Consider the following 55,438-nt stretch of genomic DNA (forward strand, 5'->3'; position numbering starts at 1 on the left):
ATCACGATGGTGATGCAGGCCCTGCTCAACGAGGGGGACGAGGTGCTCATCCCGGCACCGGACTACCCGCTGTGGACCGCCATGACCTCGTTGTCCGGAGGGACCCCGGTGCACTACATCTGCGACGAGCAGAACGAGTGGAATCCCGATCTCGAAGACATCCGCGCCAAGATCACGCCGAACACCAAGGCCATCGTGATCATCAACCCCAACAACCCGACCGGTGCCGTCTACAGCAGGGAGACGCTGGAGGGCATCATCCAGATCGCCCGGGAGCACTCGCTGCTGCTGCTGAGCGATGAGATCTACGACCGCATCCTCTTCGACGACGCGCAGCACATCCCCACGGCCACGCTCGCGCCGGATCTGCTCTGCCTCACGTTCAATGGCCTGTCCAAGACCTACCGGGTGGCCGGCTATCGCTCGGGATGGATGGTGATCACCGGACCGAAGAAGCACGCGGCGGGCTTCCTGGAGGGCGTCAACCTGCTGGCATCCACGCGGCTGTGCCCGAACGCCCCCGCCCAGCATGCGGTGCAAGCGGCGCTCGACGGAGTGCAGACCATCGACGCCCTCATCGCCCCCTCAGGGCGGCTGCACGAGCAGCGTGACGTCACCTGGGAGGGGCTGAACGCCATCCCCGGCGTGTCCTGTGTGAAGCCACGTGGCGCGCTGTACGCGTTCCCGCGGCTGGACCCCGAGGTCCACGAGATCCACGACGACGCGCGGCTGGTCTACGACCTTCTGGTGGCCGAGCACATCCTGCTCGTGCAGGGCACCGGCTTCAACTGGGCGACGCCGGACCACTTCCGCGTCGTGACTCTGCCCGAGGCGCGCGTGCTCGGGAACGCGATCGAGCGCATCGGGAACTTCCTGTCCAGCTACCGCCAGTGACTCCCCGCTCGTCCTGATGTCGTGAGGGCCGGTCTCCAGAACGGAGACCGGCCCTCTGGACTCAGAACGAGCCCATGATGCACCGGAAACGGATTGGGAGCGCTCCGGTACGGGTGCGGGTTCGCGGCCCGCGTCTTCTCAGGGGGAGAAGCCTCAGAGAAGGGCCAGGGACACGGCGCGCCAGCGCCGGTCGTAACCCTCGAGTCGAATGGCGACCGCGCGCGTACGGGTGGGCGTTGCGACCACCACGACACCTTCCACGACGCCGTCGGCGGGACTGGAATGCCTCACGCACAACACCCGCTGGTGGGGGCGGGCCGCGGCGACGCCACGTGCACTGCGCGCCCGGGTGGCGAGGCCCACGCGAGTGACGACGGACAGGAACGCCTCCTGCGACAGCCAGCGGGCGAGCTGGTCGACGTCGCGAACACCGGCGAGCGACTCCAGGACCCCGACGGTGAGATTTCGTAGCAGTACAGCAGGGTCGGGGAGGTCGACGGTGCTCGTTCGCTGCGGTGCGAAAAACTCCGCGATCTCCACTGTGCTTGCGCGTTGCAACGCGCGCACCGCGCCGGTGGCCGTGGCCATGATTGTCCCCTCACAGCGCGGGGACTCTGTGGCGAAGCCCAGCTTGTCATGCTCGCGCGCCTCGTGACGAGAATGACCACAGAACTGGGGTCAGGAATACGCCTATGCGCGCGCGATGCCGCCGTCGGAGGGCCGGCGCACGCGAGAACCGGGGGGACCGCGGGGCCTCAGGGGGCCCTGGGGACAGGCCCCGGGACGTGCGCCGCGGCCGCGCTAGAGTCGCGCGGTGCGATGGGATGACTTCTTCGAGGACCTGGAATCGCAGCTCGACGCGGAATGGGAGTCTGAGCGCGCGGCGTTGAACACCGAGACCGAGCGATTGCGGGTTGCGCGCCTGGCGCTGCGGACCCGGTTGACGTCGCTGATCGCCGACGGAGCCGTCGTCACGGTGCGCGCGGCCGGGGTGAGCGGTTCGGGGCGCGTCGTCGGAGTGGGTGCCGACTGGCTCGCCATCGTGGCGGACGACGGTGGGGCGGGGTACCACGCCGCGGGCAGCGAGCCGGGGCGTCGGAGCGCGGATCTCTGGGACGCCACCGCCAGCGGCGATGGACTGGCGCTGTACCCGCTGGCGGCGATTCGCACGGTGCAGACCGAGCACGCGGCGATTCTGCGTTCTGCGCTGCCTGCGACAGAGGACGAACTGAGCGGGCGGGTGGTGTTCGGCTTCCTCATGCGAGATCTCGCTCGCCGGCGTCGTCCCGTGACCGTCCGGCTGGTCGACGGTGAGATCCTGCACGGCACGATCGACCGGGCGGGGGCTGACCATCTCGATCTCGCCGTGCACGAATCCGGTCGCCCACGGCGGGCCAGCGAGGTTCGCGCGCACATCGTGATCCCCTTCGCCGCCATCGGCCAGGTGCGCACGGTCAGCACGATGGTGTGACCGGGCGGCGCCTCAATCGCGCCGGACGACGCCCCACATCTCGGGGAAGCTGGCGGTGTCCGACTGACGCCACAGGGCGATGCGCCGCGCCTCCTCGCGCTGCTCGTCGAGATAGTCGACGATCGACGCCTCTTCGATGCGCCACTGATGACTGGCTCCGATGCGTGCCCCGCGCAGCCGACCCTCGTGGACGAGCGCGAGGACATCGTCCACCGTGAGGTCCAGGAGCTCTGCCACCTGCGCCGGCGAGACGTGGCGTCCGGGGGCGCTGATGTCGGGCATGAGTCGATTATGACGCGTGGGGAACATATTCTGGCGGCGATCTGGTGAGTGTGGATAATCGTCGGCCGTGCGGCCGTGCGGCCGTGCGGCGGATCTCACACTGTGGATAGTCGCCATCGTGGCAGGTGGGCCGTCTGCGAACATCGCCCACATGTCCAGCCGCCGCAACCGCTTCTTCTCCGACGCCCGCTTCTTCATCGGCATCGCCCTGGTCGCCGCCTCCGTGGCGGCGGTGTGGGGAGTCGTCTCAGCCGCGAGGACCACCGTGGCCGTCGCGACGGCCGCAGGCACGCTGCTTCCGGGGCAGACGCTGGGGCCGGACGACCTGCAGAGCACGGAGGTGATGCTCGGCACGACGTCAGAGCACTATATCCTCGCCTCGGAGGTGCCGCCGGGTAGCGTGATCACCCGCGTGGTCGCACCGGGGGAGCTGGTGCCGCGCGACGCCCTGGCTCCGGAGGGTTCCGCGCAGCTGACGACCGTCGTGATCCGCAGTGCGGTCGAGGTGGCATCCGGGGTCCGCACGGGCAGCACCGTGGATGTGTGGATGGACGGCTCCGGTGAGTCCGACGCTCCGACCCCGCGCGTGCTCGTCTCGGGTGCCGTGGTGGTCTCGGTGCGCGCGGATGACTCGATGGTGCGCACGGCATCGGCGCTGATCGAACTCGTCGTTCCCCGTGACGCGGTGCCAGACGTTCTCGCCGCCATCTCCTCGGGCAGCGCCCTGTCGGTGATCAGCGCGGGCGGCGGTTCATGAGCACGATCGCGGTGTGTCTGCCCCCGTCCATCGCTCGCCCGCTCTGCGAGGAGCTGGAGGCCGTCGGCGAGCGGGTGGCCGTCCTGGGTCCCCTCCAGATCGGTCAGCCGGATGCGCTGGCCGGGGTGGATGCCCTGGTTCTCCTGGCGGATCCCCGGCAACTCGATGGCGCGCTGCTGGCCCGCTGTGACGCCCAGCGCGTGCGCGTCGTCCCGCTCGCGCTGGATGAGGCCGGCGTCAACCTCGCGGCGCGGCTCGGGGTCGTCCCGGTGCGCGAGGCGACCGCGCGTGCCGTGCTGGCATCCGTCGCCGCCGTTCCCGGGCCGTTGAGCTCGCGGCGCAGCGACGTGATCGCTGTGTGGGGTCCGCATGGCGCTCCGGGGCGCTCCACTCTCGCGGTCGCTCTCGCAGCCGAGCGGGCGCGCAGCGGGACCGAGGTGGCGCTCATCGACGCCGACAGTCACGCGCCGGCGGTGGCCGCGATGCTGGGTCTCGCGGAGGAGACGCCGGGGCTTGCCGGCGCGTGCCGTCAGGCGGGTCGCCGGTCATTCGACGAGGCGGAGTACGCCCGCATCCGCGACCTTGTGCCGATCGAGAAGAATGCGCTTGCCGTGCTGTCCGGGATCAACCGCCCCTCGCGCTGGCCCGAGCTCCCGGCGGACCGGATGCGCGCCGTCATCGATGCGGTCGCGCGCTGGAGCGACCAGGTCTTCATCGACACCTCGGCGCTCATCGAGCAGGACGAGCAGATCGTCAGCGACCTGGATGGCGGACCACGGCGCAACGCGGCCACGATCGCGGCGCTGCAGCGGGCGGACCGCATCATCGCCGTGTGCGCCGCGGACCCGATCGGCGTCTCCCGGTTCGTGCGGGCGGTCACCGAACTGCGAGAGCTGGCCCCGGCCACCCCGATTACCGTCGTGGTCAACCGCGTACGATCACGCGCCATCGGGCTCGACGCCCGCGGGCAGCTGCGTCGCACGCTGGAGCGCTACGCGGCGGCCACCGAGGTGCACTTCATTCCCGACGATGGCTCCGCCGCCGATCGTGCCGTGCTGCACGCACTGCCGGTGATCGTCGCCGCCCCACGCTCGGCGCTCACCGCCGCCGTGCGCCGGATCGCGGCGCTGCTGGACGCCCCGGGCGCCGCGGATGCTCCGCCGCGACGCCCGCAGGCGGGACGACGTGCCCGGCGCACTCGGGGAAGTGCGCGCGGGAGCCAATAGGCTTACGGAGTGTCGACACTCAGTGATCTCGTCTACCTGCAGGGCCGCGCCGACGAAGCAGACGTGGAATGGCTCCATCGTCTCGCCGGTGACGGTCAGCTCCTCGCCGACCTCGCGTCGGCGGACATCGTGATGTGGGTACCCACACCGGAGGACTCGTTCATCGCGGTCGCGCACACGCGCCCCGGCGGCGCGGCCACACTCTTCTACCGCGACATCGTGGGCGACAGCGTGCGTCCGCAGTGGTACGCGCAGATCAAGGAGAGCTTCCAGACGGCCACCATCGTCGACTCGTCCTCGCCCGAGTGGTTCGAGGAGGTCCCCACCCGCGTGCGCGCTGTGCCGATCGTGCGCACCCGGCCGGTGGTGGGGGAGAAGCCCAACGTCATCGGAATCCTGACCCGTCACACCAACCTCGGCGAGGCGCGGACGCCCTCGCGCCAGCAGATCACGTTCAACGAGTGCGCGGACGACCTGTTCTCGATGATCTCCACGGGCGACTTCCCCGATCTGGACGCCCCGACCGCACCGCGCCGTGGCGCTCCGCGGGCCTCGGACGGGCTGGTCCGTCTCGACGTGGACGGCACGGTGACGTTCGCCAGCCCGAACGCGCTGTCCGCGTTCAACCGCATGGGATTCGACGATGAGCTCGAAGGCGAGAGCCTGGTCGAGGTGGTCGCTGAGATCCTGCCCGCGGGTCGCGAAGTGGACGAGTCTCTTCCGGTGGTCATGACCGGACGCGCCCCCTGGCGCTCGGACATCGAAGCGCGCGGGGTGACGGTGTCCATGCGCGCGGTCCCGTTGAAGAACAACGGCAAGCGGATCGGAGCGATCATCCTCTGCCGCGACGTTTCGGAGCTCCGCCACCAGGAGCAGGAGCTCATCACCAAGGACGCGACGATCCGCGAGATCCACCACCGGGTGAAGAACAACCTGCAGACGGTGTCGTCCCTGTTGCGCATCCAGGCGCGGCGGACCCACTCCGAGGAGGCGCGCGACGCGCTCACCCAGGCGATGCGCCGCGTGGCGTCGATCGCGATCGTGCACGACACCCTGGCCAGCGGTCTCACGCAGAACGTGAACTTCGACGAGGTCTTCACCCGCGTCCTGAAGCTGGTCGCCGAAGTGGCCGCTGGTGCCGGGACGCGCGCTCGCACCCACGTCACCGGCAAGTTCGGCAGCCTTCCCAGCGAGTACGCGACTCCGCTCGCCCTGGCGCTCACCGAACTGGTCACCAACGCGGTCGAGCACGGTCTGGCCGAGCAGGACGAGGGCGTGGTCGAGATCATCGCCGAGCGCGACGAAGAGCACCTCGAGGTGCGCGTGCGCGACGACGGCAGCGGTCTCCCGGAGGGACAGGTGGGACAGGGGCTCGGGACGCAGATCGTGCGCACTCTGATCCAGGGCGAGCTGTCCGGCTCCATCGACTGGCACACCCTCACCGGCTCGGGCACCGAGGTGACCATCGACATCCCGCTGAAGTGGATCCGCGCCGACGGCTGAGCCGCGCAACGCGTAACGCCCCCGGTCGTGACCGGGGGCGTTCGGGTTCGGGCGCTTGCGCCTCAGGAAGCGCGGCGGGCGCGCGCGGCGCGACGCTTCAGGGCGCGGCGCTCGTCCTCGGAGAGGCCTCCCCAGACACCCGAGTCCTGACCGGTCTCGAGGGCGTACTGCAGGCAGATCTCCGTGACGGTGCAGCGGGCGCACACCGCCTTGGCCTTCTCGATCTGATCCACGGCGGGACCGGTGTTCCCGACGGGGAAGAAAAGCTCAGGGTCGACCGTCAGGCAGGCGGACTTATCGCGCCAATCCATTCTTCGTGCTCCTTGTAGGTGGGGGTGTGGGGTGGTGGGGAGACGCACGGATGCGGTGTCTACCCCGGGTGGGTTGGATACCCTGTGTATATACGAGCAGAGCGCTCGTCCCACGCCGCTGTGGGAGCACACGGCACTGATAATGGTTCCACGGATTCCCGGGTGAATCAAGGGTTAATTGATTCTCACAGCCAGGTATCCGCGACCGACGAGCGCCGGAACAGGCCCACATGCCCCCGTCGTGCGCAGCAGATCTACGCGACGCACGACACGATGAGAAGGACGCGCAGCACCCATGACGATCCCCGAACCGGTCTCGCCGCGCCCGCAGCCCGCAACCATCGCCGCATCCATCATCGTCGCCCTCGAGGGGGTGGTGACCCTCGTCCTCGCCGCTGTCGAGGTGGGTGCCATCCTCGCCGGGGATACTGCGGACCTGGTGAGTGCGCTCGCGCTGCTGGTGCTCACGATCGTGCTGGGAATCGGCATCCTCGCGTTCGCTGCCGGCATCCTCCGTGGCCGCACCTGGGGGCGCTCGGGGGGCATCGTGACACAGGTGCTGGTGTTCGCGGTGGGACTCGGCGCGAGCACAGGGCCGTCACCGCACCCCCTGGTCGGCGCCTGGCTGATCGTCCCCGCCATCATCGGCTTCGTCCTGATCATCGTGGCCGCGCGACGCAGCCCGGACCGCAGCCACGAGGCGGTCGCGGACGAAGCGCCGGAGGATTCTTCCCGCTGAGTCTGCTCGGCGTCAGCCGGCCAGACCGAGGATGCGCATGATGCGCGCGACGTGCCCAGTGGCGCGGACGTTGTACAGCGCCTCCTGGATGATGCCGTCGGCGTCGATGATGAAGGTGGAGCGGATCACACCCTCGTACGTGCGGCCGTAGTTCTTCTTCTCACCCCACGTGCCGTACTGGTCCATCACGGCGTGGTCCGGATCGGCCAGCAGATCGAACGGCAGGTGGTCGCGCTCGTGGAAGCGCGCGAGCTTGGCCACGTCATCGGGGGAGACGCCGAGCACGGTGTAACCCGCCGCCTGCAGCGGGGCGAAGGAGTCACGGAAGTCGCAGGCCTGGGCGGTGCAGGCCGGCGTCATCGCGGCGGGGTAGAAGTAGAGCACCACGGGACCGCCGCGCAGTGCACTGAGAGTGACGGACTCGCCGTTCTGAGCGGTCAGGGTGAAGTCGGGAGCGGGCGTTGCGGGTTCCAGGCGCTGCGTCATGATCTCAGCCTAGGCGCGGCCGCGGGCGCGACGCCAAAACAGGCGTCAGGACTCGAACGTCGCGAGCAGTCGTTGCAGCGAGTCCAGGCGGGCGCTGCCGGCGGGGCCGAGTTCTCCCTCGGCCTCCGCCTCGTTGAGCGCACAGTCGGGTGCATCGGGCAGGTGGGTGCATCCGCGCGGACAGTCCTCGGCGATCTCGGCGAGGTCCGTGAACGCCGCGAGGATGTTCGCCGTGTCCACGTGTCCGAGGCCGAACGAGCGCACGCCCGGGGTGTCGATCACCCAGCCCGTGCCGCCCGCGCCCCGGAAGCGCAGTTCGACCGTGGACGAGGAGGTATGGCGCCCGCGGCCGGTGACGTCGTTGACATGCCCGGTGGCGCGCCCGGCGCTCGGCACGAGGGCGTTGATGAGCGTCGACTTTCCGACGCCGGAGTGGCCGACGAACACGGTGGCGTGTCCGACCAGTGCCGCACCGATCTCATCTAGCGGTACCTCACCGCGCGCGCTGCGGAAGACGCGCAGATCCGCGAGCGTCTCGAAATGCTGCAGGAAGGCCGTGGGGTCGGCGAGGTCCGTCTTGGTGACCACCAGCAGCGGGCGTATGCCGGCGTCGAGTGCGGCCACGAGGTAGCGGTCCACCAGCCGTTCGCGCGGCTCGGGATCCGCGGCGGCGACCACGATGAGCATCTGATCGGCGTTGGCCACGATGACCCGCTCCACCTGATCGGTGTCGTCCGCGCTGCGGCGCAGCAGAGAGGTGCGGTCCACGATCCCGACGATGCGCGCCAGCGTCCCGGCCTCGCCGGTGCGGTCACCCACCACACGCGCGCGATCGTTGGTCACGATCGGCGTCTTGCGCAGCTCGCGCGCTCGCGTGGCCGTCACCGTGCGTTCGTCGTCGGTGTCCTCGTCCAGCAGCACGCTGTAGCGGCCGCGGTCCACTCCGAGCACACGGCCGATCGTCGCGTCTTCGTGTGCCGGACGGCGCTTGGTCCGCGGACGGTTGGCCTTCGGGTTCGGACGGATGCGGATATCGCTCTCGTCGAACTCGTCTTCGTCGTCGTCGAAGTCTCCGAGCCAGCTCACGCGGCGGCGTCCTCCGGGCACTCCTCGCGCGGGCTGAGCATGAGCTCCCACAGCGCGGTGAACTGCGGCAGCGTCTTCGCGGTGGTGCCGATGTCGTCGATCACGATTCCGGGGACGGCGAGGCCGAGCAGCGCGCCGGTCGTCGCCATGCGGTGGTCGTGGTAGGCCTTCCACGTGGCCCCGTGCAACGGAGCCGGGGTGACGATGATGCCGTCCGGAGTCTCCTCCGCACCGCAGCCGATGGCGCGCAGCTCGGCCACCAGCGCCGCGATCCGATCGGTCTCGTGATCGCGGATGTGGCCGATACCGCGGAACGTGCTGACGCCGTCGGCGAGAGCTGCGAGACCCACCAGTGTGGGAGCGAGCTCGCCCGCCGCGGTGAGGTCGAGGTCCACCGCGCGAATGGGGCCGGTGCTGGTGACGGTCAGGGCACCGCCACGGCGGGTGGCGCGGGCGCCGAACTGGGGGAGGATCTCGGTCAGCAGCGCACCCGGCTGCGTGGAGCGTGCCGGCCACCCGGTGATGGTCACGGCGCCGCCGGTGACGAGGGCGGCAGCGAGGAACGGCGCGGCATTGGACAGGTCGGGCTCGATGGCGACGTCCTTGCCGCGGATGGACCCGGCCGGAACCACCCAGTCGGTGGGCGAGGTGCGCTCCACGTGCACGCCGCGGTGTGCGAGCACGTCGATTGTCATCTCGATGTGGGGGATCGACGGCAGGCGCTGACCGGAATGGCGCAGCTGGAGGCCGACATCGAACCGTGCAGCGGCGAGCAGGAGCCCGGAGACGAACTGGCTCGAGCGCGATGCGTCGATGACGATCTCGCCGCCGCGGATGTGTCCGTGGCCGACGACGGTGAAGGGGAGCGACCAGCGCCCGGCGTCGTCGATGTCGACGCCGACATCGCGCAGCGCGCTGATCATCTCGCCCATCGGGCGATGCAGTGCCGACTCGTGTGCGGTCACCGTGACCTCTCCGGTGGCGAGTCCGGCGAGCGGCGTCAGGAACCGCATGACGGTACCCGCCTGGCCGCAGTCCACCTCGGCGCCCGCAGAGAAGGCACGAGGCGGGGTGATCTGCAGATCGGGTCCGAACGGTCCGCTCGCCTCGGTCTCCTCGATCTCCACGCCGAGAGCGCGCAATCCGTCGATCATCCGTGCGGAGTCGTCGGAGTGCAGCGGAGAGCGCAGCCGGCTCGGGCTCTCCGCCAGGGCCGACAGGATCAGCTCTCGATTGGTGAGGGACTTCGATCCGGGCACGCTGAGCGTGGCGTGCACCGGCGCGTCTGCGACCGGTGCCGCGTATGCGCCCTGGGGTGCTGTTGCGGTGGCGAGGTCGATCTGTGCACTCATCGGCTCCACCCTACTTGGCCCCATCGGATCGGACGAATATGCCGGGTGCACATTGACAACCGGTGCGGTGGGGGAATAGTGCTCGCGACATGCCGGTTGCACCCGATGTGAGAAGCGGACGACACGAACGAGGAGGCGCATGAACGCGACGCTGGAGCGTTCACCGGAGCTCGAACAGGTCGACGATCTAGACTGGCTCGCGATGGATCAGTCAGATCAGACCGAAACGAGCACGGGCGATGCCCGTACGCAGTTCGAGGAGCAGGCGCTCCCGTTCATGGATCAGCTGTACGGCGCGGCGATGCGCATGACGCGCAACCCCGCCGACGCCGCGGATCTGGTGCAGGAGACCTTCGTCAAGGCGTACTCCTCGTGGGCGTCGTTCACGCAGGGCACGAACCTCAAGGCGTGGCTGTACCGCATTCTCACCAACACCTACATCAACACGTACCGCAAGAAGCAGCGCGAGCCTTTCCAGGGCACGATCGATGACCTGGAGGACTGGCAGCTGGGCGGTGCGGAGTCGACGACGGCGATGAGCTCGCGGTCGGCTGAGGCTGAGGCGATCGACCGGATGCCGGCATCGGTCGTGAAGGATGCGCTGCAGGCGATCCCCGAGGACTTCCGCCTCGCGGTGTATCTGGCCGATGTCGAAGGCTTCGCCTATCAGGAGATCGCCGACATCATGAAGACCCCCATCGGAACGGTCATGAGCAGGTTGCACCGCGGTCGGCGGATGCTGCGAGACCTGCTGGCCGACTACGCGGCGGAGCGAGGAATCCGTCCCACCGCATCGAGGAGCAAGAAATGACCGACTGCGGTTGCGAGAAAGCGCGGCAGGACCTGGAGGAGTTCCTCCGCAACGAGGTGTGCCGGACGAAGGAATCCGACATCCGAGCCCACCTCGACACCTGTGAGAGCTGCCGCGAAGAAGCGGTGGTGTCCAAGACCCTGACCGAGGTGGTCGCGCGCGCCTGCAAGGAGGACGCCCCCGAGGAGCTGCGCCTCCTGGTGCTCGAGCGCATCCGCGCCGCCCAGGCATCGCACGCCTGAGCACGCGCACGCCGCCGGTGAGGGCGGCAGGCTGAGCGAGTCTCCGGTGGGATCTATGCGCCGGCTGTGACGTTGTCGTGAGTCGCCCGTGACGCGCACTCTGCCGTCGCGGCGGGCGGGCTCACGGGTGCACGATCATGAGGTGCCTCAGGTTCCCCCTCCCGCTGAGACCCCGTCCGCACCCGCCGTCGAACGCGCTCGTCGTGCGCGCGAGGCCGTGGCGGCGCTGCGCCGGATCGTCTCCGCTTCCCCGATAGCGACCGTCTTCGGTGCCTGGATGCTGCTCGCCACGGTGTTCCACGGCCCGTGGCGACCCCTGATGGCCGCGGGAGCCGAAGCCACGCTGAGCGATCTGCGGTGGTGGACGGCGTTCACCGCCGTTCTCGTCCCCGACAGTGTGGTGACCGGGACGGTCGCGATCGTCATCGGCGTTCCCCTCCTCGTCTTCGCGGAACGCCACCTTCGTCCCCGGCGTGTGCTGCTCGCCCTCGCCGGCGGCGGCACCGTCGTGGTGCTGCTCGGGGTCTTCATCCAGTCCGGCATCGCGCGGATCCCGGACTTCGCGAACGTGGCGGGATTGAGCGTCGCGGATCCGAGCATCGGCGTCATCTGCGCGGTCAGCGCCGCAGCGGGTGTCGCCCCGACGCTGTGGCGTCGTCGCAGCCGGCTCATCATCGGTCTCGGCGCGCTCGCGGCCGCCCTGTACGCGGGCGATCTGTCCTCCTGGCTCAGCCTGCTCGCCTTCGTGGTCGGCACGATCATCGGCGAGTTGTGGGCCGCGCGCACCCCGCAGACCACCTGGTGGCGCGGGAGCCAGCACGAGCGGCGCACGCTGATCGCGGGGGCCGTGGCGGTGCTCGGCATCGGTCCGATCGCCGCGCTGGTCAACGGCGGCGGACGTGGTCCGCTCTCGGTGGTGGTGGGTGCCTATTCGGACTTCGATCAGCGCATCTCGGCGCGCTGTGCCTCGCACTATCTCCCCGTCTGTGACCACCAGAACATGCTGTTCGTGACGCGGGGGCTCGGTCCCGCCCTGCTGGCCGTCGTCCCCCTGGTCCTGCTGGTCGTGGCGGCGATCGGCCTGCTGGCGGGGCGGCGCTCGGCATGGGTGCTCGCCATCGCGACGAACGGTGTCCTGTTCGTTGCGGCGTTCGGATCCGCGGTGGCGGGAAGTGTGGTGGTGGCCGGAGAGGGATCGCAGCAGATCGTGGAGGCGGTGCTCTGGGGCATCGGCGCACTCGCGCTGCCCGCGGCGACGATCCTCGTGCTCGTGCTGGCGCGGTCGGTGTTCGCGGTGCGCAGCACGCGTGCCGCCGTGCACCGGTTCGCGCTCACCGTGGCCATCTGCTTCGGGGTGTTCGCCGTGGTGTTCTTCCTCGGTGAGTGGATGCTGCGGGGAGCCTGGAACCAGCCGCCCACGCCGGGCGAGCTGCTCGGAGACGCGCTGCGGCGGTTCCTGCCCCCGGGACTGGTGCCCCTTCCCGGCGGCACCCGCTTCCCGCATCACGGACCCGGCCTGTTCCTCTGGCAGTGGGTGGGGGTCGTGTTCTGGGCCTTCTTCGTGGCGGCTGTGCTGCGTCTGTTCTCACGCACCCGCACCGAGCAGGTCGCCGCATCCGATCCCTATCGCGCTCTGGTCACGACGACGGACGCCGGCACGCTCGGATGGCTGGGGACGTGGGAGGGCGCGCGGCACTGGTTCTCTGAGGACGGCGCGTCAGCGGTGGCCTACCGGCTTCAGGGGAGCGTCGCCATTGCGATCTCTGATCCGGCAGCGGACGACGAGCACCGCGAGGGTGCGATCCGCGGCTTCGTGGAGTTCTCCTCGGCCCACGGGTGGACCCCGGTGTTCTACAGCGTCCATGACGACACCCGCCGGATCCTGGAATCGCTGGGGTGGAGCAGCATGCCGGTGGCGGAGGAGACGGTCCTGCATCCGCGTACCTTTACGATGGCGGGCAAAGCGGGCGAGAAGGTTCGCCACCCCGTCACCCGGATGCGTCGCGAGGGAGTCCTGCCACTGTGGACCAGCTGGGCGGAGCTCTCGCGCGCCCACGCGCGGCAGATCCGTGAGATCAGTGAGCACTGGGCCTCGGAGAAGGCGCTGCCGGAGATGGGCTTCACGCTCGGGTCGGTGCCGGAGATGCAGGATCCGGCGGTGCGTCTCATGCTCGCCGTCGCGGCGGATGACACGGTGCTGGGCGTGACCAGCTGGGTGCCGGTGCATCGCGGTGGAGAACTCGTAGGCTGGACCCTCGATGTGATGCGGCGCGCTCCCGAGTCACCCAACGGCGTGATGGAGTTCCTCATCGCGTCTGCCGCGCTGCAGATGCAGGCAGACGGGGCGGAGGTCCTCAGCCTCTCCGGAGCGCCGCTCGTGCAGTCGGACGATGCCGCCGCCCGGCGGGGGAGCATCGACGGGCTGCTCGCCAGCCTGTCCGCGGCCCTGGAGCCGCTGTACGGATTCGCCTCCCTCTTCCGGTTCAAGAAGAAGTTCCGCCCCGAGTACGCGACGCTGAGCATGGTGTATCCCGACCCCGTGGAACTGCCCGCCATCGGGTACGCGCTGGTGCGGACCTACCTGCCCACGGCGAGCGGTCGCCACCTGGTGGAGTTCGCTCGCGGACTGTTCGAACGGCGGTCCTGATGGGAACGTGGCTCCTCACGATGGAGCTCATCGATTCGCCGGTGCGGACCGTGGTGGGACTGCTCGTACTCGCCCTCGTGACGGCGGTGCTGGTGCGTGGGCGGCGTCCGCTGCGCCATCTCGCCGGGGCGCTGGTCGGCGCCGGCGCCGTCAGCGCGGCCGTTCTCTCTGCGCAGTCGGCGAACGCGTTCGCCGGACCGCTGCCGGCGGGAACCGCGCCCTGGGTGCTGGTGACGGGAGCCCTTGCGGGCATCGGCACGATCGCGCTGATCACCGGCGGCTGGTGGCGGCGTGCGGCTGCGGTCCTGCTGGTCGTGGCGAGCGCGTTGTCACTGGGGCTCGCCGTGAACGCGCTCTACGGCGTCACCCATACTCCGGCTGCCATCATCGGGATCGATGTCGGTCCCGCGGCCGAACTGCCGCCCCTGCCCGTGGACGAGCAGCGGCCGACGATCGCAGAGTGGAAGCCGCCGGCGGACCTGCCCGCGCAGGGGCGCACGGGCGTTCTGCGCGGTGATGAGCGGATCGTTCCCTCTCTCCCGTACGCGCCCCGGGATGCGTCGGTGTATCTGCCGCCGGCGGCGCTGGTGGCAGATGCCCCGAAGCTCCCGGTGGTCGTGATGATGATGGGGCAGCCCGGCTCACCCGACATCACGCCCATCGCCACGGCCGCGGACGCGTACGCCGCGGCGCATCACGGGCTCGCACCGATCGTGGTCGTGGTCGATCAGCTCGCCGGGAACCCGCAGAACGACCCGGTGTGCACGGACTCCGCGACATACGGCGCCGTGGCGACCTATGTGAACGTGGACGTGCCCGCCTACATCCGATCGCACTTCGCCGTGCTGCCGGACGTGTCCGCATGGACGATCGCGGGCTACTCGAACGGGGGCGCGTGCGCCTTCTCCTGGGGGGTGCAGCATCCGCAGACCTGGGGTGTCATCGGAGACGTCTCCGGCAACGAGTACCCCGGTTCTGAAAATCCCCAGAACGCGGTCACGACCGCGTGGGCGGGGGACGAGAGCGCTTACCGGGCGTCATTGCCCGCAGCGGTGCTCGCGGCGGCGAAGCCGGGAACCTACAACGATCGTCACGCGATATTCACCCACGGCGATCAGGACACGGTCTTCGGACCCGGGCAGGTCAGGAACGCGGCACTCGCGCAGCAGGCGGGCTTCCGCGTGAGCGCACTGACGATCCCGGGCGAGGGGCACGTGCGCGGCGCACTCACACAGGGACTGGACTATCTGCTGGCCACGGTGGGCACGGACGCCGGCTTCGACGCGTTCACGACCGCGGGCGGGTAGCCCGGCCCCGCATGCCACGTGACCGTGACGACGAAGGCCCTGCACAAGTGCAGGGCCTTCGTCGTCACGGTGATGTCAGTTCAGTGCGCGGCGGAGCAGGTCGGCCTGCTCCAGCGCGTGGATCTTCGACGAACCGGTGGACGGGGACGCGGCTGCGGCGCGCGTGACGTGTCCGAGCGGGCGACCCTTCAGCAGCGGGGCGACCTCCAAGGCCATGAACGGCCACGCACCCTGGTTCTCCGGCTCGTCCTGGACCCAGATCAGCTCGGCATCCGGGTAGCGCGCGAGGATCTCGTTGAGCTCGTCGACCGGCGCCGGGTAGAGCTGCTCGACGCGCACCAGGGCGATCGATTCGTTCGGCGCCTTCTCCAGCTCGGACACCAGATCCCAGTGGATCTTTCCGGAGTGCAGGAGAACGCGCGTGACCTTCGACGCGTCGACGCCGCGCTCGTCGTCCAGCACCGTCCGGAACGTCCCGGAGAGGAAGTCCTCCACGGGGCTGGAGGCGCTGCGCAGACGCAGCATGCCCTTCGGGGTGAACTCGATGAGCGGACGACGCGGCTTGGCGTACGCCTGGCGGCGCAGCAGGTGGAAGTGCTGGGCCGGCGTGGAGGGACGGGCCACGGTCATGTTGTCCTGGGCGCACAGCTGCAGGTAGCGCTCGATGCGTGCCGACGAGTGGTCGGGTCCCTGGCCCTCGTAGCCGTGCGGCAGCATCAGCACGACGCTGGACTGCTGGCCCCACTTCTGGTCGGCGGAGGAGATGTACTCGTCGATGACCGACTGCGCACCGTTGGCGAAGTCACCGAACTGGGCCTCCCACAGCACGAGAGCCTCGGGGGCGGCCACCGAGTAGCCGTACTCGAACGCCATGGCGGCGTACTCGCTCAGCAGCGAGTCGTAGACCCAGAAACGTGCCTGCGTGTCGGAGAGGTTGCCCAGCGGCAGCCATTCCTGACCGTTGGCGCGGTCGTGCAGCACGGCGTGGCGCGAAGCGAAGGTGCCGCGACGGGCGTCCTGACCGGTGAGGCGCACCGGGGTGCCCTCCAGCAGCAGGGAGCCGAATGCGAGCAGCTCCCCGAAGCCCCAGTCGATGCCGCCGTTGCGCGACATGTCGGCACGCTTGTTCAGCAGCTGCTCCAGCTTGGGGTGCACCGTGAAGCCGGCCGGCTTGTTGGTGAACGCGTCGCCGATGATCTGCATCGTCTCGGAGGAGATGCCCGTGTTGTCCGGAGCGCCGGCCACTGCGGGCGCACCCTGCTCGTTGACCACGGGGATCGCGCCGGTCTGTGCGGCATGCGTCTCGGCGAAGGCGACCTCGAGACGGTCCTGGAAGTCCGCCTTGGTCTGCTCGTACTCGGCTTCGGTGATGTCGCCGCGACCGACGAGCGCCTCGGTGTAGAGCTTGCGGACCGAACGCTTGGCCTCGATGAGGTTGGTCATCAGAGGCTGCGTCATCGAGGGGTCGTCGCCCTCGTTGTGGCCACGTCGGCGGTAGGAGACGAGGTCGATCACGACATCGCGGTGGAACTTCTCGCGGTATTCGAAGGCGAGCTGGGCCACGTGCACGACGGCTTCGGGGTCATCGCCGTTGACGTGGAAGATGGGCGCCTGCGTGGTCTTGGCGACGTCGGTGGCGTACACCGAGGTGCGCGAATCACCGGGGACCGTGGTGAAGCCCACCTGGTTGTTCACGACCACGTGGATGGTGCCGCCGGTGCGGAACGCGCGCAGCTGCGACATCTGCAGCGTTTCGACGACCACGCCCTGACCGGCGAACGCCGCATCGCCGTGGATCAGAATGGGCAGCCACGTGAACGAGCCGATCGGGTGACGGTCCTGCTTCGCGCGGACGATGCCCTCCAGCACACCGTCGACCGTCTCCAGGTGCGACGGGTTGGCAGCCAGCTGGATCGGCAGCTCGCTGCCGTCTTCGGCGACGAACGTGCCTTCCGTGCCCAGGTGGTACTTCACGTCACCCGAGCCGAGCTTGTTGCCCGGGAGGGTGGATCCCTCGAACTCGCGGAAGACCTGACCGTAGGTCTTCCCGGCGATGTTGGTGAGCATGTTCAGGCGGCCGCGGTGAGCCATACCGATGGCCGCGCCGTCGAGGCCGGAGCGCGCGGCACCCTGCAGGATCTCGTCCATCAGCGGAACGAGGGATTCGGAACCCTCGAGCGAGAAGCGCTTCTGCCCGACGTACTTGGTCTGCAGGAAGGTCTCGAAGGCCTCGGCCTCGTTCAGCTTGCTGAGGATGCGCAGCTGCTCGTCGTGACCGGGCTTCTGGTACTTGACCTCGATCTTCTCCTGGAACCAGGCGCGCTGCTCGGGGTCCTGGATGTGCATGTACTCGACGCCGATGGTGCGGCAGTAGGAGTCGCGCAGCACTCCGAGCACTTCGCGCAGCTTCATCGTGCGCCGGCCGCCGAAGCCGCCGACGACGAACTCGCGGTCCAGGTCCCAGAACGTGAGACCGTGGGTCTCGATCTCCAGGTCGGGGTGCGAGCGCTGCACGTACTCGAGCGGGTCGATGTCGGCCATCAGGTGACCGCGCACACGGTAGGAGTTGATGAGCTCCTGAACGCGGGCCTGCTTGTCCACGCGCTCGGCGATGTCCACCTTGATGTCGGCGGCCCAGTGGATGGGCGCGTAGGGGATGCGCAGCGCGGCGAAGATGCCCTCGTAGAACTCGCGCTGGCCGATGAGCAGCTCGTGCACCTTCTTGAGGTACTCGCCCGAGCCCGCGCCCTGGATCACGCGGTGGTCGTAGGTGCTGGTGAGGGTGATCACCTTGCCGATGGCCAGCTCATTGAGCACGCGCTCGCTGGCGCCGGCGAACTCGGCCGGGTACTCCAGCGCACCGGCGCCGATGATCGAGCCCTGACCCTTGCTGAGGCGCGGCACAGAGTGCACCGTGCCGATGCCGCCCGGGTTCGTGAGCGAGATGGTGGTGCCGGCGTAGTCGGCTGCTGTCAGCTTGTTCACGCGGGCGCGCTGGACGAGATCCTCGTACGCGGCCAGGAACTCGGTGAAGCTCAGCGTCTCGGCCCGCTTGATGGAAGGAACCACCAGGGCGCGGGTGCCGTCGGGACGGGGAAGGTCGATGGCGATGCCGAGCCCGATGTGCGCCGGCGCGATGACCGAGGGCTTGCCGTCGATCTCGTCGTAGTAGACGTTCTGGCTCGGGAACTCCTTCAACGCCTGGATCATGGCCCAGCCGATGAGGTGGGTGAAGCTGATCTTGCCGCCGCGGGTGCGCGCCATGTGGTTGTTGATGACGATGCGGTTGTCGATCATCAGCTTCGCGGGGATGGTGCGGACGCTGGTGGCGGTGGGGATCGTCAGCGAGACGTCCATGTTGGCGGCGATGGTCTTGAAGATGCCCTTGAGAGGCGTGACGACGTCCTCCTGGGCCTCACCGGCATCCGCAGCGGGAGCGGTGGCCTTCGGTGCCTGCGCGGGGATCGGCTGCGGGGCTGCCGGCTTGGCGGTGGTGCGTGCCACCGGTTGACCGTTGTTCTGTGCCGGCGCCTCAGCGGCCGGTGCCGCCGGGGTGGCGGCTGCGATCGGGGCGGATTCCGGCGTCGCTGCCGGGGCGCCGGGGGTGGCCGGAGCGGAACCGGTGGCCTTCTGGTGGTAGGACTCGAGAACCGGCCACCACTCCTTGTCCACGGAGTTCTTGTCGCTCTTGTACTGCTCGTAGAGCTCTTCGACGAGCCACTCGTTGGCCCCGAATTCTCCCTCGCTCGAAGCCCCGCCAACGCTCGAGTTGCTCGACACGCTTGATCGCCCACTTTCGTCGTGTGATCTCGTCACGCACGCGGAGATCTCCCGCGTGCTTTCGACAGACAAGCCTAGTCCAGAACGGCAGGGCTCCGGGAGTTTGTCCACGCCCGCGACACGCCGCCGATCCCGGACGGTGCGGCGCACAGCCGGGCACGCTCCCAGCAGCGTCCGTTAGACTCGTGCGCACCATGGACGACCCTCCGAGTTGCAGACCCTCGCCCGTCACTGATCCGCCCGCGGATCACCGCATCCGCCGGGGCGTGTCCGCGTCCGGCCGCCGCATCGGTGGTGAGAACCGCTGATGCAGCCGATGGATTACGTCCTCCTGGGCGTCGGAATCCTCCTCACCGTCGGAACCGGTCTCTTCGTCGCGAGCGAGTTCGCGCTCGTGAACCTCGACCGCGCGGATCTCGAAGCCCGCCGAGAGCGGGGGGAGACGCGCCTGTCGATGACGATCGCGGCCCTGAAGATCACGTCGACGCACCTCTCCAGCGCTCAGCTCGGCATCACCTTGACCACGCTGCTGACAGGCGTGACGCTGGAGCCCGCGCTGGCGAAGCTGCTCGAGCCCGCGCTCGAACTGCTGTCGCTTCCCGCATCGATCGCCGCCCCCGTGGGCACCGTGATCGGCATGACGATCGCGACCGTGCTCTCCATGATCATCGGCGAGCTGGTGCCCAAGAACTTCGCGCTCGCGCTGCCGCGTCAGACGGCGCAGCTGGTGATCCCGTTCCAGACCGTGTTCACCACGGTGTTCCGCCCGGCGGTAGCCGTGCTGAACGGATCCGCCAACGGGATCCTGCGTGCCATGGGCATCGAGCCCAAGGAAGAGCTGAGCGGTGCCCGCTCTGCCGAAGAGCTCTCCAGCCTGGTGCGCCGTTCGGCGATGGCCGGCGTGCTGGAAGCAGACACGGCCTCGCTGCTGGATCGCTCCCTCACCTTCGCCCGCCTCACGGCGGGGGATGTGATGACCCCGCGTCCGAGCGTCGAGGCCCTGGCCGGAGACGCCACGGCGGACGACGTCATCGACGCGGCCCGGCGGACCGGGCTCAGCCGCTTCCCCGTGTACGACGACGACCTGGACGACGTCACCGGCATCGTCCACCTGAAGGCGGCCGTCTCCGTGCCCCGCAGCAAGCGCATCCATGTTCCCGTCGGCGCGCTCGCCGAGGACGCCCTGCGCGTGCCGGAGACGCTCCATCTGGACGCGCTCATCGGTGAACTGCGTTCGCGGGGATACCAGATGGCCGTGGTCGTCGACGAGTACGGCGGGACCGCGGGTGTGGTGACGCTCGAGGATCTGGTGGAGGAGATCGTCGGCGACGTGCTCGACGAGCACGACCGTCGCCGCGTGGGCATCACCCGCCGCGGGCAGAGCATCGTGTTCCCGGCCGAGCTGCGCCCCGACGAACTGCGCGACCGCGCGGGGGTGCACGTCCCCGAGGGCGAGGTCTACGACACGGTGGGCGGCTTCCTCATGAGCCGTCTGGAGCGGATCCCCGCCGTGGGAGATGAAGTTGAGATCGACGAGGGCACGCTGCGCGTGGTGCGCATGGACGGACGACGCGTGGATCGCGTGGAGTTCATCGCGAACCCCCTGGCGATCGATGAGGAGCCGGAACGATGAACGACTGGGCAGGCCTCGCATGGCTGGTGGTGCTGCTGCTCGGCAACGCCTTCTTCGTCGGCGCGGAGTTCGCCGTCGTCTCCGCGCGGCGGTCGCAGATCGAACCGCTCGCCGAGCGCGGATCCCGCGCGGCGCGCACCGCGCTGTTCGCGATGGAGCACGCGACCCTGATGCTTGCGACATCGCAGCTCGGCATCACGATCTGCTCGCTGCTGATCCTGAACGTGTCGGAGCCGGCGCTTCACCATCTGCTGGCGGGCCCGCTCGGACTGACGGGGATGAGCGAGGATGCGGTCAAGACCGTCGCGTTCATCATCGCCCTCGTGGTCGTCTCGTACCTGCACGTGGTCTTCGGTGAGATGGTTCCGAAGAACCTGGCGTTCTCGGTGCCGGATCGGGCCGTTCTGCTGCTCGCGCCGCCTCTGGTCTGGGTCTCGAAGGTCTTCCACCCGGTGATCTGGACGCTGAACTGGCTCGCGAACGGGGTGGTCCGCCTGTTCCGGGTGGAGCCAAAGAACGAGGCCGGATCCACCTTCACGCTGGAAGAGGTGGCCACGATCGTCGCGACCTCCCGCGCCGAGGGTGTCCTCGACGATGCCGCAGGCACGGCGCTGGCGGTGGTGGAGTTCACCGACAAGAAGGTGCGCGACATCGCCGTGCCTCGCGAGAAGCTGGTCACGCTGGCGCGCACGGCGACGCCCGAGGACCTCGAATCCGCGGTGAAGCAGTATGGCTTCTCCCGCTACGTCGTGGTGGACGAGGACGGTGAGCCGACGGGGTACGTCCACATCAAGGACGCGCTGCGGGTCTCCTCGGATGCCCCGGAGGCGAGCACCCACCCGATCCCCGCCAAGCGGATCCATGCGCTCGCGCCGGTGCAGGACACCACGGATCTGGAGGACGCCCTGGCCATCATGCGTGATGCGCATCAGCACGTGGCGCGGGTTCGCGACAGCGCCGGTGCCACCATCGGCGCGCTGTTCCTGGAGGACATCATCGAGGAACTCGTGGGAGAGGTGCAGGACGCCACACGGCGTCTGCGCTGAGGCCGCGGTAGCGTTTCCTCATGACGAAGCTCTGGCAGGCGGACGACGCCGCACGCATCGTCCGCCCGCCGAGCATCGACGACGACAAGTATCGTCGCGGTGTCGTCGGAATTCACACGGGCTCCGCGCCGTATCCCGGCGCCGCTCTCCTCGGCGTGGAGGGCGCCTGGCGGGCGGGGGCCGGAATGGTCCGCTACAGCGGCTCGGCCCCGGCCGACCTGATCCTGCAGCGCCGTCCGGAGACCGTCATCGGAACGGGTCGTGCGGGGGCGTGGGTCATCGGCTCCGGCACCGACTCCTCCGCCCGATCCGACGCCGACACGTCAGCGCTTCGCGAACTGCTCGCGGACTCCGCCCCCGTCGTGGTCGATGCGGGCGCCCTCGACCTGGCCCACGGCGCGCGCGCGCCGCTGGTGCTCACCCCGCACGCGGGCGAATTCTCCCGCCTCGCCGCGTCGGTGTCGCTGGAGGTGAGCGGCGATCGCGAAGCCGACGCCCGCGCACTGGCCGGCAGACTGCAGGCGGTGGTGCTCCTCAAAGGACATGACACGATCGTGGTGGACCCCGCGGGCGATCTCGTCCACGTGCGAGCCGCCACGGCATGGCTGGCGACAGCGGGCGCCGGGGATGTGCTGGCTGGCGTCATCGGCGCAGTGATCGCACAGAACCCCGATGCCCCGCTGCGCGACGCGGCGGCAACGGCGGCCTGGCTGCACGGCCGTGCCGCCACGATCGCCGCCGGTGCCGACTCGGCGACGGGTCATCCGATCGTCGCCCTGGATGTGGCGGAGGCGCTGCCTGCCGCCGTCGCGGAGGTGGTGGCGTGAAGCGCGTCCTCGGATCCCTGATCAGTCCCGAACGTCTGCGCGTGCTGGGACTCCCGGTGCCCTGGATCGCGTTCGCCCTCGTGCAGCTGTTCGTGCTGTGGGAGGGGTGGGTGCTGCCCAATCAGCCGATGGGCGATGTCTACAACGTCTACGGACCGTGGTCCTCCCAGGCGCTGCAGGGCCGCGTCGTCGGCGTCACCGAGCCCTGGGTCTATCCGCCGGTGGCGCTTGTCCCGATGCTGCTGCCGCGGCTGCTGGTGCTGATCACGGATTACACCATGGCGTGGGCCGTGATGGTGGTGATCCTCAACTTCATCGGCTTCGGCATGCTCCTCGGGCGCGGCACGAGTCGCACCCGCGTGCTGGCCGCGTCCTTCTGGGTGCTGTTCGCCCTCGCCCTCGGTCCGATCGGGCTGTACCGCATCGACGCCGTGACGGTCCCGCTCGCGGTGATCGCCGTGCTGATCATCGCCCGCCACCCCCGCATCGCCGGCGTCCTGTTCGCGATCGGAGCCTGGATCAAGATCTGGCCGGGTGCGATGCTCGTGGCGGCCGTGGTGGCGCTGCGCTCGCGGTGGCGCGTGCTCGTGCCCGCGATCGTCTTCAGCTGTGCCGTGATGCTCGTCGTCGTCCTCGGCGGCGGCGCCGGTCACCTGTTCGGCTTCCTCACCACGCAGTCCGATCGCGGGCTCCAGGTGGAGGCCCCGGTGAGCACGCCGTACACGTGGGCCGCGATGCTGCGGCTGCCAGGTGCCGCGGTGGTCTACAACCAGGACATCGTCACCTTCCAGGTGACCGGTGCGGGCGACGATGTCGTCTCCGCCCTCACCACGCCGCTGCTGGTACTGGTGGCCGCGGCCATCGCGATCATCGGAGTGGTGAAGGTGCGCGCCGGCGTGTCGGAACGACGCCTGCTGCCCCCACTGGCGCTGGCGCTCGTGCTCGCCTTCATCGTCTGCAACAAGGTGGGCTCGCCCCAGTTCCAGATCTGGCTGATCGCTCCGGTGGTGCTGTGGATCCTGTGGGGCCGGCGCGGCGTGCTGCCCTACGCGCTGCTGTCGATCGCCTCGGCTCTGCTCACGCAGTTCATCTACCCGATCATGTACGACCGGGTGCTCACCGCCCATGTCTCGGCGGTACTGGTGCTCACCGCCCGAAACGCGATCCTGGTCGGCATGCTGATCGCCCTGATCGTGCGGCTGGTGCGGCTGCCCGTCACCCCCGGGATGGTGCAGGCTGGGATCACGGTCCCGGTGGCCGGTATCGATGCATCGACGTTCGCCGCGGGCGAGGAAGAGAGACAGCCATGATCGTCGCATTCTCGGTGGCACCGAGCGGCACGGGTCGCGAAGACGGCTCGGTCCACGACGCGGTCGCCGCAGCCGTGCGGGTGGTGCGCGAGTCCGGACTTCCGCACGCCACCTCCAGCATGTTCACGGAGATCGAGGGTGAGTGGGACGAGGTCATGGACGTCGTCAAGCGCGCGACCGAGGCCGTGCTGCCGTTCGGCTCACGCGTCTCACTGGTGCTGAAGGCCGACATCCGTCCCGGATACACCGGTGAGCTCTCCGGCAAGCTGGAGCGTCTCGAACGGGCCCTCGAGGAAACCGCGGACTGAGGCGCCGACACCGGCTGGGCCCCGTCGCGCGGGCCTTCGTCTCCGGGGCGCGCACCTGCGAGAGAATCGAGCATGACCTCGATCGCGGATGACGACCTGCCCTGGGCGGCCACGGTGCTGCTGCTGCGCTCGGTGGCGGACGGCGGGGTCGAGGTTCTGATGATGCAGCGCCCCGATCGGGGATCCTTCGCATCGGCGTGGGTGTTCCCCGGCGGACGCGTCGAGGCGGCGGACGTGTCGAGCGACGCAGGCATGACCCTGCGTCGTGCCGCCGTCCGGGAGGTCGCGGAGGAGACCGGACTGCACGTGGAGGTCGATGCCCTCGTACCGGTATCGGAATGGATCCCGCCGGTGACCGAGCCGAAGCGCATCCGCACATGGTTCTTCGCGGCATCCGACCCGGGCGGGCGCATCCGCGTGCAGGCATCGGAGGTCGTGCGGGCGGAGTGGTTCCGTCCCGCGGACATGCTCGCCCTGCACGCAGCGGGGGACGCCCGGCTCTATCCGCCGACGTTCGTCACACTGCTGAATCTGCGCGATGCCGTCGATGCCGAATCCGCGCTGGCCCGGCTCGACGGGGCGAGCGTTCGCACGTACGCCACGCTGGCGCGCGTCATCGACGGCGCGCGGATGTTCAGCTGGGACGGCGACGACGGAACCGCCGCAACGCCCGAGGACCAGCGTCACCGCCTCGACGCATCGACCCTGCCCTGGCGTTACGTCCCGCCGCGTCCCGCCGCCGGATCGTAACGATTCGACGCCCGTGTTCGTGAGCGTTCACCGCAGCACTAGAGTGGTGCGGTGACCTCATCGACATCCTCGAGGGGGATGGCGACGATGGCACTCCTCTCCCTGGCCGTAGGCTCCTTCGGCATCGGCATGACCGAGTTCGTGATCATGGGCCTGCTGCCCGAGATCGCGCAGTCGACCCTCGCCCCTCTGTGGAGCACGGACTCCGAACAGGCCATCGCGCAGGCCGGCTGGCTGATCAGCCTCTACGCGCTGGGAGTGGTGGTGGGCGCGCCCACGATCTCGGGCTTTCTCGCCCGTTATCCGCGTCACCGGGTGATGATCGGACTCGCTGCCGCGCTCGCGGTGTTCAACGCTGCGATCCTCATCGCCCCTACCTTCGAATGGGTGGCGCTGACACGGTTCCTCGCGGGGCTTCCGCACGGCGCATACTTCGGGATGGGCGCGCTGGTCGCGGCCGATCTGCTGGGCCCCGGCAAGCGCGCGCAAGGGGTGGCCTTCGTGCTCACCGGCCTCACGGTCGCGAACGTCGTCGGTGTGCCGGCGGGAACGTTCATCGGGCAGAATCTGGGCTGGCACGCGGCCTTCGCCATCGTGGCGGCCATCTTCGCCCTGGCCACGGCGATGATCGCCATCTTCGTCCCCGCCCATGAGGGCGACCCGTCCCGCACCATGCGCGCGGAGCTGGGCGTGTTCCGCATCGGCCAGGTGTGGGCGACCCTCGCGGTCGGCGCCATCGGCTTCGGCGGGTTCTTCGCCGTCTACAGCTATGTGTCCCCGCTCGTCACCGAGGTGGCCGGATCGCCCGCGTGGGCGGTGCCGATCGTCCTCGTGGTGATGGGCCTCGGCATGACCATCGGCAACCTCCTGGGCGGACGCCTGGCCGACTGGGACCTGCCGCGATCGCTGCTCGGCTCGTTCGTCGCCCTCATCGTCTCGCTGGTGCTGCTCGCGCTCACGAGCGGCTGGATCGTCACTCTCGTGATCTTCATCTTCGCTGTCGGTGTCTCGTCGGCGATCGCATCGCCGACCATCCAGACCCGGCTCATGGACGTCGCACAGGACAACCAGTCGATCGCGGCCGCGATGAATCACTCGGCGCTCAACATCGGCAACAGCCTGGGGGCCGCCCTCGGCGGAGCGGTGATCGCGGCGGGCTGGGGGTTCCAGGCTCCGTCCTGGGTCGGAGCCGCGCTCGCCGGGCTCGGCCTAGTGCTGGCCGCGTTGTCATTGCGCGCTGACCGGGACATCAGCCTGCGCGCCACCCTCCGTCGCTGAAGCCGTGGGTGCCGGTGGCCTCAGAAGATGCACTGCGGCGTCCGGTGGGGTGCCGGATGTGAGACCGCTAGGCCGGGGTGTCGAGCAGACGACGCAGATTCGCGCCGACCGCGCTCGTCTCGATGAGGAACCCGTCGTGTCCGAAGTCGCTGGAGAGCACCACGGCCCGGTCGCCATCGAGGGTGTTGCGGATGCCGCGCGCGATGCGGTGCTGGCCGTCGATGGGGAACAGACGGTCGCTATCGATGCCGAGGACCAGGGTGGTCGCGGTGACTCGCGCCAACGCATCCTCCACACCGCCTCGATCTCGGCCGACGTCGTGTGAGTCCATCGCGCCGACGAGGATGCGGTAGCTGTTCGCGTCGAAGCGGCGGGTGAACTTGTTGCCGTGGAAGTCGAGGTAGCTCTCCACGGCGAAGCGGCCGTCATCGCCGATGGGGCTCACCGAGGACTGCCATGATCGTCCGAAGCGCTGGTTAAGCTCAGACGGGCTGCGATAGTTCAGCAGGGCCATGCGCCGAGCCAGGGCCAGACCGCGGTGTGGCCCCTCGCCCGCACCGGAATCGTAGTAGTCGCCGCCCTGGAACGCCGGATCGATCGCGATCGCCTCCAGCTGGACGGAGTTCAGCGCGATCTGATCCGCCGTGTTGACCGGGGGAGAGGAGAGCACCGCGAGGCGGGCCACACGTTCGGGGGTCTCGATCGCCCACTCCAGGGCATGCATGCCGCCCATGGAACCGCCCACCACGGCCGCGAACCGATCGATGCCCAGCCGGTCTGCCAGGCGACGCTGTGCGCGCACCTGGTCCCGCACGGTGAGGTACGGGAAGCGGGAGCCCCATTCGCGCCCGTCCGGGCCGATGCTGGACGGGCCCGTGGACCCCTGGCATCCTCCGAGGATGTTGGGCGCGATGACGAACCACTGGTCGGTGTCGATCGCGGCCCCCGGGCCGACGATCTCCTCCCACCATCCCGCCGTGGGGTGACCCGGCCCGGCGTCGCCGCGCACGTGGCTGTCGCCGGTGAGCGCGTGCAGGATCAGCACCGCGTTGTCGCGGGCCTCGTTCAGCTGGCCCCAGCTCTCATACGCCAGACGGAAGGCGGGAAGTCGTCCGCCGGCATCCGTGCGGAACTCGTCGAACGCGGCGAAGCTGCGATGGCCGACCGGGTCGCCGTCGCGCCAGGCCCCGGTCACCGGCGGGCGGCCGAGCAGAGATCGCGCATCGGCCTCCGTCACCGGTGATGACGGAACGGTGTCCTCGGAGATCTGCCAATCCACGCCACCATTCTTCCGTGTTCGCCGCGTTGGAGGCCAACTGTGACGCCGTGCGCGTCGGATCAGCGCGCGGTGACCAGTCCCACGACGAGAGAGACGGTCATCGCCACCACCAGCGCGTTGAAGACGAAGGCGAAGACGCCGTGCGTACGGACGGCCACGAGACCCGCGCGCGTGCGGGCGGTCCCGCCGGCAGCCGCGCCGAGGGCGGACATCAGCATGGCCATCGACACGAAGTCGCTGAACTGACTGGTCTCGTCGATGTCGAACTCGATGCGTTCGCCGCCGGCATCCAGACGCAGATAGCGCAGCGCGAACGAGTAGACCATCGCGCCCCAGGATGCCGCGACGGCCGCCACCACGAGCAGGATCCGCCACTCCTCGCCCGGGCCCACACCGAGCACCGCCGTGCCGAGAGCGACGACGAGGGCGATGAGTGACGCGCTCACCGTACCGGTGCCGTCCGCTCCCGCACCGAGGACCACCGCCGTTGCACCCGGACGGCGGTGGTGCTGGATGTCGGCGATGCGCCGCAGTTCCTCACGCGGCGTCCGCGAGAACAGCAGATGCGTCCACGCCAGGTAGATGATCGAGTAGACGATCCAGAAGACGCATCCCGTGGTGAGGACGGCGGCGATGACCTCTTCGCGCCCGCTCGCCAGGGTGAGCGGCCAGAGCCTTCCCGATCCCTGCGACAGCTGCAGGATGCCCACGCCGATCAGCACCAGCACCGCGCCGATCGCGGATGCCGTGCCGGCGCGGTGATCGTCGTCGAAGGCTCGAGGGTACTGACGATGCGAGCGCCGGGATGCCATGCCGCCACCCTATCGAGGAGCCGTGCCACGACATGACGGAGGCGCCCCGCGAGCGAGGCGCCTCCGTCATGTCACCGGGCGGTCAGACGCGAGCGGACTCCGCCTGTGCACGAGCCGCGGCCAGGCCGACCTCGAGGTCCGCCTTGAGGTCCTCGATGTTCTCCAGACCCACCGACAGACGGATGAGGCCCGGGGTCACGCCGCTGGTGAGCTGCTGCTCCGGCGTCAGCTGCGAGTGGGTGGTCGAGGCCGGGTGGATCACCAGCGAGCGCACATCGCCGATGTTGGCGAGGTGGCTGAACAGGCTGAGGTTGTTCACGAACGCACGGCCGGCGTCGACGCCGCCCTTCAGCTCGAACGAGAACACCGCGCCGGCGCCCTTCGGTGCGTAGGTGTTGGCGTTGGCGTACCACGGCGACGACGGGAGCCCGGCGTAGTTGACCGAGGCGATGTCGGGGTGGTTCTCCAGCCACTCGGCCAGGTCCTGGGCGTTCTGCACGTGGCGCTCGATGCGCAGCGAGAGCGTCTCGATGCCCTGGATCAGCTGCCAGGCCGACGCCGGGGCGATCGCGGAGCCGAGGTCGCGGAGCAGCTGCACGCGCGCCTTGATGATGTAGGCGAGAGCGTCGCCCACCGCGGTGGTGTAGCTGGCACCGTGGTACGAGGGGTCCGGCTCCGTGAGGCCCGGGAACTTCTCGACGTTCTGCGACCACGCGAACTTGCCGCCGTCGACGATGGCCCCGCCGAGGACGGTACCGTGACCGCCCAGGAACTTGGTGGCCGAGTGGATGACGATGTCGGCGCCGTGCTCGAAGGGGCGGATGAGGTAGGGCGTGGCGATGGTGTTGTCGACGATCAGCGGGATGCCCGACTCGTGTGCGACGTCGGCGACGCGGCGGATGTCGAGCACGTTGACCTTCGGGTTGCCGATGGTCTCCGCGAAGAAGAGCTTGGTGTTGGGGCGGACCGCGCGGCGCCATTCCTCGGCGTCGTCCTGGTCCTCGACGAACGTGACGTCGATGCCGAGCTTGCCCAGCGTGTACTTGAAGAGGTTGTAGGTTCCGCCGTAGATCGCGGAGGAGGAGACGATGTGGTCCCCCGCCTGAGCGATGTTGAGAACGGCGAAGGTGGACGCGGCCTGACCCGATGCCAGCAGCAGTGCACCCGTACCGCCTTCGAGCGCGGCGATCCGCTGCTCCGCGACGTCCTGCGTGGGGTTCTGGATGCGCGTGTAGATGTTGCCGAACTCGGCCAGCGCGAACAGGTTCGCCGCGTGGTCGGTGTCCTTGAACACGTACGCGGTGGTCTGGTAGATCGGCGTGGCGCGTGCACCGGTGACGGGGTCCGGCTGAGCGCCGGAGTGGATCTGCTTGGTCTCGAAACGCCAGTTGTCGGACATGAGTGCTCCTTCGGGTCGGCGGCCCGATTCGACCGCGTCCCCCGAGAGTAGGAAGCCGCCACCTCCTACACCAATGTGCCGGAAATGTTACGTAACCTCTTCCGGTTCATTGCGCGGGAATTGCTCCCATATCGGTCCCTGTGGCGCGAATTGCGCACGATGAAACGGGAGGTAGCGTGGATTCCATGACGACACGCACCGCAGTGGTGACAGGGGCGAGCTCCGGCATCGGCCGGGCGACGGCGATCGCGCTGGCGAAGACGGGGTGGGACGTGGTGGGCGTGGCCCGCCGCGCGGAACGCCTGCAGGAACTCGCCGACGCGCACGGCATCGCGGTGTTCGCCGCGGACCTCACCGACCCCACCGACGTGGCGGCGCTGGCGGACTGGCTGCAGAAGCGCGGCGCCGTGCACTCTGTCGTGCAGGTCGCCGGAGGCGCCGCCGGCACCGAGCGCGTGGAGGACGGCCGGCCGGAGGACTGGGAGTGGATGTTCCAGGCGAACGTGCTGGCGACGCAGCGACTCGTGTCCGCCCTGCTCCCGCAGCTGCGGGCGGCGAGTGCGGCGGGCTCCCACGCCGACCTGGTGTTCGTCACCTCGACGGCAGCACAGACGGCCTACCCGGGTGGCGGCGGGTACAACGCCGCGAAGGCGGGGGAGTCGATGCTCGTGCAGGCGCTGCGCCTGGAGCTCAATGGCGAGCCGATCCGCGTGGTGGAGATCGCCCCCGGCCTGGTGCACACGGAGGAGTTCACGCTCAACCGTCTGCGCGGCGACGACGCGGCGGCACAAAAGGTGTACCAGGACGTCGAGGCTCCGCTGGTCGCGGAGGACGTGGCCGACGTGATCGCCTACGCTCTCAACGCGCCGGCGCACGTGAACCTGGATCTGGTGACGATGCGCCCCGTGGCACAGGCCGCCGCGCATCTGCTGGCACGCGGCCCCCTTCGTCCCCGCGGGTATGAGTCCTGATGGCGAAGTCGCTGTCGGAGCTCGCCGATGCCGGGCTGATGGATGCCGGATGGGCCGAGGCGCTGCAGCCCGTCGCTGGCGACATCGCCGCACTGGGTGAGCGTCTGCGCGGCGTGGTGGCCGAGGGCGGTCACTATCTGCCGGCCGGCGATGCGGTGCTCCGGGCCTTCCGCGCGCCTCTCGATGACGTCCGTGTCCTGATCGTGGGGCAGGACCCCTATCCCACCCCTGGCCACCCGATCGGGCTCTCGTTCGCCGTGGACCGCCACGTGCGGCCGCTGCCGCGCAGCCTCGGCAACATCTACCGCGAGCTGAACGACGATCTCGGGATCGCGCCGGCGCCGCACGGGGACCTCACGGCGTGGACCGAGCAGGGCGTGATGCTGCTGAACCGGGTGCTCACCGTGGCACCGGGTGCCCCCGCCTCCCACCGCGGCTGGGGATGGGAGAAGGTCACCGATCACGCCATCCGCACGCTCGTCGCCCGCGACCGTCCGCTGGTCGCGATTCTGTGGGGCCGGGATGCTCAGTCCCTCGTCCCGATGCTCGGCAGCACGCCGACCGTGCAGTCCGCGCATCCCTCGCCGCTCTCAGCCAGCCGGGGCTTCTTCGGGTCGCGTCCGTTCTCGCGGGTGAACGAGCTGCTGCGACAGCAGGGCGCTGCCGATGTGGACTGGAGGATCCCGCATGAATGACGAGGCCCCGATCCGGCTCGGGGAGGAGCGGCACCTGGAGACCGTGTACGGCATTCGTCCTGCCGAGCCCGCTGACCTCGCGGAGGTCGCCGAGATCTACGCGCACTTCGTCCGCCGGTCGGTGGCCACCTTCGACGAATCGGCTCGATCGCTGGAGGAGTGGCACGAGAAGTTCGACGCGCTCGCCGCCGTGGACCTGCCGTTCCTCGTCGCCCATTCGCCGCGCGACGGCGTGCTCGGATACGCGCTGCTGCAGCCGTGGTCGGCGAAATCCGCGTACCGGTTCACCACGGAGAACTCGATCTACCTCGCCCCCGGTACCGAGGGGCAGGGAATCGGCCGGGCGTTGCTCACCGCGCTGCTGACGGCGGGATCACAAGCCGGTGTGCGCCAGGTCGTCGCGGTGATCGTCGAGGGCGGAGACGCCTCGATCGCCCTGCACCGCAAGCTCGGCTTCACCGAAGTGGGGCATCTGGCGAAGGTCGGGCGCAAGTTCGACCGGTGGCTGGGGATCGTGCAACTACAGCTCGAACTGCCGCGGCCCGAGCAGCCCCTGCCACCGGATCACTACCGCTACTGACGTCCGGCCGGTCTCAGTCCCGCTCCGGCGAGATGGTCGGGATCGCCGCGAGCAGCCGGCGGGTGTACTCCTGGGCCGGGTGGTGCAGGACGTCCGCGGTCGCGCCGCGTTCGACGATTCGCCCCTCGCTCATCACGGCGACCGAGTCGCACAGGGACTGCACCACCCCGATGTCATGGGACACCAGCACGAGGGTGAGTCCGTCGCGCTCGCGGAGTTCGGCGAGCTGCTCCAGGATCTGTGCGCGCACCGTGACATCCAGTGCGGAGAGCGGCTCATCGCCGATGAGGATCGACGGGCGATGCACCAGCGCGCGGGCCAGGGCGATGCGCTGACGCTGTCCGCCGGAGAACTCGTGCGGATAGCGCTCGGCCATCGCCGCGTCGAGTCCGACGTCCTCCAGCACCTCGCGCACGCGCGCCCGGCGATCACCCGGGATGTCCAGTGCCCACAGCGGCTCCCCGATGATGCGTCCGACGCTCATCCGCGGATCCAGCGATGCGTACGGGTCCTGGAACACGAGTCCGGTGCGGCGGCGCAGCCAGTGCAGCGAAGCGGCGGAGCCGGTGAAGTCCACGTTCGTCCCGTCCACAGCGACGGTCCCGGTGGTGGGGGTGTCGAGGGCCAGCAGCAGCCGGATCAGCGTGGACTTCCCGGATCCGGATTCGCCGATGATCCCGATCGATTCACCGTCGGCGATGTCGAGATCCGTCGGGTGCAGTGCCACGGTGCGACTCGGCGGCCCGAACACAGAGGTGCGGGGGCCGCGGTGCACGCGCGACAACTGGCGCGCCGTCATGCTCATGAGCTCTCCTCACCGCGCCACAGCGTCGCGGTCGCGTCGCGCAGGAGACCCTGCGTCACGGTCGACTGGGGTGCCGTCAGAAGGTGGCCGATGGGGCCCGCCTCCACCACGCGGCCGTGCTCGAGCACCACCGCCGCCGAGGCGATCTCGCTCAGCACAGCCAGGTCGTGGGTGATGAAGACCAGCGACATGCCGTCTTCGGCGACGAGGCGACGCAGCAGCGCGAGGATCTCGGCCTGGATCGTGACGTCGAGCGCCGTGGTCGGCTCATCGGCGATGAGCAGCTTGGGGCGGCACGCCAGTGCCATCGCGATCGCCACACGCTGGCGCTGTCCGCCGGAGAGCTGGTGCGGGTAGCGCTTGACGATCGATTCCGGATCGGGGAGCCGCACGCGTGCGGCCTCGGCGAGCACCCGATCGCGCAGCGCGGCACCGCGCAGGCCCTCGTGGATGCGGATGGAACGGCCGATCTGCGCGCCCACCGTGCGGATCGGGTTGAGCGCGGTGCGGGGTTCCTGGAAGACGATGCCGATGTCGTCGCCGCGCAGCTGCGCGAGCTCGCCGTCGGGCAGGCCCACCAGCTCGCGTCCATTCCACCGGATCGATCCGGAGACCTCGGCACCCGGAGGCAGAAGCCCCAGCAGCGCCAGCGCCGTCATCGACTTGCCGGAGCCGGATTCCCCGATGAGACCGACGCGCGCGCCGTCTGCAACGGTGACGTCGATCCCGTCCACGACACGCTTGCCGTCGATGTCGACGACCAGGCCGCTGACCTCCAGGCTCATGCGATCACCGTGCTTCCGGGTTGTGCGGGGGCCTTGCGCGCGTCGCGCGGGACGCGCCGTCTGCGAGACAGCGTGGGATCGGTGGCCTCGCGAAGCGCATCGCCGAGCAGGTTCAGCGCCAGAACCGAGATGCTGATCATGAGTCCCGGCCAGACCACCGCGAGCGGGTGCACCAGGATGTACTGCTGCGTCTCGCTGAGGAGCAGGCCCCAGGAGGGCTCGCCGACCGAGGCGCCGAGCCCGAGATAGCTGAGGCCCGCCTCGGCGAGCAGCGCGACCCCCATCGACCAGGACAGCTGGACGATGAACACCGGCGCCACGTTCGGCAGCAGATGGCGCACCACGACCTGTCCTGGTGTCAGACCGGACGCGCGGGCGGCGAGCACGAAATCGCTCGCCAGCACGCGACGCAGCTCCGGTCGGGTCACGCGGGCGATGTTCACGCCGAACCCGATGCCGACGGCGATCACCACCACCCACAGCGAACCGCCCCAGACCGAGGAGATCATCATCGCGATGATCAGGACGGGAAAGGCGATGAGGATGTCGATGAAGGTCGCCACGCCCTCGCGCACCAGGCGAGGGGTGAGGGAGCCGAGGCACGCCAGCACCACACCGACCACCGTGGCGATGATCGCGGAGCCGACAGCGACGAACACGGCCGTGCGAGCGCCGGTCATCAGCTGCGTGGACATGTCGCGACCGGTCCCGTCGGTTCCGAGCAGATGGGGCCAGCCGGGACCGGCCCACCGTGCGGACACGTCGACGTCCTTCGGATCGAACGGCGTCCACACCAGCGAGACGGCCGCGAGGAGGGCGACGAGTGCCACCACGATCAGTCCGAAGCGGCCGGTGCCGATGCTCCAGAGCCGGGTGAGGGTGTTGGCGCGCATCAGGACGCCTCCCGCAGTCGCGGGTCGATGAGGCGATGCACGATGTCCATGACCACTCCGATCACCAGGACCACCACCGTGAGAGTGAGCATCTCACCCTGCACCATCGGGAGGTCACGGTTGCCCACGTCGGTCACCAGCATGCGTCCGATGCCGGGGAGATTGAAGAGCTTCTCCACCACGACCGCCCCGACCACGATGCCGGCGAACTGCAGGCCCAGGATGGAGATGATCGAGATGGCCACGTTCGGAAGCCCGTCGCGCAGCAGAGCGCGCGTGCGGGTGAGGCCCTGGGCTGCCGCTGTGCGGACGTAGTCCTCCGTCATCGCCTGCAGCGTGGCACTGCGGACGAAGCGCAACAGGACTGCGCCCTCCACCACGCCGATGGTCAACGCGGGCAGCACGAGTGATGCGAAGGCCTGCGGTGCGTGATTCCATCCGCCGCGGGGGAAGCCCTGTGCTGGGAGCCACTGCAGCCAGAGGGCGAAGACGATCACCAGCAGCATGCCCGCCCAGATCACCGGAACGGAGGCGAGCGCCTGCGCGATGAAGCTGATCGCGCTGCCGGAGCGCTTCCCTCGGCCGAGAGCGGAGAGCACACCGAACGGCACCCCGACCAGCAGCGCCACCAGCATCGACATCAGCGCGAGCGGCACGGTGACCTGCGCCTTCTCCGCCAGCTGCTCGGTGACGGACGATCCGGTCAGGAGAGAGGTGCCGAGATCGCCGCGGAAAACACCACCGATCCAATCGACGTACTGCGTCCAGAGAGGTTCGTTGAGACCGAGCTGCTCCCGCAGCTGGGCGACCTGCGCAGGCGTGCCCTTGGAGCCGGCGATGAGTTGTGCGACATCGCCGGGGAAGACGCGCAGCGCGAGGAAGATGAGGATGCTCGCCACGAGTGGCCCTGCAATCAGCAGGGCCACTCGGGTGAGCAGGAAGCGTGTCATCGATGCGTCAGTCGAAGACGGTCACTCCGTGACGGTGATCTGCGACAGATCGATGCGCGAGTTGATCGAGTCGGTGGGGAAGCCCTGCACGATCGGGGAGACCGCGGTGAGCGTCTCGCCCACGTACAGCCAGTCCGCCGCGTTGTCCTGCGACACGATCTTCGCGGCCTCGGCGAGGAGCTTCGCGGACTCGTCGGCGTCCACGGTGCGCAGCGACTTCTCGTACAGGTCGCTCACCTGGGCGTTGGTGTAGCCGAAGTAGTACTCCGGGTTCGCCCACGTGCTGCCGAAGTCTCGCGGCTCCACGTGGAGCACGAAGCTGAGCTGGTAGTCGTGGTTCTGGTAGACGTCGGTCAGCCACGTGGGGAACTCGACCGAGTTGACCGTGAGCTTGACACCGATCTTGTTGAACGCGGACACCAGGTAGGTGGCGACGGTGGTGCCGTAGAAGCTGGGGATGGTCAGGGTGAGGCCGAGGTTGCTCTTGCCGGCTTCGGCCAGAAGGGCCTTCGCCTTCTCCGGGTCGTAGGAGACGAGAGAAGACAGGTCCTCGTAGCCCGGGTCGAGCTCGGGGATCGGCCCGTACAGCGGCTGTCCGGCCCCGACGGCCTCGACGAGCGCCTTGTGGTCGATCGCGAGACGCAGCGCCTCGCGCACCTTCGGGTCGTCCAGCGGGGCCGCAGCGTTGTTGAACGCCAGCACGGCCTTATCCGTGGTCTTGCCGCGGGTGATGGTGAAGTCGGTGCCCTCGAAGCGCGAGGCCAGGTTGGGGTCGACGGCCGTGAGCACGTCCACACTGTCATCCAGCGCGGCGTTCACACCGGAGCTGAAGTCGGGGATGTAGCTGAACACCACTTCCTTCACGCCCGCCTTCTCGCCCCAGTAGGCGTCGTTGCGTGCGAAGGTGATGCTGTCGCCCTGCTTCCAGTCCGCCAGGGTGAAGGGGCCGGTGCCGTTGGCGGCCGTCTTGAGGTCCGTGGTGTCGTCCTTCGCGAAGACGAGCCCGGCCGGGGTGGTCAGGGCGAACAGGAAGTTCTGGTTCGGCTGCGTGAGGGTGATCACGACGGTGCTCTCATCGGGAGCGGTGATCGAGGCGACATCAGCGAAGTCGCTGTGCCCGACCACGGTCTCGTCATCCTTCACCTGCGTGTACGCGGCCACGACATCGGCGGATGTCAGCGGCTGGCCGCCGCTGAAGGTGACGCCCTCGTGCAGGGTGAACGTGTAGGTGAGGCCGTCCGCCGAGATCTCGTGCTTGCTGGCGAGTGCGTCGACGATCTCGTTGTCCTGCGTGCGGGTGACCAGGCCCTGATAGATGTTGTCGACGAGGATCTGCTCGAGGGCTGCCCCCGAGGTGTGACGGATGTCAAGGTTGGTGGGCTCGAGCACGAGACCGACGCGCAGGGTCGCGTCCGCATCGGCGGCCGCGGAAGAGGTCGGGTCGGGTGCGGCGCTGCCGCCGGCGCACGCCCCGAGCGTGAGGGCGAGTGCGGCGATCGTCGCGATGACGGCGGTTCGGCGGAACATGTCGGTCCTTTCGGAACGGTGTCGGTTCAGACTTGCAGAATCTGGGTGAGCGCGGGGCGGTTCGGTGGAATCGCGTGGAATGGAGTGAGCTTAGAAACGCGAACGGCGGCGAATGCAATCCGCTCGGAATGCGGCGTCACAGGGGGTCACGCGGCGACCTCGCGGACGATGTCGGCGAGCTCTGCGGCGTTCGTCTCCTGGGGGTTGTGACCGGAGTCGATCGCAATGATCGCGGCGGCGGGTACGCGCTCGCGGAAGGCGGCCAGCGCCGCGTCGTTGATGTAGCCCGATGCGCCGCGTACGAGCGTGATCGGGGCGGTCACCGCGGCGAGGTCGTCCCAGCCGGTGTCCAGTCGCAGCGCCGGCGTTCCCTCCGTGCGAGCAGCCCCGGGGAGGATGTGCCGCGCGAGCTCAGCGAAGTGGTGCTTCCACACCACGCTGCCGTCTTCGCGTACCCGGGTGTTGAAGAAGACGCCCCGCTCGGTGTCTGCTCGGTCCCCTCCCATGCCGAAGGACTGCGCCCAGTCCACGACCGCGTCGCGCGAGGGGAACTCGGCCTTCTCATAGAAGGCGCGAAGCTGAGCGGGACCCGGGCCCCCGTCGATTCCTGGCGTGATGTCGACGAGGAGGAGGGTGCTCACTAGTTCCGGTCGGTGCGCGGCAATCCATGCCGCGGTCATCCCGCCGAGGGAGTGGCCGACGAGGGTGATGGGCGTATCGGTGAATGCCGCGATCGCGTCGGCGACCGCGGGCCCCATGTGGGCGGGGGAGTAGTCGGCGTCGCTGCGCCAGTCTGAATCGCCGTGACCGGGCAGATCGATGGCCAGTGCGGGGAGATCCAGGGCCAGGACCGTCGTGTCCCAGGTGTGGGCGTTGAGGCCGGCGCCGTGGAGGAGGACGACCGCGGGGGTGTCCGTCCCGAACCTCAGGGCGCTGATCGAGCCGGTCGCCGTGTCCACTGTCACTCGTTCCACCACGGGCACCGCGACGGACGATCGCCCGGAGCGGGAGTTCAGCGCGTCGACCTGCCCGGCAAGGTAGGCGAACTCGTCGGTGCCGTGTGATGCGGCCTGGTTCGCGTCGATGATCACAGGGGATCCTTCGGTCGAGGGAAGCGCGGGTTCGCGCAGGCCCCATTCTGGACCGTCCGTGCCGCATCCGAGAAACTCATCGACATAATGCTCAGAAATGAGCGGCGCGAGCTTCACTATATGCTCACGAAATGCGTATGGAGTAGAGCAAATTGCATTTCGGCCGTTCCTGGACGGGGACGACCTAGCATGGTGACATGGCTGAGAACCGCGTGCACCTGTCCCGGACCGAACCCGAAGCGTACAAGGCTCTGGCGGCGTTCTCGGACACCGTTGCCCGGATCTGCACCGCCAACGGCATCGATGACCGGCTCAAGGAGATCGTGATGCTGCGCTCGTCCCAGCTGAACGGATGCGCCTACTGCGTGCGGGTGCACACCGACCGTGCGATCACCGCGGGACTCACGACGGACGAGATGATGCAGATCGGTGCCTGGCGCGAATCGGGCGTCTTCACCGACCGGGAGCGGGCAGGACTCGAACTCGCCGAAGCATATGTGAACATCGGCGACGGCGGGGTGTCCGACGAGGTGTACGACAGCGTCGGCTCGGTGCTGACCGAGAAGGAGTACGCCGCTCTGAGCTGGGCGTGCGTCTCCATCAACGCCTTCAACAGGGTCGCGGTGGCAGGTCGGTATCCCGTGCCCCCGCGCGGGCAGTGACCATCCCGGCCGTCCCCTCCGCCGATGGCACGCGCGGGGCCGGCGTCGATGTGCCGGGTGATTCGCTGATCCGGGGCGTCCTCAATTTCCGCGATGTCGGCGGTCTGCGCGCGGGTGCGGGGATGACGCGCTCGGGTGTGCTGTTCCGCTCCGGCAACCTGGCGCAACTGGCCGATCGCGCGGCGTTCGACGCGCTGGGTCTGCGGGCCATCGTCGATCTCCGCGACGACGAGGAGGTGCAGCGCGATCCGTCGCGCGCGGGCGAGGTGCCGATCCGGCGGATGCCCGTCTTCCTTGGCTCGGTGGCGTCGTTCTTCGCCGAAGACCAGAGCCTCGATGACATGTACCGCGCGATGACCGAGGATGCCGCAACGCGCGTGGTCGATGCCGTGCGCACGGTGCTGGAGGTCCAGCCGGTGCTGGTCCACTGCACGGTGGGCAAGGACCGCACGGGGGTGACCGTGGCGCTGGCGCTGTCGGCCGCGGGAGTCGACCGCGATGCTGTCGTCGCCGACTACGCCCGGACGGAGACACTGCTTCCGGAGGAGCGGAATCGTCAGGTGCTGTCATTCCTCGGACGGATGTATCCGGACATGGTGCACCTGGAGGAGCTCACCACGCGCTCGCCCGCCCGTGTGATGCACGGGCTTCTCGACTCTCTCGACATGCAGTACGGCTCTCCCGCCGACTATCTGCGTGCACACGGCATGAGCGATGACGAGATCGCCGGTCTCGCGGACGTGCTCATCGCCCGCTGAGCGGGCTGGTTCGCTGGGCAGTTTCCGAGTGTGAGGTAAGGCATGCCTATCCTCGCGTTATGATGGACGCATCATGACCGCACGCTCGTCCCGCCCCGTCTCCGCGCGCCGTGCCGCACGCAATCCGAAGGCCCCGCATCTCATCGCGGCCGACGAGACGTGCTTCGCCGAGCTGGAGGCGCTGATCGCCACCCTGCCGCTCTGCGCGACCGGGCGCGTGTTCGTCGAGGTTCCCGACGCGTCCTGGGTCTCTGAACTGCAGGCGCCGCCGCGGATGACCGTCACCTGGCTGGACCGTTCGCGTCGTACCGGGCCCGCGGGCAGCGAGTGCGGTGTGGGTCACGCCCTCACGCGCGCCGTCACCGCGTGGGCCGACGAGATGCTGTGCGAGGAAGAGGACGACAGCACGCGCGTCTTTCTGCTGGGGGACCCGCTGGCGGCGTCTGACATCGCCGCCCACCTCACGCGCTCCCTGGAGGTCCCCGCCTCGCGTGTGTTTGCGCTCGCTCGCTTTACGGACTGAGTCCACTCGGTTTCATAGCGCGCGATTGGCCCCAAATCGCGCCGAATAGGAGCCTATTGCGCGCAATGAAACGGGGGATGAGTCACGCGCCCCGCGGAACGTAATTGCCGTCGACGAGGCCTGCCTCGATCTCGAAGCGGTTGCGGAGGGGATCGCGTCCCGACAGCGCGTACAGGAACGGCATCAGGAAGCCGTAGCGCCGCCACTGGTCGGCGTGGACGGCTTCGTGGCGAAGCACCGCCGTGGTGGGCTCCGCGTCCCCCGTGAGGAAGCAGTTGCCGACGCACACGCCGCCGCGCGCGTGAGTCCAGTTCGGCATCCCGCGAAAGACCCACAGGCCGTTGCGGTGCTCCACCCGGCCGCGACTCCACAGCCCGCCCCACACCCAGCCAACGGCACAACCCCACCAGAACCCGACGCGGCTGACCGGGGAATCCAGCAACGCGCCGGGGATGAGGCGGTCCCATCGAGCGCCTCGGCGGACGATGCGCTCGGCGCGCGCCTCCCAGTCTGCGGGGATGCGGCGGCTCATGCGAGGGCGCCGACGATGCGCAGGATCGCACCGAGATCTTCGACGGCGGCGATCGGCGAGGCTGGCGCGAAGCCGGCGATCGTGGCACCGGCCAGCGGGAGGCGCTCGCGGATCGCCCGGATCGCATCCACCAGCTGCATGCGCGTGAGGCCGAACGGCACGGCGTCTCCGACCCCGGTGATCTCCGCGGGGTCGAGGACATCGAGATCGATGTGCAGGTACACCCGGGTGGCTCCGGTCGCGACGATCGCCGCAGCGAGATCCGCCGCGTCGTCTCCCGCGTGGGTCCCGATCCCCGATGATGCGATGTAGTCAACCTCCGCATCATCCAGGGAGCGGGCACCGACCAAGGTGGCGTGGACGGGGGAGAGCCCGCCACGAGTGAGGGGTTCCGCGCCCTCGCCGATGACGGTGCGCAGCGCCATTCCGGCGAAGGAGCCCGACGGGCTGGAATCGGGCGTGTTGAGGTCGCCGTGCGCATCGAACCAGACGACCGCGAGGGCTTCTCCCTCCGTCGCGTGGCGGTGCTGCTCGGCGTGATGAGCGATCGCCGGCACGGAGATGCTGCAGTCGCCACCGATGAGGACGGCGTGCTCACCCGGTGCGACCTTGCCGAGCGCCTCCACAATGGCCTCCTGGACGCGCAGCAGAGAACTGGCCCGCAGCACGTCGGTCTGGATGGGCTCACCGGCCTCCAGCGGTACGGGCACGACGATCACGGCGCTGTGCGGCAGGTCGCCGGCGATGGCTTCGGCACCATCGGCGAGGGACATGGCACGAGCGGATGGTGAGCCCTGCCACTGCGGCACGATCAGGAAGCGGGTCATGCCCACAATCTTCCCACCGTCGGCCGGTGCTGTCCCCGTGCTTCGCCCTCAGCGCACGATCGGCCTGCAACGCCAGCGGGCGCCGGTCCGAAGACCGACGCCCGCGGGGTGGAGCGAAGATTACTGCTCGATCGCGTGCGGCGCCTGGCCCGCCTTGAGGGCGGCGAGGCGAGCCTCGACCTCGGTCAGCTCGCCCATGTCGTCGAGGCTGTTGAACTGTGCGTCCAGCGACGAGGCAGCGATCTCCGCCTTGCCCTGTGCGAGCGCCTCCTGGCGGCGGACCTTGTCCTCGAAGCGGCTGAGGTCGCTGGTCGGGTCCATGACGTCGATGGACTTCACCGCGTCGTGCACGCGGTTCTGGGCCTCGGCGGTCTTGGCGCGGGCGACCAGCTCGCTGCGCTTGTTCTTCAGCTCCTCGAGCTTGGTCTTCATGCCGTTGAGGCCGCTCTTGAGCTTGTCGACGACCTCGGTCTGCGAGGCGATGGTCGGCTCGGCCTGGCGGGCCTCGCCCTCGGCCGAGATCTGACGCTGCAGCGCGACCTTGGCGAGGTTGTCGAACTTGTCGGCATCGGCGGTGTTGCCCGCCGTGCGGAACTCGTCGGCCTTGCGGCTGGCGGCGAGAGCCTTCTGGCCCCACTCGTTGGCGGCCTGGATGTCCTCGGCGTGGTCGCGCTCGAGCATGCGCAGGTTGCCGATCGTCTCCGCGATCGCCGACTCCGCGTCGGCGATGTTGTTGCTGTAGTCGCGGACGAGCTGGTCGATCATCTTCTGCGGGTCCTCAGCCGCGTCGATCATCGCGTTGACGTTCGCCCGGATGAGAGTGGAGATGCGACCGAAGATGGACTGCTTTGCCATCGGGATTCCTTTCCTTGGAAGGTTCGTGCTGGTGCGGGCCGGTGGCCCGGGTATGGGTTCAGGGTGCGGGCTGCGGAGTCTTCAGAAGCGGCCTCCACTGTGTCCTGACGAGCCGCCGCCTCCGCCGAAGCTGCCGCCTCCGCCGCCGAAGCCGCCGACGGAGAATCCGCCGCCGCCTCCGCCTCCGAAGAACCCGCCGCTGTGGCCGCTGCTGCTGCTTCCGCCGCCGCCGAAGATGCCGCCTCCGCCGCCCCACCCGCCGCCGCCCCACCCGCCGCCGCGGCGGTTGTTGTTCATGGAGTTGCCGATGAGGATGCCGCCGAGGAGAGCGCCGAGGCTGTCGTCGTTTCCGCCGCCGCCTCCGCCGCCCCACATGCCCATGTCGTTCTGCGCGAGCCGGAGCGCTTCTGAGGCAAGGCGGTCGGCGGACTGTGCCAGGCTGAGCGCCTGCACGGGATCGCTGCTCGCGACGGCCCGAGCCTGAGCGGCGTTCTGCTGCGCCTGGGAAAGGCGCGTCCGAGCGGTGCTGCTGATGGCACCGCGGCGGTTGAGGATGAAGCTCTCCGCGGACGCGATCTGGGTGTCAGCCCGCTGCAGCGCGCTGCCCAGCATCGATTGTGCGCGCTGGATCTTCGCCGCCTCGTCGCGTCCGCGCGCGATCACCGCGTCGATGGCGGTGTTGGCAGCGTCCAGCATCCGCAGCGCCTCGAGCGGGTCCCGGTTCGCGTTGCCCAGGAGCGACTGCGCCTGTCGCAGCTGCTGCGCGGCTGTCGCAGCGGTCTGGGCGATGGACCCGGAGGAGTCCGGCAGACCTTGTGCCGCCTGGATATCGTTCTGGATCTCGCGGACCAGCTCACCTCCGCGCTGCTCGGCCGCGGTCAGGTTCGTGGCGAGCGCCTCGACGGCGTCCTCGAGCTGGGTCGCCTGCTGAATCGCGCCCTCGGCGGCACGGATCGACATGGCGGCGTCGCCCGTCTGCCCCGCGGCGATGGCCGACTGGGCGGCCGTGATCTGCTGATCCGTGAAAGTGATGCGTGAGCGCGCCTGCGTGGTGTTGTCGGCCACGGCGGAAATCGCACCCGCCGCGTAGGTCTGCGCAAGCCGGGCGAGGATCTGGTCGGCTCGCTCGATCTCCGAGACCGCCGCGGCGCGAAGTCGCTGGACGTTCTCCAGCGCCGCAGGCGCGTTCTGCTCCAGCTTGCGGAGCTGGTCGAAGTCGGCCTTCTTGCTCTCCAGCTCCGTGGTGGTCTGCGAACACAGCTCGATGATGCGCTGGTTCCATTCGATCTTCTGCTGGTCGGTGTCGGGGATTTCGTCATCGAGTTTCTGCTTGAGACCGAACGCCTCGTCGAGGTTCTGGGATGCGGCCTGGAGGGCAGCCGTGAATTCGCCGATCGCGTCGTCACCGAACTGCGCCCGCGCGTAGTCCATCTCCTGCTCGCTGGCCTTCACCACGTCATCGGTGCGCACGAGCGCGATCCCGGCTTCCTGAGCGAGCTGCTCGATCTGAGCCTGCCGCGCGGCCCGCTCAGCGGCGGCCTTGCGGGCCCGCTTCACCAGGAGAAACACGACCGTCGCCAGCACCGCGATGACCACCACGACGCCGAACAGCATCCATGCCGTCGCGGCCCGCTTCGGGCCGTCCACCAGGATGTCCTGGATCTTCGCGGCGCCGTCGGACACGGCTCCTGCCCAGTCGCTCTTCTGCAGGGCGGGCAGCATCGCGTCGGTCACCTCGACCTGCTGCGACGCGTTCAGCGGGCCGCCACTGTCGGGCCCCGCCATCGCGAAGTTGCGATCCACGGTGGCGATGGAGATCAGGTACTGGCGGTCACTGAAATTGTTTCCATTGCGGGTGCGCTCGGTCCATTCGACGTCGCCCGTGGGGTTGGTGTAGGAGTCGATGAACACGACGAACAGCTCTGCGCCGCTGTCGGTGCTGAGCTGCGACAGCTGCTCGTTCAGCGCAGCCTCCTGGCCTGCGGTGAGCACATCGCTGGAATCGGTGACGTGGCCGCTCCCCGTCAACGGACCCGGATCGGTGGCGTACGCCGCCCCCATGCCGAGTCCGGCCAGCAGCACTCCTGCCACCGCACCGAGCGTCAGTACTCGTCTCAGACCCCGCATGCCACCCCCTGTTGAGCTCGAGGTTCCGGTTCTGCGACCACTCTATTCATCCCGGCCAGCGAGGTCATCACCGACTTCCCAGGTGTGGGAACGCCCACAGCGAAATCACACCCGACGTGTCACGGCCCGGCACACGCGCGTCGGCCGGAACCGGCCGGGTCACGCGCCTAGGCTGAGAGATTCAGGAGGTCAGGATGGACGATCGGTACGGCGCGGACGTACTCGCGCCAGGATGGCGCGATGCGGGACGCAAGCACGTGAAGAAGGTCCCCGCGGAACGGGACCTGGTGGTCGAGGTCGCCGCTGACGGGTACTGCGGCGCGGTGACGAAGTCGACCCACGCCGAGGTCGAGCTGGAGGACTGGAAGGGACGCAAGCGGCTGTTCCCGCTGGGTCACGGGTTCCTCATCGAGGGGGAGCTCGTCGAACTGGTTCCCGCCGCCCCGAAGGAGCCGACCACCGGCAAGACCCGCACGGCGTCGGGCTCCTTCGCCGTAGCCGATGCACGTGCCCGCACTGCCCGCCCGAGCCGGATCCTGGTCGAAGGACGCCACGATGCCGAGCTCGTCGAGAAGGTCTGGGGCGCCGATCTGCGCGTCGAGGGGGTGGTGGTGGAGTACCTCCAGGGCGTCGACAACCTCGCCGATCTGCTCGAGACCGAACCCCCGACGGCGCAGCGGCGTTACGGGGTCCTGGTGGACCATCTGGTGCCGGGCTCCAAGGAGACCCGCATCGTGGAGAAGCTCCTCAAGGGCCCTCACGGCAAGCACATGAAGATCGTGGGACACCCGTACATCGACGTCTGGCAGGCCGTCACACCGCAGGCGATGGGGATCACAGCCTGGCCCGTGATCCCGCGAGGCGTGGAATGGAAGGCCGGCATCTGCGAGGCGTTCCGCTGGCCCCACGAGGACCAGGCCGACATCGCCCGCGCGTGGCAGCGGATCCTGTCGCGCGTGACGACGTTCCGTGACCTGGAGCCGGCGCTCATCGGCCGCGTCGAGGAACTCATCGACTTCGTGACCGAATGACGCGCGGCCTCGCCCACGTGCAGGTGCGCGAGGCCGCGGAATGACCGTGCGGCGGGGTGTCCTACCCTTGATGGGTGAGTGATTCCGGCGCGCCCGAGAGCGTAGAAGCCCCGTTCCGCAAGAAGACCGTGTCCTTCGTGCGCCGCTCCGGCCGCATGTCGGACGCGCAGGAACGAGCGTACGCCGACCTGGCGGACACGTTCCTGCTGGACATTCCGCGAGACGTCGCCTCGATGTCCGTGCACCCAGAGGCCGAGTTCATTCCGTCGGCGGCATATGGTCGGCAAGCGCCCCTCGTGGTCGAGATCGGATCGGGTCAGGGACACGCCATCGTGCACGCGGCCCAGCAGAATCCGGACACCGACTTCCTGGCCGTCGAGGTGTTCCGGGCGGGCCTGGCCCGCACCATGCTGGATGCCGACAAGGCGGGGGTGACCAACCTCCGCCTCGCAGAGGCGAACGCACCCGAAGTGCTCTCCAAGCTGCTGCCGCCAGCGAGCGTCGCGGAGGTGTGGGTGTTCTTCCCCGACCCCTGGCACAAGGTGCGCCATAACAAGCGCCGCCTCATCCAGCCGGAGTTCACGCCGGTGATCGCCGACGCCCTTCGCGACGGCGGGTTGCTCCGCATGGCGACCGACTGGGAGGAGTACGCGCTCCAGATGCGCGACGTTCTGGACGCGTCCGAGCAGTTCGAGCGCGCGTTCGAGGGGGAGTGGGCGGAGCGGTTCGACGGTCGCGTGCTCACGGCGTTCGAGCGCAAGGGGCAGCGTGCCGGTCGCGACATCCGCGACCTCACCTACCGTCGCCGATCCCGCGCCTGAGCCGCGCCGCGCCCGGGCGTCACGCGCGTCGGGACCCATCGCGTCGCGATGATAGGCTCATGCGGTACGCCTCTGTAGCTCAGTGGATAGAGCGCCGGTTTCCGGTACCGTAGGTCGCAGGTTCGACTCCTGTCAGGGGCACAACAACACCCCGGGACTCAGATGAGAGTTCCGGGGTTCGTCGTTTCACGGCGAAGGGGATACATGGATTCTCGGGCGTCGGCGCGCACACGTGGCGCGCTGGTCGTGCAGGCACTGCCGGGTATCGTTCTTCACCTCATCCTGTCGGTGGTGGGAGGCCTCGTCGTGTTCCTCCTGCGGCTCGCGGCCGCCGGATGCGGGGAGAGTGGCCGGCAGTGCAACTTCGCCGCCATCGGGATCGGCCAGAATTCCCTGGTCTTCGTCGTCCCGGCCATCTGGGCTCTCACAGCTGCGGCAGCACTCGTGTCCGCGGCATCGAGCGGCAAGCCGGCGAACCGGGTGATCGCCCGGGGCGTTGTGGCAACCGGGGTTTACCTGCTGGTTGCTGCCTGTCTGACGCTTCTCGGCGCATACGTGTTCTGAGGTACGGCGCGGTCTCAGAGCGGGATCCTCACAATATCCCTCGCGCGGGGGAGCTGCCCGATGCGGCGACCTCGTAGGGTCGAGGCGCGGTCGACGAGAGGAGAAAGAACATGAGCGCAGCGGGTAGGGGACGTCCGGAGACTTCGGTCTGGTACTTCGTGGGAGCCGTGTTCATCTTCGCGGTGCCCAACCTGGTCTTCCGCGATATCGAACTGTGGGCGCGCATCGGCGTGATCGCGCTGGGCTTTGCTGTGATGGCCGCGGGCTTCGTGCAATTGCGCCGAGAGATCACCGCGAAGGGCGATCGAGATTCCGACGCCGGAGACGACTGATCGAGCCTGCGGGCCGGACACGGGGGAGAATGGTCCCGATGGAACCGAACGCCACCCTCCTCGCTCTGGTGCGACACGGGCAGACCGACTGGAATAGACAGGATCTGCTGCAGGGCTCCAGCGATATTCAGCTGAACGCCACCGGGCGCGCACAGGCCACGCAGGCGGGCCTTCTCCTGTCCGATGCGTCGTGGGACCGGATCGTGACCTCCCCTCTGCAGCGGGCGGTCGAGACCGCGCGGATCATCGCCGAGATCTGCGGGGTGGATTCCCTCGACGTCGATCCGGCGCTCGTGGAGCGTGACTATGGCGCCGCGGAGGGCATGACGCGCGAACAGGCGACGCTCCAGTTCGGCACCGACTGGCCCGGCGAGGAGTCGTACGAGGATCTCACCGTTCGCGCCGTGGCGGCCGTGGACGCGATCGCTTCCCGGTACCCGGGGCAGCGCCTGATCCTGGCGACCCACGGCACCTTCATCCGCGCATTCGCCGATGCCGTGGTCGGCGCGCCGACGGTCAAACCGGACAACGCGCACTCGGTGCGGTTCTCGGGCGCGCCCGGAGCATGGACCGTGACAGCGGGACTGCACCTGGTCTGAGGCTCTAGTCGGCGTCGGGCAGGTAGGCCACGATCGTGAGATCCGGGGCGTCCTGCGGGGTGATCTTCACCTGCTCGAACACCCGCTCACCATCGACCGGATGCACGAAAGCGCGGCGTCGGGAGGCGAAACGGTCGATCTCGTGCTCGTCCCAGGCCGCCGCGAAGTCCGGGCTCGCTTCTCGCAGGAAGCCCACGAGGCGCACGTGATCCGGACCCCCGATCCGGCCGCCGGCCTCGGCGCGGTACTCCGCAAGGAACTGTCGCGATGTGACGTCCCAGTCGGGAAGCATCGCGCGCACATACGGATCGGTGAACACGAACACCAGCAGGTTGCGCTCCTCCGCGGGCGTCGTCGCCACCCCGGGGAACAGATGCGCGTACGCGGGATTCCACGCCGCGATGTCCCAGTGGGGCGTGACGGCGAAGGCGGGGGCCGGGTCGAGAGCGTCGAGCAGGTGCTGCACGTGCGCCGGCACCGGCGCCGGAGCGAGCGGCTCGGGTCGCGGGGAGGGCGTGAAGCCCGCGAGCCCGAGCAGGTAGTCGTGCTCGGCATGGGTGAGACGCAAGTTCACCGCGATCGCGTCGATCACCTGTCGGGAGGGGTTGATGTCCCGGCCCTGTTCGAGCCACGTGTACCACGTCACCGAGACACCCGACAGGAACGCGATCTCCTCCCGGCGAAGCCCGGTCGTCCGTGCCCGTCCGACGGGGGGAAGGTCGTACTCCGCGCGGTTCACTCCGGTGCGCCGGCGACGCAGGAACTCGCCGAGTTCACGCCGTGAATCATCCATCGCGGTCATGAGCGCACCCTCTCTGATGGGAATCCGAACCTAGCAGTCTCACTACTAGTATCAGCGCCGTTCGGCTCCGGTGCCGACAATGCCCGAGGGCGCATCCATACTGGATCCATGCCGATGCTTCGCTCTCGTACCGTGACTCATGGCCGCAATATGGCCGGTGCCCGCGCACTGATGCGCGCTTCCGGTGTTGCCGATTCGGACATCGGCAAGCCGATCATCGCCGTCGCGAACTCCTTCACGGAGTTCGTCCCCGGCCACACCCACCTCCAGCCCGTCGGACGTATCGTCTCGCAGGCGATCCACGACGCCGGCGCCGTCGCACGTGAGTTCAACACGATCGCCGTGGATGACGGCATCGCGATGGGGCACGGCGGAATGCTCTACTCGCTCCCGTCTCGCGACCTGATCGCCGACTCGGTGGAGTACATGGTGAACGCGCACTGCGCGGACGCCCTGGTCTGCATCTCCAATTGCGACAAGATCACCCCCGGCATGCTGATGGCCGCGCTCCGCCTCAACATCCCCACCGTGTTCGTCTCCGGTGGACCGATGGAGGCAGGCCGGGTCACCCTCACCGACGGCTCGGTGCGCTCACTCGATCTCGTCAATGCGATCTCCGATGCCGTGGACGAGTCGATCTCCGATGCCGACATCAACCTCATCGAGGAGAACGCCTGCCCCACGTGCGGCTCGTGCTCCGGCATGTTCACGGCCAACTCGATGAACTGCCTCACCGAGGCCATCGGTCTGTCGCTGCCCGGCAACGGTTCGGTGCTCGCCACGCACACCGCTCGCCGTGCGCTGTACGAGAAGGCCGGCGCCACGATCGTCGACCTCGCCCAGCGCTACTACGAGAAGGACGACGAGTCGGTGCTCCCGCGCTCGATCGCGACCCACGAGGCGTTCGACAACGCGATGGCGCTCGATGTCGCCATGGGCGGCTCCACCAACACGATCCTGCACCTGCTGGCCGCGGCCCGCGAAGCGGGTGTCGACTACGACCTGCACGACATCGACGCTCGTTCGCGTCAGGTGCCGTGCCTGGCGAAGGTGGCGCCCAACCCCGCCTACGGGAAGATGTACTACATGGAGGATGTCCACCGCGCCGGTGGCATCCCCGCTCTGCTGGGCGAGCTGAACCGCGGTGGGCTGCTGCACACCGACGTCAAGACCGTGCACTCCGACTCGCTGCAGCAGTGGATGGACGACTGGGACATCCGCGGCGGGAAGGCCAACGATGAGGCCACGGCCCTGTGGCACGCCGCGCCGGGCGGACAGCGCTCCTCAACCGCCTTCTCCCAGTCCAACGAGTGGACCTCTCTCGACACGGACGCTGCCGAGGGCTGCATCCGCTCGGTCGAGCACGCCTATTCGAAGGACGGCGGACTCGCCGTCCTGCACGGCAACATCGCCCGTCACGGCTCGGTCGTGAAGACGGCCGGCGTCGACGAGTCGATCTGGGTGTTCGAGGGTCCCGCCGTGGTCTGCGAATCGCAGGAGGAGGCGGTTCAGAAGATCCTGGACAAGACCGTGAAGGAGGGCGACGTCGTCGTCATCCGCTATGAGGGCCCCAAGGGCGGGCCGGGCATGCAGGAGATGCTGTACCCGACCTCGTTCCTCAAGGGCCGCGGCCTCGGCAAGAAGTGCGCCCTCATCACCGACGGCCGGTTCTCGGGGGGAACCTCGGGCCTGTCGATCGGGCACATCTCGCCCGAGGCCGCGTCCGGCGGCGAGATCGCGCTGATCGAGGACGGCGACCTCATCCACATCGACATCCCCAACCGCGCGATCCGCGTGCTCGTGGACGATGCCGAGCTGGACGCCCGCCGCGAGAAGCTCGAGGAGAACGGCGGTTACCACCCGAAGAGCCGCGAACGTCACGTCTCGGCGGCGCTGCGTGCCTACGCCGCGATGGCTACCTCCGCCGACAAGGGCGCTGTGCGCGACGTGGACGCGCTCTACCGCATGACCAGCCCACAGCCGGCCTGAGCACACGGTTAGAGGAGACGAAGGCACCCGCGATCCGCGGGTGCCTTCGTCGTCGCCGGCGCCGTGCCCGACTTCGTGCGCTGCTCCGCCGTCATTCCTCGACCTGCCAGGATCCGCGAGGCACCGTGCAGGAGCCCCCGCGAAGGACGCGCCGATGCCTGACCGCCGCTCGGATGGCCGAGTGACGCAAGATGGTGCCATGGCACGACTTCGTCCCCAGCGGATCATCGACATCCCGGCGCGCAACGCCCTGTTCCTCGTGCTCACGATCGACGGGGGCCGTGAAGCGGATGTGGTCGATGTGCTCAGCGACATCGGCGGGGTGATCCGCGGGGTCGCCTTCCGCGAACCGGAAGAGGGGCTGACGTGCGTGGTCGGGATCGGAGCAGACGCGTGGGATCGCCTGTACTCGGCGCCCCGGCCGCCGGGTCTGCACCCGTTCGTCGCACTCGACGGCACCGCGCACCACGCGCCGTCGACACCGGGTGATCTGCTGTTCCACATCCGCGCTCGGCGGGCAGACCTCTGCTTCGAGCTGGGCCGGCGGATTCTGGAGCGCCTGGCGGGGATGGTGAGCGTCGCTGACGAGGTGCACGGCTTCCGGTACTTCGACGAGCGCGACTTCCTCGGCTTCGTCGACGGCACCGAGAACCCGCCGAACGGGATCGAGGCGGAGGATGCAGCCCTCGTCGCGGAGGGTCCGTGGGCGGGGACATCGACGGTGATCGTGCAGCGCTACACGCACCAGCTGGCCGACTGGGCGAAGCTGACCACCGAGCACCAGGAGGCCGTCATCGGTCGCACGAAGCTCTCCGACGTCGAATTCGCCGACGAGGACAAGGCTCCCGACTCGCATCTCGTGATGAACACGATCGAGGACGAATCCGGAGTGCAGCGCAAGATCGTCCGCGACAACATGCCGTTCGGCACTCTCTCCACCGGCGAGTTCGGAACGTACTTCATCGGTTACAGCGCGGACGTTGCGGTCACGGAGCAGATGCTGCGCAACATGTTCACGGGCAAGGGTGCTGCGACCCACGACGCGATCCTCGACTTCTCCACGGCGCATACGGGATGCAACTTCTTCGTGCCGACGGAGAACTTCCTGGAGGACCCGGAGCCGTTCCTCGCCGCGCCCGCCTGACCGCGAGGCGCGGTTCGGGCCGCACAGGTGCGAGCGGTTCGGCCGGGCCGGGCAATGGAGGACGACTCGGTGCAAAAGAGCGCCCTGGCTGCCCGTTCGCGGATTCCCGGAGCCGGCGCGCATGTGCGCTCCTGTGCGGTCATCGCGTTGCTGAGCCGCCGTGCTCACGGGTTGCTACCGTATGCCCATGACAGCAGGGGATACCGCGGTGCACGTTCCGGACTCCCGGGCGCGGCAGCGAGAGCACGGACGAGACCTTCGCCGGGAGACACCGCGGTCTGCGCTCGCGGACACCGGGAGCGATGCCGATCGCGACCCGATCGGGATCCTGCGCGCTCAGAACGTCGACCGGCTGGCGGAGCTCGTCCCGCTGCGTCGCGAGCGGATGAGTGAATCGCCCTTCGCGTTCTACCGCGGTGCCGCAGCCGTCATGGCGGCCGACCTGGCCCGCACCCCGCGCACCGGAGTGGAGGTTCAGCTGTGCGGCGATGCGCACCTGTCGAACTTCGGGCTGTTCGCCGCTCGCGACCGCGACCTCATCTTCGACCTCAACGACTTCGACGAGACGGCTCCCGGTCCGTGGGAGTTCGATCTGAAGCGTCTGGTCACCAGCGTCGCGATCCTCGCCCGTCAACTCGGCCTCGGTGATGTCGACGAGGCTGATGCGGCCGCACGCACGTCTCTCGCGTACCGGATCGCGCTGTCGCGCTTCGCGGACATGGAGGCCGCCGAGCGCTTCTTCACGAGGATCTCGGCGAAGCGGATCCTGAAGGTCCTGGGCCGCGCCGGACTCGACGACGATGCCACCAGCGCCGCGACCAAGACCGTGCGCAAGGCGGAACGGAACACCTCGGAGCGCGCCCTCGGCAAGCTCACCGCCATCCGGGCGGACGGCGTGCGCCGCATCGTCGACCAGCCGCCGCTGACCACGCGCGTCGCGGGATGGGAGGGTGCCACCGCGGACGACCTCTTCCGCGGTTACGCCGACACCCTCGACGCCGATGCCGCGGCGCTGCTGTCGCAGTTCCGGGTGACCGATGCGGTGGTCAAGGTGGTCGGGGTCGGCAGCGTGGGCACCCGGTGTCTGCTCGTACTCACGACCAACGCCGACGATGAGGCGCTGTTCCTGCAGATCAAGGAGGCATCAGCGTCGGTGCTGGAGACGCACGCTGGCGCCGTCGCCGAAGCCGAACCCGGGATCCGCGTGGTGCGTGGCCAGCGCATCATGCAGGCATCCGGCGACCCGTTCCTCGGCTCCCTGCGTGCCGATAACGGCCGATCGTTCTACGTCCGGCAGTTCCGTGATAAGAAGGGCGGCGTGGACCCGATGCGGCTGCAGGGTGCCGATCAGATCGCCGCCTATGCCGGGCTCTGCGCCGTCGCCCTCGCCCGGGCGCACGCGCAATCCGGATTCGCGGCCACGATCTCGGGCTATCTCGGCGGCAGGCGCGGACTCGGCGCGGCCGATCACGCTCTGGCCCGGTTCGCGCTCGCATATGCAGACCGCAACGAGGCGGATCACGCCGCGCTCATCGCCGCGAGCGAGACCGACTGGTACCTGCCGGCCGGGGCTTAGCGGCTCGCCTCGCCCGCACGGAGGGGCGGGGAACGGGCCGCATAGAATAGGGGGATCATGAATCCCGATTCGCTCGCCTCCGCCCTGTTCGACGTCGTCGCCCCCATCCTCGCGGAGCGACGCCCCGGCGAGGACCTCGGGGTGAGCGCTGCCGACATCACGCTGGAGCGCCCGAAGAACCGCGACCACGGCGACTGGGCGACCAACATCGCCATGAAGCTCGCGAAGAAGGTCGGCACAAACCCGCGGGAGCTGGCACAGCAGATCGCGGATGCCGCATCGTCGATCGACGGTGTCGATTCCGTCGAGGTCGCCGGGCCCGGATTCATCAACATCCGGCTGGAGGCCGGCGCCGCGGGTGAGCTCGCGCGCACCATCGTGACGGCCGGCGACACGTACGGTCACGCCGACACCCGCTCCGACGAGAACATCAACCTGGAGTTCGTATCGGCGAACCCGACCGGGCCGATCCACCTCGGCGGCACTCGGTGGGCCGCCGTGGGCGATTCGCTCGCGCGCATCCTGCAGTCCCAGGGCGCCTCGGTCACCCGCGAGTACTACTTCAACGACCACGGCGGACAGATCGACCGGTTCGCTCGCAGTCTCCTCGCCGCGCACCTCGGAGAGCCCACGCCGGAGGACGGCTACGGCGGCGCGTACATCGGCGAGATCGCCGCACGTGTCGTGCCGCTCTACGACGGCGATCTCTCCGTGCTGTCGCGGGAGGAGCAGCAGGAGGTGTTCCGCAGCATCGGCGTGGAGCTGATGTTCGCGGAGATCAAGCAGAGCCTGCACGACTTCGGTGTCGACTTCGACGTCTACTTCCACGAGAACTCGCTGCACGAGTCGGGTGCCGTGGAGCGCGCCGTGGCGCGTCTGCAGGAGCTCGGCCACATGTACGAGAAGGACGGCGCGCTGTGGCTGCGCACCACCGACTTCGGCGACGACAAGGATCGCGTCGTCATCAAGTCGGACGGCGACGCGGCCTACATCTCGGGCGACATCGCCTACTACCTCGACAAGCGCGAGCGGGGCTTCAACCGTGAGGTCATGATGCTCGGCGCCGACCACCACGGCTACGTCAAGCGTCTGATGGCCGTCGTCGCCGCCTTCGGCGACGAGCCGTACGTGAACCTGCAGGTGCTCATCGGCCAGATGGTGAACCTGGTGCAGGACGGCAAACCGGTTCGCATGTCCAAGCGCGCGGGCACGGTTGTCACGATGGAGGACCTGGTCGGCATCGTCGGTGTCGACGCGGCGCGGTACGCCCTCACGCGCAGCTCGACCGACTCGAACCTCGACATCGATCTGGACGTGCTGCGCAAGCGCACGAACGACAACCCGGTGTTCTACGTGCAGTACGCGCACGCCCGGACGTTCAACGCGGCCCGGAATGCCGAGGCGGCCGGAGTCGATCGCTCCGTCTTCGCCCCCGAGACGCTGACGCACGAGACCGAGTCGGCGCTCCTCGGCGCGCTGCAGGAGTTCCCGCGACTGGTCGCGTTCGCCGCGGACGTCCGCGAGCCCCACCGCGTCGCCCGCTACCTCGAGGAGATCGCGGGGCTCTACCACCGCTGGTACGACAACTGCCGCATCGTTCCCCTCGGCGATGCGCCGGTGGAGCCGGTGCACCACAGCCGCCGCTGGCTGAACGACGCCACCGGTCAGGTCCTGCGCAACGGCCTCCAGCTCCTGGGCGTCAGCGCCCCCGAGCGGATGTGACATGACCACCGATGCCACCATGGCCGGCGCGCGCCCGAAGCGGCGTCGCTGGCCGTGGGTGCTCGCTGCGGTGGTTGTGCTGCTCGTCGCTGTCGTCGTCGCTGCCGAACTGATCGCCCGTGCGGTCGTGCCCGGCATCGTGGCCGACAAACTCCGTACCGCTCTCTCGCTTCCGGCCGGCCACCCCGTCCAGGTGGGCGTCGACGGCTGGGCTCTCCCGCAGGTGATCGGCCAGCGCCTCGACCACGTCACCGCTTCCTCGGACGGCGTGGCCCTCGGGGCGCTGACCGCCGATGTCTCGGGCACAGCCGAGGGAGTGCGGTTCGACGGCGCGATGGAGTCGGCTCAGATCAGTGCGGACATCTCCGCCGATCAGATCCTCGCTCTCGTGTCCACGGCGGGCGTGCCCGTGGAGGACGTTTCGTTCGGCGACGGTGTGGTCACGGGGTCAGCGGCGCTGTCGGTGTTCGGTCAGCACATCCCGCTCGCCCTCACGCTCGCCCCTGCCGTGGCGGACGGCGATCTGCAGCTCACCGCCGAAAGCGTGGACGTGGGCGGGCTCACGCTCAGCGCGGATGGGGTGCGCGAGAGGTTCGGGAGCCTCGCCGACTCCGTCATCGGCCCCTGGCCGGTATGCCTGCGCGGTCAGCTCCCCGCCGGGGTGCGGCTCACCGCGGTCACGGTCAGCCCCGATGCTCTCGTGGCCACCGCCGACCTCGATGGACGTATCGCGCTGGATCC

At 69.0% G+C, this 55,438-nt stretch carries 54 protein-coding genes and 1 tRNA gene (2 of these 55 cut by a window edge); 34 read left to right on the forward strand and 21 right to left on the reverse strand.

Annotation, left to right across the window (positions count from 1 at the left end; translation table 11 throughout):
• Positions 1–894, forward strand: the 3' portion of a protein-coding gene (locus tag LQ566_RS15470; protein WP_231092671.1) for a pyridoxal phosphate-dependent aminotransferase. The gene continues 333 nt to the left of window position 1, outside the view; 894 of the gene's 1,227 nt are visible here — the last part of the coding sequence; its start codon lies beyond the left edge, outside the window; the stop codon is at positions 892–894.
• A 153-nt stretch (positions 895–1,047) separates the two neighbouring features.
• Here the strand turns inward: LQ566_RS15470 and LQ566_RS15475 are convergent, their stop codons facing one another.
• Positions 1,048–1,482 (reverse strand): Rv3235 family protein, encoded by a 435-nt coding sequence (locus tag LQ566_RS15475; RefSeq protein ID WP_231092672.1) that lies wholly within the window; start codon positions 1,480–1,482, stop codon positions 1,048–1,050.
• A 226-nt stretch (positions 1,483–1,708) separates the two neighbouring features.
• Between LQ566_RS15475 and LQ566_RS15480 the strand changes: the two genes are divergently transcribed.
• Positions 1,709–2,365: a hypothetical protein gene (locus tag LQ566_RS15480; protein ID WP_231092673.1), complete on the forward strand. Its 657-nt coding sequence runs from the start codon at positions 1,709–1,711 to the stop codon at positions 2,363–2,365.
• A gap of 12 nt (positions 2,366–2,377) precedes the next feature.
• Here the strand turns inward: LQ566_RS15480 and LQ566_RS15485 are convergent, their stop codons facing one another.
• Entirely contained in the window at positions 2,378–2,647 is a 270-nt protein-coding gene (locus LQ566_RS15485) for a helix-turn-helix domain-containing protein (protein ID WP_231092674.1), read from the reverse strand.
• A gap of 151 nt (positions 2,648–2,798) precedes the next feature.
• On the opposite strand from LQ566_RS15485, the gene LQ566_RS15490 reads away from it, so the two are divergent.
• Genes LQ566_RS15490 through LQ566_RS15500 form a run of 3 tightly spaced genes read left to right on the forward strand, consistent with a single transcriptional unit; the run spans position 2,799 to position 6,133 of the window.
• The gene (locus tag LQ566_RS15490) at positions 2,799–3,404 is read left to right on the forward strand and encodes a hypothetical protein (RefSeq protein WP_231092675.1); all 606 of its coding nucleotides are present in this window, start codon (positions 2,799–2,801) and stop codon (positions 3,402–3,404) included.
• The gene (locus tag LQ566_RS15495) at positions 3,401–4,630 is read left to right on the forward strand and encodes a CpaE/TadZ family protein (RefSeq protein ID WP_231092676.1); all 1,230 of its coding nucleotides are present in this window, start codon (positions 3,401–3,403) and stop codon (positions 4,628–4,630) included. The genes LQ566_RS15490 and LQ566_RS15495 overlap by 4 nt, the downstream gene beginning before the upstream one ends.
• Before the next feature lie 9 nt (positions 4,631–4,639).
• Positions 4,640–6,133, forward strand: coding sequence for a sensor histidine kinase (locus LQ566_RS15500; RefSeq protein ID WP_231092677.1), 1,494 nt, complete (start codon positions 4,640–4,642; stop codon positions 6,131–6,133).
• A gap of 62 nt (positions 6,134–6,195) precedes the next feature.
• On the opposite strand, the gene LQ566_RS15505 is transcribed toward LQ566_RS15500, so the two are convergent.
• Complete coding sequence (locus tag LQ566_RS15505) at positions 6,196–6,444, reverse strand: WhiB family transcriptional regulator (RefSeq protein ID WP_023955350.1); 249 nt, start codon at positions 6,442–6,444, stop codon at positions 6,196–6,198.
• A 295-nt stretch (positions 6,445–6,739) separates the two neighbouring features.
• Between LQ566_RS15505 and LQ566_RS15510 the strand changes: the two genes are divergently transcribed.
• Positions 6,740–7,183 (forward strand): histidine kinase, encoded by a 444-nt coding sequence (locus tag LQ566_RS15510; protein WP_231092678.1) that lies wholly within the window; start codon positions 6,740–6,742, stop codon positions 7,181–7,183.
• Between the two features lie 12 nt (positions 7,184–7,195).
• Here the strand turns inward: LQ566_RS15510 and bcp are convergent, their stop codons facing one another.
• From bcp to aroA, 3 genes are read right to left on the reverse strand one after another with little or no spacing between them, the layout of a single operon-like run.
• Entirely contained in the window at positions 7,196–7,669 is a 474-nt protein-coding gene (gene bcp, locus LQ566_RS15515) for a thioredoxin-dependent thiol peroxidase (protein WP_231092679.1), read from the reverse strand.
• A 45-nt stretch (positions 7,670–7,714) separates the two neighbouring features.
• Entirely contained in the window at positions 7,715–8,755 is a 1,041-nt protein-coding gene (gene rsgA / locus LQ566_RS15520; RefSeq protein ID WP_231092680.1) for a ribosome small subunit-dependent GTPase A, read from the reverse strand.
• Positions 8,752–10,107 carry a 3-phosphoshikimate 1-carboxyvinyltransferase gene (aroA, locus tag LQ566_RS15525; RefSeq protein WP_231092681.1) on the reverse strand — a complete coding sequence of 452 codons (1,356 nt, stop codon included), beginning with the start codon at positions 10,105–10,107 and terminating at the stop codon, positions 8,752–8,754. The genes rsgA and aroA overlap by 4 nt, the downstream gene beginning before the upstream one ends.
• Positions 10,108–10,246: 139 nt before the next feature.
• On the opposite strand from aroA, the gene LQ566_RS15530 reads away from it, so the two are divergent.
• The 4 genes from LQ566_RS15530 (at position 10,247) to LQ566_RS15545 (ending at position 15,114) form a co-directional block, all read left to right on the forward strand.
• Positions 10,247–10,918, forward strand: a complete 672-nt coding sequence (locus LQ566_RS15530; protein WP_308071095.1) for a sigma-70 family RNA polymerase sigma factor — start codon at positions 10,247–10,249, stop codon at positions 10,916–10,918.
• The gene (locus tag LQ566_RS15535; protein WP_231092682.1) at positions 10,915–11,160 is read left to right on the forward strand and encodes a zf-HC2 domain-containing protein; all 246 of its coding nucleotides are present in this window, start codon (positions 10,915–10,917) and stop codon (positions 11,158–11,160) included. The genes LQ566_RS15530 and LQ566_RS15535 overlap by 4 nt, the downstream gene beginning before the upstream one ends.
• A gap of 142 nt (positions 11,161–11,302) precedes the next feature.
• The gene (locus tag LQ566_RS17725; RefSeq protein WP_231092683.1) at positions 11,303–13,807 is read left to right on the forward strand and encodes a bifunctional lysylphosphatidylglycerol flippase/synthetase MprF; all 2,505 of its coding nucleotides are present in this window, start codon (positions 11,303–11,305) and stop codon (positions 13,805–13,807) included.
• Complete coding sequence (locus LQ566_RS15545; protein WP_231092684.1) at positions 13,807–15,114, forward strand: alpha/beta hydrolase; 1,308 nt, start codon at positions 13,807–13,809, stop codon at positions 15,112–15,114. Before LQ566_RS17725 ends, LQ566_RS15545 begins: the two co-directional genes overlap by 1 nt.
• A 75-nt stretch (positions 15,115–15,189) precedes the next feature.
• Here the strand turns inward: LQ566_RS15545 and LQ566_RS15550 are convergent, their stop codons facing one another.
• Entirely contained in the window at positions 15,190–18,894 is a 3,705-nt protein-coding gene (locus tag LQ566_RS15550; protein ID WP_231092685.1) for a multifunctional oxoglutarate decarboxylase/oxoglutarate dehydrogenase thiamine pyrophosphate-binding subunit/dihydrolipoyllysine-residue succinyltransferase subunit, read from the reverse strand.
• 316 nt (positions 18,895–19,210) lie between these two features.
• Here LQ566_RS15550 and LQ566_RS15555 point away from each other — a divergent pair, with 316 nt between their 5' ends.
• The 7 genes from LQ566_RS15555 to LQ566_RS15585 all read left to right on the forward strand — a co-directional run bounded on the left by LQ566_RS15555 (position 19,211) and on the right by LQ566_RS15585 (position 26,046).
• Entirely contained in the window at positions 19,211–20,527 is a 1,317-nt protein-coding gene (locus LQ566_RS15555; RefSeq protein ID WP_231092749.1) for a hemolysin family protein, read from the forward strand.
• On the forward strand, positions 20,524–21,573 hold the full coding sequence (locus LQ566_RS15560) for a hemolysin family protein (protein WP_231092686.1): 1,050 nt from the start codon (positions 20,524–20,526) through the stop codon (positions 21,571–21,573). The genes LQ566_RS15555 and LQ566_RS15560 overlap by 4 nt, the downstream gene beginning before the upstream one ends.
• 20 nt (positions 21,574–21,593) lie before the next feature.
• Positions 21,594–22,400 carry an ADP-dependent NAD(P)H-hydrate dehydratase gene (locus tag LQ566_RS15565; protein WP_231092687.1) on the forward strand — a complete coding sequence of 269 codons (807 nt, stop codon included), beginning with the start codon at positions 21,594–21,596 and terminating at the stop codon, positions 22,398–22,400.
• Positions 22,397–23,710: a glycosyltransferase 87 family protein gene (locus LQ566_RS15570; protein WP_231092688.1), complete on the forward strand. Its 1,314-nt coding sequence runs from the start codon at positions 22,397–22,399 to the stop codon at positions 23,708–23,710. Before LQ566_RS15565 ends, LQ566_RS15570 begins: the two co-directional genes overlap by 4 nt.
• Positions 23,707–24,018: a thiamine-binding protein gene (locus LQ566_RS15575; RefSeq protein WP_231092689.1), complete on the forward strand. Its 312-nt coding sequence runs from the start codon at positions 23,707–23,709 to the stop codon at positions 24,016–24,018. The genes LQ566_RS15570 and LQ566_RS15575 overlap by 4 nt, the downstream gene beginning before the upstream one ends.
• 72 nt (positions 24,019–24,090) lie before the next feature.
• Positions 24,091–24,768, forward strand: coding sequence for an NUDIX hydrolase (locus LQ566_RS15580; RefSeq protein ID WP_231092690.1), 678 nt, complete (start codon positions 24,091–24,093; stop codon positions 24,766–24,768).
• Between the two features lie 87 nt (positions 24,769–24,855).
• Entirely contained in the window at positions 24,856–26,046 is a 1,191-nt protein-coding gene (locus tag LQ566_RS15585) for an MFS transporter (protein ID WP_231092691.1), read from the forward strand.
• 67 nt (positions 26,047–26,113) lie between these two features.
• Here LQ566_RS15585 and metX read toward each other — a convergent pair whose 3' ends face one another.
• The 3 genes from metX to LQ566_RS15600 form a co-directional block, all read right to left on the reverse strand.
• On the reverse strand, positions 26,114–27,325 hold the full coding sequence (metX, locus tag LQ566_RS15590; RefSeq protein ID WP_231092692.1) for a homoserine O-acetyltransferase MetX: 1,212 nt from the start codon (positions 27,323–27,325) through the stop codon (positions 26,114–26,116).
• Between the two features lie 59 nt (positions 27,326–27,384).
• Positions 27,385–28,137, reverse strand: a complete 753-nt coding sequence (locus tag LQ566_RS15595) for a DUF1345 domain-containing protein (protein WP_231092693.1) — start codon at positions 28,135–28,137, stop codon at positions 27,385–27,387.
• Between the two features lie 82 nt (positions 28,138–28,219).
• Positions 28,220–29,536 carry a bifunctional o-acetylhomoserine/o-acetylserine sulfhydrylase gene (locus tag LQ566_RS15600; protein WP_231092694.1) on the reverse strand — a complete coding sequence of 439 codons (1,317 nt, stop codon included), beginning with the start codon at positions 29,534–29,536 and terminating at the stop codon, positions 28,220–28,222.
• 185 nt (positions 29,537–29,721) lie between these two features.
• On the opposite strand from LQ566_RS15600, the gene LQ566_RS15605 reads away from it, so the two are divergent.
• The 3 genes from LQ566_RS15605 to LQ566_RS15615 are packed head-to-tail and all read left to right on the forward strand — an operon-like array spanning position 29,722 to position 31,782.
• Entirely contained in the window at positions 29,722–30,507 is a 786-nt protein-coding gene (locus LQ566_RS15605; RefSeq protein WP_231092695.1) for an SDR family oxidoreductase, read from the forward strand.
• On the forward strand, positions 30,507–31,202 hold the full coding sequence (locus tag LQ566_RS15610) for a uracil-DNA glycosylase (RefSeq protein ID WP_231092696.1): 696 nt from the start codon (positions 30,507–30,509) through the stop codon (positions 31,200–31,202). Before LQ566_RS15605 ends, LQ566_RS15610 begins: the two co-directional genes overlap by 1 nt.
• A complete protein-coding gene (locus tag LQ566_RS15615) occupies positions 31,195–31,782 on the forward strand; it encodes a GNAT family N-acetyltransferase (RefSeq protein WP_231092697.1) in 588 nt (195 codons plus the stop codon). Before LQ566_RS15610 ends, LQ566_RS15615 begins: the two co-directional genes overlap by 8 nt.
• Positions 31,783–31,795: 13 nt before the next feature.
• Here LQ566_RS15615 and LQ566_RS15620 read toward each other — a convergent pair whose 3' ends face one another.
• From LQ566_RS15620 to LQ566_RS15645, 6 genes are all read right to left on the reverse strand, one after another.
• On the reverse strand, positions 31,796–32,587 hold the full coding sequence (locus LQ566_RS15620; protein ID WP_231092698.1) for an ABC transporter ATP-binding protein: 792 nt from the start codon (positions 32,585–32,587) through the stop codon (positions 31,796–31,798).
• Positions 32,584–33,372 (reverse strand): ATP-binding cassette domain-containing protein, encoded by a 789-nt coding sequence (locus LQ566_RS15625; RefSeq protein WP_231092699.1) that lies wholly within the window; start codon positions 33,370–33,372, stop codon positions 32,584–32,586. Before LQ566_RS15625 ends, LQ566_RS15620 begins: the two co-directional genes overlap by 4 nt.
• The gene (locus LQ566_RS15630; protein WP_231092700.1) at positions 33,369–34,265 is read right to left on the reverse strand and encodes an ABC transporter permease; all 897 of its coding nucleotides are present in this window, start codon (positions 34,263–34,265) and stop codon (positions 33,369–33,371) included. The genes LQ566_RS15625 and LQ566_RS15630 overlap by 4 nt, the downstream gene beginning before the upstream one ends.
• A complete protein-coding gene (locus tag LQ566_RS15635) occupies positions 34,265–35,215 on the reverse strand; it encodes an ABC transporter permease (protein ID WP_231092701.1) in 951 nt (316 codons plus the stop codon). Before LQ566_RS15635 ends, LQ566_RS15630 begins: the two co-directional genes overlap by 1 nt.
• Before the next feature lie 21 nt (positions 35,216–35,236).
• Positions 35,237–36,742, reverse strand: coding sequence for an ABC transporter substrate-binding protein (locus LQ566_RS15640; protein WP_231092702.1), 1,506 nt, complete (start codon positions 36,740–36,742; stop codon positions 35,237–35,239).
• Positions 36,743–36,888: 146 nt separating this feature from the next.
• Positions 36,889–37,833, reverse strand: a complete 945-nt coding sequence (locus LQ566_RS15645) for an alpha/beta fold hydrolase (RefSeq protein ID WP_231092703.1) — start codon at positions 37,831–37,833, stop codon at positions 36,889–36,891.
• Positions 37,834–38,030: 197 nt separating this feature from the next.
• Here LQ566_RS15645 and LQ566_RS15650 point away from each other — a divergent pair, with 197 nt between their 5' ends.
• From LQ566_RS15650 to LQ566_RS15660, 3 genes are all read left to right on the forward strand, one after another.
• Entirely contained in the window at positions 38,031–38,495 is a 465-nt protein-coding gene (locus LQ566_RS15650) for a carboxymuconolactone decarboxylase family protein (RefSeq protein ID WP_231092704.1), read from the forward strand.
• Positions 38,492–39,253: a tyrosine-protein phosphatase gene (locus LQ566_RS15655; protein WP_308071097.1), complete on the forward strand. Its 762-nt coding sequence runs from the start codon at positions 38,492–38,494 to the stop codon at positions 39,251–39,253. The genes LQ566_RS15650 and LQ566_RS15655 overlap by 4 nt, the downstream gene beginning before the upstream one ends.
• Positions 39,254–39,326: 73 nt before the next feature.
• Positions 39,327–39,776, forward strand: a complete 450-nt coding sequence (locus LQ566_RS15660) for an SIP domain-containing protein (RefSeq protein WP_231092705.1) — start codon at positions 39,327–39,329, stop codon at positions 39,774–39,776.
• 82 nt (positions 39,777–39,858) lie between these two features.
• On the opposite strand, the gene LQ566_RS15665 is transcribed toward LQ566_RS15660, so the two are convergent.
• The 4 genes from LQ566_RS15665 to LQ566_RS17570 form a co-directional block, all read right to left on the reverse strand.
• Positions 39,859–40,308 (reverse strand): Fe-S oxidoreductase, encoded by a 450-nt coding sequence (locus LQ566_RS15665; protein WP_231092706.1) that lies wholly within the window; start codon positions 40,306–40,308, stop codon positions 39,859–39,861.
• Entirely contained in the window at positions 40,305–41,135 is an 831-nt protein-coding gene (locus LQ566_RS15670; protein ID WP_231092707.1) for an arginase family protein, read from the reverse strand. The genes LQ566_RS15665 and LQ566_RS15670 overlap by 4 nt, the downstream gene beginning before the upstream one ends.
• Before the next feature lie 120 nt (positions 41,136–41,255).
• The gene (locus tag LQ566_RS15675) at positions 41,256–41,990 is read right to left on the reverse strand and encodes a PspA/IM30 family protein (RefSeq protein ID WP_231092708.1); all 735 of its coding nucleotides are present in this window, start codon (positions 41,988–41,990) and stop codon (positions 41,256–41,258) included.
• An 81-nt stretch (positions 41,991–42,071) separates the two neighbouring features.
• Entirely contained in the window at positions 42,072–44,117 is a 2,046-nt protein-coding gene (locus LQ566_RS17570; RefSeq protein WP_269143253.1) for a TPM domain-containing protein, read from the reverse strand.
• A 194-nt stretch (positions 44,118–44,311) separates the two neighbouring features.
• Between LQ566_RS17570 and LQ566_RS15685 the strand changes: the two genes are divergently transcribed.
• The 6 genes from LQ566_RS15685 (at position 44,312) to LQ566_RS15710 (ending at position 47,464) form a co-directional block, all read left to right on the forward strand.
• Positions 44,312–45,148: a DUF3097 domain-containing protein gene (locus LQ566_RS15685; protein ID WP_231092709.1), complete on the forward strand. Its 837-nt coding sequence runs from the start codon at positions 44,312–44,314 to the stop codon at positions 45,146–45,148.
• Positions 45,149–45,222: 74 nt separating this feature from the next.
• Positions 45,223–45,969, forward strand: a complete 747-nt coding sequence (gene trmB, locus LQ566_RS15690; protein ID WP_372459816.1) for a tRNA (guanosine(46)-N7)-methyltransferase TrmB — start codon at positions 45,223–45,225, stop codon at positions 45,967–45,969.
• Between the two features lie 68 nt (positions 45,970–46,037).
• A tRNA-Arg gene (locus tag LQ566_RS15695) sits at positions 46,038–46,110 on the forward strand.
• A gap of 63 nt (positions 46,111–46,173) precedes the next feature.
• Positions 46,174–46,533, forward strand: a complete 360-nt coding sequence (locus tag LQ566_RS15700; protein WP_231092710.1) for a hypothetical protein — start codon at positions 46,174–46,176, stop codon at positions 46,531–46,533.
• Between the two features lie 110 nt (positions 46,534–46,643).
• Positions 46,644–46,865, forward strand: a complete 222-nt coding sequence (locus tag LQ566_RS15705) for a hypothetical protein (protein ID WP_231092711.1) — start codon at positions 46,644–46,646, stop codon at positions 46,863–46,865.
• A gap of 38 nt (positions 46,866–46,903) precedes the next feature.
• On the forward strand, positions 46,904–47,464 hold the full coding sequence (locus tag LQ566_RS15710; protein ID WP_231092712.1) for a histidine phosphatase family protein: 561 nt from the start codon (positions 46,904–46,906) through the stop codon (positions 47,462–47,464).
• A 4-nt stretch (positions 47,465–47,468) separates the two neighbouring features.
• Here the strand turns inward: LQ566_RS15710 and LQ566_RS15715 are convergent, their stop codons facing one another.
• Positions 47,469–48,266 carry a helix-turn-helix transcriptional regulator gene (locus LQ566_RS15715; protein ID WP_231092713.1) on the reverse strand — a complete coding sequence of 266 codons (798 nt, stop codon included), beginning with the start codon at positions 48,264–48,266 and terminating at the stop codon, positions 47,469–47,471.
• A gap of 108 nt (positions 48,267–48,374) precedes the next feature.
• Here LQ566_RS15715 and ilvD point away from each other — a divergent pair, with 108 nt between their 5' ends.
• The 5 genes from ilvD to LQ566_RS15740 all read left to right on the forward strand — a co-directional run.
• Positions 48,375–50,255, forward strand: a complete 1,881-nt coding sequence (gene ilvD / locus LQ566_RS15720) for a dihydroxy-acid dehydratase (RefSeq protein ID WP_231092714.1) — start codon at positions 48,375–48,377, stop codon at positions 50,253–50,255.
• Positions 50,256–50,454: 199 nt separating this feature from the next.
• Positions 50,455–51,399 (forward strand): Dyp-type peroxidase, encoded by a 945-nt coding sequence (locus tag LQ566_RS15725; protein WP_231092715.1) that lies wholly within the window; start codon positions 50,455–50,457, stop codon positions 51,397–51,399.
• 187 nt (positions 51,400–51,586) lie between these two features.
• On the forward strand, positions 51,587–52,975 hold the full coding sequence (locus LQ566_RS15730; RefSeq protein ID WP_231092716.1) for a DUF2252 domain-containing protein: 1,389 nt from the start codon (positions 51,587–51,589) through the stop codon (positions 52,973–52,975).
• A 57-nt stretch (positions 52,976–53,032) separates the two neighbouring features.
• Positions 53,033–54,697 (forward strand): arginine--tRNA ligase, encoded by a 1,665-nt coding sequence (gene argS / locus LQ566_RS15735; protein ID WP_231092717.1) that lies wholly within the window; start codon positions 53,033–53,035, stop codon positions 54,695–54,697.
• Position 54,698: 1 nt separating this feature from the next.
• Positions 54,699–55,438: the 5' portion of an LmeA family phospholipid-binding protein gene (locus LQ566_RS15740; RefSeq protein ID WP_231092718.1), read on the forward strand. The gene runs 31 nt beyond the window's last position; the window shows 740 of its 771 coding nt (coding positions 1–740); the start codon lies at positions 54,699–54,701; the stop codon falls past the right edge of the window.

This window comes from Microbacterium nymphoidis (assembly GCF_021044885.1).
Lineage (GTDB): Bacteria > Actinomycetota > Actinomycetes > Actinomycetales > Microbacteriaceae > Microbacterium > Microbacterium nymphoidis.

Excerpts from the sequence above, each read along its gene's own strand:
- LQ566_RS15475 (WP_231092672.1), bottom strand. The coding sequence starts at position 1,482 with ATGGCCACGGCCACCGGCGCGGTGCGCGCGTTGCAACGCGCAAGCACA.
- LQ566_RS15485 (WP_231092674.1), bottom strand. The coding sequence starts at position 2,647 with ATGCCCGACATCAGCGCCCCCGGACGCCACGTCTCGCCGGCGCAGGTG.
- LQ566_RS15490 (WP_231092675.1), top strand. The coding sequence starts at position 2,799 with ATGTCCAGCCGCCGCAACCGCTTCTTCTCCGACGCCCGCTTCTTCATC.
- LQ566_RS15495 (WP_231092676.1), top strand. The coding sequence starts at position 3,401 with ATGAGCACGATCGCGGTGTGTCTGCCCCCGTCCATCGCTCGCCCGCTC.
- LQ566_RS15505 (WP_023955350.1), bottom strand. The coding sequence starts at position 6,444 with ATGGATTGGCGCGATAAGTCCGCCTGCCTGACGGTCGACCCTGAGCTT.
- LQ566_RS15510 (WP_231092678.1), top strand. The coding sequence starts at position 6,740 with ATGACGATCCCCGAACCGGTCTCGCCGCGCCCGCAGCCCGCAACCATC.
- bcp (WP_231092679.1), bottom strand. The coding sequence starts at position 7,669 with ATGACGCAGCGCCTGGAACCCGCAACGCCCGCTCCCGACTTCACCCTG.
- aroA (WP_231092681.1), bottom strand. The coding sequence starts at position 10,107 with ATGAGTGCACAGATCGACCTCGCCACCGCAACAGCACCCCAGGGCGCA.
- LQ566_RS15530 (WP_308071095.1), top strand. The coding sequence starts at position 10,247 with ATGAACGCGACGCTGGAGCGTTCACCGGAGCTCGAACAGGTCGACGAT.
- LQ566_RS15535 (WP_231092682.1), top strand. The coding sequence starts at position 10,915 with ATGACCGACTGCGGTTGCGAGAAAGCGCGGCAGGACCTGGAGGAGTTC.
- LQ566_RS15545 (WP_231092684.1), top strand. The coding sequence starts at position 13,807 with ATGGGAACGTGGCTCCTCACGATGGAGCTCATCGATTCGCCGGTGCGG.
- LQ566_RS15555 (WP_231092749.1), top strand. The coding sequence starts at position 19,211 with ATGGATTACGTCCTCCTGGGCGTCGGAATCCTCCTCACCGTCGGAACC.
- LQ566_RS15560 (WP_231092686.1), top strand. The coding sequence starts at position 20,524 with ATGAACGACTGGGCAGGCCTCGCATGGCTGGTGGTGCTGCTGCTCGGC.
- LQ566_RS15565 (WP_231092687.1), top strand. The coding sequence starts at position 21,594 with ATGACGAAGCTCTGGCAGGCGGACGACGCCGCACGCATCGTCCGCCCG.
- LQ566_RS15575 (WP_231092689.1), top strand. The coding sequence starts at position 23,707 with ATGATCGTCGCATTCTCGGTGGCACCGAGCGGCACGGGTCGCGAAGAC.
- LQ566_RS15580 (WP_231092690.1), top strand. The coding sequence starts at position 24,091 with ATGACCTCGATCGCGGATGACGACCTGCCCTGGGCGGCCACGGTGCTG.
- LQ566_RS15585 (WP_231092691.1), top strand. The coding sequence starts at position 24,856 with ATGGCACTCCTCTCCCTGGCCGTAGGCTCCTTCGGCATCGGCATGACC.
- LQ566_RS15595 (WP_231092693.1), bottom strand. The coding sequence starts at position 28,137 with ATGGCATCCCGGCGCTCGCATCGTCAGTACCCTCGAGCCTTCGACGAC.
- LQ566_RS15600 (WP_231092694.1), bottom strand. The coding sequence starts at position 29,536 with ATGTCCGACAACTGGCGTTTCGAGACCAAGCAGATCCACTCCGGCGCT.
- LQ566_RS15605 (WP_231092695.1), top strand. The coding sequence starts at position 29,722 with ATGACGACACGCACCGCAGTGGTGACAGGGGCGAGCTCCGGCATCGGC.
- LQ566_RS15610 (WP_231092696.1), top strand. The coding sequence starts at position 30,507 with ATGGCGAAGTCGCTGTCGGAGCTCGCCGATGCCGGGCTGATGGATGCC.
- LQ566_RS15615 (WP_231092697.1), top strand. The coding sequence starts at position 31,195 with ATGAATGACGAGGCCCCGATCCGGCTCGGGGAGGAGCGGCACCTGGAG.
- LQ566_RS15620 (WP_231092698.1), bottom strand. The coding sequence starts at position 32,587 with ATGAGCATGACGGCGCGCCAGTTGTCGCGCGTGCACCGCGGCCCCCGC.
- LQ566_RS15625 (WP_231092699.1), bottom strand. The coding sequence starts at position 33,372 with ATGAGCCTGGAGGTCAGCGGCCTGGTCGTCGACATCGACGGCAAGCGT.
- LQ566_RS15630 (WP_231092700.1), bottom strand. The coding sequence starts at position 34,265 with ATGCGCGCCAACACCCTCACCCGGCTCTGGAGCATCGGCACCGGCCGC.
- LQ566_RS15635 (WP_231092701.1), bottom strand. The coding sequence starts at position 35,215 with ATGACACGCTTCCTGCTCACCCGAGTGGCCCTGCTGATTGCAGGGCCA.
- LQ566_RS15640 (WP_231092702.1), bottom strand. The coding sequence starts at position 36,742 with ATGTTCCGCCGAACCGCCGTCATCGCGACGATCGCCGCACTCGCCCTC.
- LQ566_RS15650 (WP_231092704.1), top strand. The coding sequence starts at position 38,031 with ATGGCTGAGAACCGCGTGCACCTGTCCCGGACCGAACCCGAAGCGTAC.
- LQ566_RS15660 (WP_231092705.1), top strand. The coding sequence starts at position 39,327 with ATGACCGCACGCTCGTCCCGCCCCGTCTCCGCGCGCCGTGCCGCACGC.
- LQ566_RS15665 (WP_231092706.1), bottom strand. The coding sequence starts at position 40,308 with ATGAGCCGCCGCATCCCCGCAGACTGGGAGGCGCGCGCCGAGCGCATC.
- LQ566_RS15670 (WP_231092707.1), bottom strand. The coding sequence starts at position 41,135 with ATGACCCGCTTCCTGATCGTGCCGCAGTGGCAGGGCTCACCATCCGCT.
- LQ566_RS15675 (WP_231092708.1), bottom strand. The coding sequence starts at position 41,990 with ATGGCAAAGCAGTCCATCTTCGGTCGCATCTCCACTCTCATCCGGGCG.
- LQ566_RS17570 (WP_269143253.1), bottom strand. The coding sequence starts at position 44,117 with ATGCGGGGTCTGAGACGAGTACTGACGCTCGGTGCGGTGGCAGGAGTG.
- LQ566_RS15685 (WP_231092709.1), top strand. The coding sequence starts at position 44,312 with ATGGACGATCGGTACGGCGCGGACGTACTCGCGCCAGGATGGCGCGAT.
- LQ566_RS15700 (WP_231092710.1), top strand. The coding sequence starts at position 46,174 with ATGGATTCTCGGGCGTCGGCGCGCACACGTGGCGCGCTGGTCGTGCAG.
- LQ566_RS15705 (WP_231092711.1), top strand. The coding sequence starts at position 46,644 with ATGAGCGCAGCGGGTAGGGGACGTCCGGAGACTTCGGTCTGGTACTTC.
- LQ566_RS15710 (WP_231092712.1), top strand. The coding sequence starts at position 46,904 with ATGGAACCGAACGCCACCCTCCTCGCTCTGGTGCGACACGGGCAGACC.
- LQ566_RS15715 (WP_231092713.1), bottom strand. The coding sequence starts at position 48,266 with ATGACCGCGATGGATGATTCACGGCGTGAACTCGGCGAGTTCCTGCGT.
- ilvD (WP_231092714.1), top strand. The coding sequence starts at position 48,375 with ATGCCGATGCTTCGCTCTCGTACCGTGACTCATGGCCGCAATATGGCC.
- LQ566_RS15725 (WP_231092715.1), top strand. The coding sequence starts at position 50,455 with ATGGCACGACTTCGTCCCCAGCGGATCATCGACATCCCGGCGCGCAAC.
- LQ566_RS15730 (WP_231092716.1), top strand. The coding sequence starts at position 51,587 with ATGACAGCAGGGGATACCGCGGTGCACGTTCCGGACTCCCGGGCGCGG.
- argS (WP_231092717.1), top strand. The coding sequence starts at position 53,033 with ATGAATCCCGATTCGCTCGCCTCCGCCCTGTTCGACGTCGTCGCCCCC.